At 49.6% G+C, this 57,016-nt stretch carries 57 protein-coding genes and 2 tRNA genes (1 of these 59 cut by a window edge); 9 read left to right on the top strand and 50 right to left on the bottom strand.

The annotated features are described in order from the left end of the window. From pepQ to Q0499_RS04345, 10 genes are all read right to left on the bottom strand, one after another. Positions 1 to 880: the 5' portion of a Xaa-Pro dipeptidase gene (gene pepQ, locus Q0499_RS04390; RefSeq protein ID WP_299196698.1), read on the bottom strand. Its footprint begins 452 nt before the window's first position; only the first 880 of its 1,332 coding nucleotides appear in the window; it begins with the start codon at positions 878 to 880; its stop codon lies off the left edge, out of view. Further along, positions 877 to 1,824, bottom strand: coding sequence for a LysR family transcriptional regulator (locus tag Q0499_RS04385; RefSeq protein WP_299196695.1), 948 nt, complete (start codon positions 1,822 to 1,824; stop codon positions 877 to 879). Before Q0499_RS04385 ends, pepQ begins: the two co-directional genes overlap by 4 nt. A gap of 55 nt (positions 1,825 to 1,879) precedes the next feature. Further along, the gene (locus Q0499_RS04380; RefSeq protein ID WP_299196691.1) at positions 1,880 to 3,016 is read right to left on the bottom strand and encodes a M14-type cytosolic carboxypeptidase; all 1,137 of its coding nucleotides are present in this window, start codon (positions 3,014 to 3,016) and stop codon (positions 1,880 to 1,882) included. Between the two features lie 73 nt (positions 3,017 to 3,089). Next, positions 3,090 to 4,109, bottom strand: coding sequence for an oligopeptide/dipeptide ABC transporter ATP-binding protein (locus Q0499_RS04375; RefSeq protein ID WP_299196682.1), 1,020 nt, complete (start codon positions 4,107 to 4,109; stop codon positions 3,090 to 3,092). 2 nt (positions 4,110 to 4,111) lie between these two features. Then, positions 4,112 to 5,104, bottom strand: coding sequence for an ABC transporter ATP-binding protein (locus Q0499_RS04370; protein WP_299196679.1), 993 nt, complete (start codon positions 5,102 to 5,104; stop codon positions 4,112 to 4,114). A 3-nt stretch (positions 5,105 to 5,107) separates the two neighbouring features. Continuing rightward, the gene (locus tag Q0499_RS04365; protein ID WP_299196677.1) at positions 5,108 to 6,058 is read right to left on the bottom strand and encodes an ABC transporter permease; all 951 of its coding nucleotides are present in this window, start codon (positions 6,056 to 6,058) and stop codon (positions 5,108 to 5,110) included. Positions 6,059 to 6,060: 2 nt separating this feature from the next. After that, entirely contained in the window at positions 6,061 to 7,032 is a 972-nt protein-coding gene (locus tag Q0499_RS04360) for an ABC transporter permease (RefSeq protein WP_299196675.1), read from the bottom strand. 156 nt (positions 7,033 to 7,188) lie between these two features. Next, on the bottom strand, positions 7,189 to 8,742 hold the full coding sequence (locus tag Q0499_RS04355; RefSeq protein WP_299196673.1) for an ABC transporter substrate-binding protein: 1,554 nt from the start codon (positions 8,740 to 8,742) through the stop codon (positions 7,189 to 7,191). Positions 8,743 to 9,178: 436 nt separating this feature from the next. Beyond that, positions 9,179 to 11,152 (bottom strand): DNA topoisomerase III, encoded by a 1,974-nt coding sequence (locus tag Q0499_RS04350; RefSeq protein WP_299196662.1) that lies wholly within the window; start codon positions 11,150 to 11,152, stop codon positions 9,179 to 9,181. A gap of 128 nt (positions 11,153 to 11,280) precedes the next feature. After that, on the bottom strand, positions 11,281 to 11,658 hold the full coding sequence (locus tag Q0499_RS04345) for a glutathione S-transferase N-terminal domain-containing protein (RefSeq protein WP_299196661.1): 378 nt from the start codon (positions 11,656 to 11,658) through the stop codon (positions 11,281 to 11,283). Positions 11,659 to 11,911: 253 nt separating this feature from the next. Here Q0499_RS04345 and Q0499_RS04340 point away from each other — a divergent pair, with 253 nt between their 5' ends. Next, positions 11,912 to 12,502 (top strand): TIGR04211 family SH3 domain-containing protein, encoded by a 591-nt coding sequence (locus tag Q0499_RS04340; protein WP_299196659.1) that lies wholly within the window; start codon positions 11,912 to 11,914, stop codon positions 12,500 to 12,502. A gap of 106 nt (positions 12,503 to 12,608) precedes the next feature. Here the strand turns inward: Q0499_RS04340 and Q0499_RS04335 are convergent, their stop codons facing one another. Further along, complete coding sequence (locus Q0499_RS04335; RefSeq protein ID WP_299196656.1) at positions 12,609 to 13,091, bottom strand: Crp/Fnr family transcriptional regulator; 483 nt, start codon at positions 13,089 to 13,091, stop codon at positions 12,609 to 12,611. A gap of 152 nt (positions 13,092 to 13,243) precedes the next feature. On the opposite strand from Q0499_RS04335, the gene Q0499_RS04330 reads away from it, so the two are divergent. Continuing rightward, positions 13,244 to 13,492 carry a GrxA family glutaredoxin gene (locus tag Q0499_RS04330; RefSeq protein WP_299196650.1) on the top strand — a complete coding sequence of 83 codons (249 nt, stop codon included), beginning with the start codon at positions 13,244 to 13,246 and terminating at the stop codon, positions 13,490 to 13,492. A gap of 48 nt (positions 13,493 to 13,540) precedes the next feature. Here Q0499_RS04330 and recD read toward each other — a convergent pair whose 3' ends face one another. The 7 genes from recD to Q0499_RS04295 all read right to left on the bottom strand — a co-directional run bounded on the left by recD (position 13,541) and on the right by Q0499_RS04295 (position 25,282). Beyond that, entirely contained in the window at positions 13,541 to 15,442 is a 1,902-nt protein-coding gene (gene recD, locus Q0499_RS04325) for an exodeoxyribonuclease V subunit alpha (RefSeq protein ID WP_299196642.1), read from the bottom strand. Continuing rightward, a complete protein-coding gene (gene recB / locus Q0499_RS04320; RefSeq protein WP_299196639.1) occupies positions 15,442 to 18,984 on the bottom strand; it encodes an exodeoxyribonuclease V subunit beta in 3,543 nt (1,180 codons plus the stop codon). The genes recD and recB overlap by 1 nt, the downstream gene beginning before the upstream one ends. Continuing rightward, positions 18,977 to 22,276, bottom strand: coding sequence for an exodeoxyribonuclease V subunit gamma (gene recC, locus Q0499_RS04315; protein WP_299196637.1), 3,300 nt, complete (start codon positions 22,274 to 22,276; stop codon positions 18,977 to 18,979). The genes recB and recC overlap by 8 nt, the downstream gene beginning before the upstream one ends. 81 nt (positions 22,277 to 22,357) lie before the next feature. After that, positions 22,358 to 22,615, bottom strand: coding sequence for a hypothetical protein (locus Q0499_RS04310; RefSeq protein ID WP_299196635.1), 258 nt, complete (start codon positions 22,613 to 22,615; stop codon positions 22,358 to 22,360). A gap of 341 nt (positions 22,616 to 22,956) precedes the next feature. Next, entirely contained in the window at positions 22,957 to 24,135 is a 1,179-nt protein-coding gene (locus Q0499_RS04305; protein ID WP_299196634.1) for an MFS transporter, read from the bottom strand. Next, entirely contained in the window at positions 24,132 to 24,737 is a 606-nt protein-coding gene (locus Q0499_RS04300; RefSeq protein ID WP_299196628.1) for a hypothetical protein, read from the bottom strand. Before Q0499_RS04300 ends, Q0499_RS04305 begins: the two co-directional genes overlap by 4 nt. A 170-nt stretch (positions 24,738 to 24,907) precedes the next feature. Beyond that, positions 24,908 to 25,282, bottom strand: coding sequence for a hypothetical protein (locus Q0499_RS04295; RefSeq protein WP_299196620.1), 375 nt, complete (start codon positions 25,280 to 25,282; stop codon positions 24,908 to 24,910). 361 nt (positions 25,283 to 25,643) lie between these two features. On the opposite strand from Q0499_RS04295, the gene Q0499_RS04290 reads away from it, so the two are divergent. Then, on the top strand, positions 25,644 to 26,075 hold the full coding sequence (locus Q0499_RS04290) for a MaoC family dehydratase (protein ID WP_299196618.1): 432 nt from the start codon (positions 25,644 to 25,646) through the stop codon (positions 26,073 to 26,075). Positions 26,076 to 26,155: 80 nt separating this feature from the next. Here Q0499_RS04290 and nadA read toward each other — a convergent pair whose 3' ends face one another. From nadA to Q0499_RS04215, 15 genes are all read right to left on the bottom strand, one after another. After that, complete coding sequence (nadA, locus tag Q0499_RS04285) at positions 26,156 to 27,205, bottom strand: quinolinate synthase NadA (RefSeq protein WP_299196616.1); 1,050 nt, start codon at positions 27,203 to 27,205, stop codon at positions 26,156 to 26,158. Between the two features lie 193 nt (positions 27,206 to 27,398). After that, positions 27,399 to 28,085 carry a 7-cyano-7-deazaguanine synthase QueC gene (queC, locus tag Q0499_RS04280; protein ID WP_299196609.1) on the bottom strand — a complete coding sequence of 229 codons (687 nt, stop codon included), beginning with the start codon at positions 28,083 to 28,085 and terminating at the stop codon, positions 27,399 to 27,401. Positions 28,086 to 28,111: 26 nt separating this feature from the next. Further along, positions 28,112 to 28,948, bottom strand: coding sequence for a tol-pal system protein YbgF (gene ybgF, locus Q0499_RS04275; RefSeq protein WP_299196601.1), 837 nt, complete (start codon positions 28,946 to 28,948; stop codon positions 28,112 to 28,114). 24 nt (positions 28,949 to 28,972) lie between these two features. Beyond that, entirely contained in the window at positions 28,973 to 29,479 is a 507-nt protein-coding gene (gene pal / locus Q0499_RS04270) for a peptidoglycan-associated lipoprotein Pal (protein WP_299196599.1), read from the bottom strand. 196 nt (positions 29,480 to 29,675) lie between these two features. Continuing rightward, on the bottom strand, positions 29,676 to 30,959 hold the full coding sequence (gene tolB / locus Q0499_RS04265) for a Tol-Pal system beta propeller repeat protein TolB (protein ID WP_299196597.1): 1,284 nt from the start codon (positions 30,957 to 30,959) through the stop codon (positions 29,676 to 29,678). A 6-nt stretch (positions 30,960 to 30,965) separates the two neighbouring features. Continuing rightward, positions 30,966 to 31,940, bottom strand: a complete 975-nt coding sequence (tolA, locus tag Q0499_RS04260; RefSeq protein ID WP_299196591.1) for a cell envelope integrity protein TolA — start codon at positions 31,938 to 31,940, stop codon at positions 30,966 to 30,968. 7 nt (positions 31,941 to 31,947) lie between these two features. Next, positions 31,948 to 32,364, bottom strand: coding sequence for a protein TolR (tolR, locus tag Q0499_RS04255; protein ID WP_299196581.1), 417 nt, complete (start codon positions 32,362 to 32,364; stop codon positions 31,948 to 31,950). A 19-nt stretch (positions 32,365 to 32,383) separates the two neighbouring features. Then, entirely contained in the window at positions 32,384 to 33,064 is a 681-nt protein-coding gene (gene tolQ / locus Q0499_RS04250; RefSeq protein WP_363317772.1) for a protein TolQ, read from the bottom strand. Between the two features lie 290 nt (positions 33,065 to 33,354). Continuing rightward, positions 33,355 to 33,768 (bottom strand): TraR/DksA family transcriptional regulator, encoded by a 414-nt coding sequence (locus Q0499_RS04245; protein ID WP_299196579.1) that lies wholly within the window; start codon positions 33,766 to 33,768, stop codon positions 33,355 to 33,357. Between the two features lie 107 nt (positions 33,769 to 33,875). Continuing rightward, positions 33,876 to 34,892: a Holliday junction branch migration DNA helicase RuvB gene (gene ruvB, locus Q0499_RS04240; RefSeq protein ID WP_299196577.1), complete on the bottom strand. Its 1,017-nt coding sequence runs from the start codon at positions 34,890 to 34,892 to the stop codon at positions 33,876 to 33,878. Between the two features lie 30 nt (positions 34,893 to 34,922). Then, complete coding sequence (ruvA, locus tag Q0499_RS04235) at positions 34,923 to 35,549, bottom strand: Holliday junction branch migration protein RuvA (protein WP_299196575.1); 627 nt, start codon at positions 35,547 to 35,549, stop codon at positions 34,923 to 34,925. Between the two features lie 76 nt (positions 35,550 to 35,625). Further along, a complete protein-coding gene (gene ruvC / locus Q0499_RS04230; protein WP_299196573.1) occupies positions 35,626 to 36,141 on the bottom strand; it encodes a crossover junction endodeoxyribonuclease RuvC in 516 nt (171 codons plus the stop codon). A gap of 111 nt (positions 36,142 to 36,252) precedes the next feature. After that, positions 36,253 to 38,016 carry an aspartate--tRNA ligase gene (gene aspS, locus Q0499_RS04225; protein WP_299196570.1) on the bottom strand — a complete coding sequence of 588 codons (1,764 nt, stop codon included), beginning with the start codon at positions 38,014 to 38,016 and terminating at the stop codon, positions 36,253 to 36,255. A gap of 58 nt (positions 38,017 to 38,074) precedes the next feature. After that, complete coding sequence (locus tag Q0499_RS04220) at positions 38,075 to 38,302, bottom strand: zinc ribbon domain-containing protein (protein ID WP_299196568.1); 228 nt, start codon at positions 38,300 to 38,302, stop codon at positions 38,075 to 38,077. 169 nt (positions 38,303 to 38,471) lie between these two features. Next, positions 38,472 to 38,927, bottom strand: coding sequence for an HIT domain-containing protein (locus Q0499_RS04215; RefSeq protein ID WP_299196560.1), 456 nt, complete (start codon positions 38,925 to 38,927; stop codon positions 38,472 to 38,474). 153 nt (positions 38,928 to 39,080) lie between these two features. Between Q0499_RS04215 and Q0499_RS04210 the strand changes: the two genes are divergently transcribed. After that, a complete protein-coding gene (locus Q0499_RS04210; protein ID WP_299196556.1) occupies positions 39,081 to 40,241 on the top strand; it encodes a GNAT family N-acetyltransferase in 1,161 nt (386 codons plus the stop codon). A gap of 5 nt (positions 40,242 to 40,246) precedes the next feature. Here Q0499_RS04210 and Q0499_RS04205 read toward each other — a convergent pair whose 3' ends face one another. From Q0499_RS04205 to Q0499_RS04195, 3 genes are all read right to left on the bottom strand, one after another. Further along, a complete protein-coding gene (locus Q0499_RS04205) occupies positions 40,247 to 40,621 on the bottom strand; it encodes a hypothetical protein (protein ID WP_299196553.1) in 375 nt (124 codons plus the stop codon). Positions 40,622 to 40,762: 141 nt separating this feature from the next. Continuing rightward, the gene (locus Q0499_RS04200) at positions 40,763 to 41,209 is read right to left on the bottom strand and encodes a flavin reductase family protein (protein ID WP_299196551.1); all 447 of its coding nucleotides are present in this window, start codon (positions 41,207 to 41,209) and stop codon (positions 40,763 to 40,765) included. Continuing rightward, a complete protein-coding gene (locus Q0499_RS04195) occupies positions 41,206 to 41,376 on the bottom strand; it encodes a hypothetical protein (RefSeq protein WP_299196544.1) in 171 nt (56 codons plus the stop codon). Before Q0499_RS04195 ends, Q0499_RS04200 begins: the two co-directional genes overlap by 4 nt. Positions 41,377 to 41,693: 317 nt before the next feature. On the opposite strand from Q0499_RS04195, the gene Q0499_RS04190 reads away from it, so the two are divergent. The 3 genes from Q0499_RS04190 (at position 41,694) to Q0499_RS04180 (ending at position 44,111) form a co-directional block, all read left to right on the top strand. Further along, on the top strand, positions 41,694 to 41,975 hold the full coding sequence (locus Q0499_RS04190) for a hypothetical protein (protein WP_299196535.1): 282 nt from the start codon (positions 41,694 to 41,696) through the stop codon (positions 41,973 to 41,975). Positions 41,976 to 42,466: 491 nt separating this feature from the next. Further along, entirely contained in the window at positions 42,467 to 42,748 is a 282-nt protein-coding gene (locus tag Q0499_RS04185) for a hypothetical protein (protein ID WP_299196533.1), read from the top strand. A gap of 220 nt (positions 42,749 to 42,968) precedes the next feature. Then, positions 42,969 to 44,111 (top strand): sensor domain-containing diguanylate cyclase, encoded by a 1,143-nt coding sequence (locus tag Q0499_RS04180; RefSeq protein ID WP_299196531.1) that lies wholly within the window; start codon positions 42,969 to 42,971, stop codon positions 44,109 to 44,111. Positions 44,112 to 44,143: 32 nt separating this feature from the next. On the opposite strand, the gene Q0499_RS04175 is transcribed toward Q0499_RS04180, so the two are convergent. The 12 genes from Q0499_RS04175 to Q0499_RS04120 all read right to left on the bottom strand — a co-directional run bounded on the left by Q0499_RS04175 (position 44,144) and on the right by Q0499_RS04120 (position 55,442). Next, positions 44,144 to 44,692 carry a hemerythrin domain-containing protein gene (locus tag Q0499_RS04175; protein WP_299196529.1) on the bottom strand — a complete coding sequence of 183 codons (549 nt, stop codon included), beginning with the start codon at positions 44,690 to 44,692 and terminating at the stop codon, positions 44,144 to 44,146. A 76-nt stretch (positions 44,693 to 44,768) separates the two neighbouring features. Beyond that, complete coding sequence (locus Q0499_RS04170; RefSeq protein ID WP_299196527.1) at positions 44,769 to 45,371, bottom strand: HAD family hydrolase; 603 nt, start codon at positions 45,369 to 45,371, stop codon at positions 44,769 to 44,771. Further along, positions 45,368 to 46,183: an ATP-binding protein gene (locus Q0499_RS04165; protein ID WP_299196521.1), complete on the bottom strand. Its 816-nt coding sequence runs from the start codon at positions 46,181 to 46,183 to the stop codon at positions 45,368 to 45,370. Before Q0499_RS04165 ends, Q0499_RS04170 begins: the two co-directional genes overlap by 4 nt. 17 nt (positions 46,184 to 46,200) lie before the next feature. Then, on the bottom strand, positions 46,201 to 46,587 hold the full coding sequence (locus Q0499_RS04160; RefSeq protein WP_299196512.1) for a hypothetical protein: 387 nt from the start codon (positions 46,585 to 46,587) through the stop codon (positions 46,201 to 46,203). 25 nt (positions 46,588 to 46,612) lie between these two features. Continuing rightward, a complete protein-coding gene (gene pepN / locus Q0499_RS04155) occupies positions 46,613 to 49,258 on the bottom strand; it encodes an aminopeptidase N (RefSeq protein WP_299196510.1) in 2,646 nt (881 codons plus the stop codon). A gap of 103 nt (positions 49,259 to 49,361) precedes the next feature. Next, positions 49,362 to 50,189, bottom strand: a complete 828-nt coding sequence (locus tag Q0499_RS04150; protein WP_299196508.1) for a DUF2797 domain-containing protein — start codon at positions 50,187 to 50,189, stop codon at positions 49,362 to 49,364. Beyond that, positions 50,189 to 50,455 (bottom strand): DUF1315 family protein, encoded by a 267-nt coding sequence (locus Q0499_RS04145; protein WP_299196505.1) that lies wholly within the window; start codon positions 50,453 to 50,455, stop codon positions 50,189 to 50,191. Before Q0499_RS04145 ends, Q0499_RS04150 begins: the two co-directional genes overlap by 1 nt. Before the next feature lie 66 nt (positions 50,456 to 50,521). Then, positions 50,522 to 51,361: a rhomboid family intramembrane serine protease gene (locus Q0499_RS04140; RefSeq protein WP_299196498.1), complete on the bottom strand. Its 840-nt coding sequence runs from the start codon at positions 51,359 to 51,361 to the stop codon at positions 50,522 to 50,524. A 27-nt stretch (positions 51,362 to 51,388) separates the two neighbouring features. Next, entirely contained in the window at positions 51,389 to 52,363 is a 975-nt protein-coding gene (locus Q0499_RS04135; protein WP_299196481.1) for a metallophosphoesterase, read from the bottom strand. Positions 52,364 to 52,374: 11 nt separating this feature from the next. Beyond that, positions 52,375 to 53,256: an NAD(+) kinase gene (locus Q0499_RS04130; RefSeq protein WP_299196468.1), complete on the bottom strand. Its 882-nt coding sequence runs from the start codon at positions 53,254 to 53,256 to the stop codon at positions 52,375 to 52,377. A 131-nt stretch (positions 53,257 to 53,387) separates the two neighbouring features. Then, positions 53,388 to 54,326 (bottom strand): pyridoxal-phosphate dependent enzyme, encoded by a 939-nt coding sequence (locus Q0499_RS04125; RefSeq protein ID WP_299196466.1) that lies wholly within the window; start codon positions 54,324 to 54,326, stop codon positions 53,388 to 53,390. Positions 54,327 to 54,533: 207 nt separating this feature from the next. Then, positions 54,534 to 55,442: a sensor domain-containing diguanylate cyclase gene (locus Q0499_RS04120; RefSeq protein WP_299196464.1), complete on the bottom strand. Its 909-nt coding sequence runs from the start codon at positions 55,440 to 55,442 to the stop codon at positions 54,534 to 54,536. A 567-nt stretch (positions 55,443 to 56,009) separates the two neighbouring features. On the opposite strand from Q0499_RS04120, the gene Q0499_RS04115 reads away from it, so the two are divergent. Beyond that, positions 56,010 to 56,579 carry a hypothetical protein gene (locus tag Q0499_RS04115; protein WP_299196462.1) on the top strand — a complete coding sequence of 190 codons (570 nt, stop codon included), beginning with the start codon at positions 56,010 to 56,012 and terminating at the stop codon, positions 56,577 to 56,579. Here the strand turns inward: Q0499_RS04115 and Q0499_RS04110 are convergent. Both Q0499_RS04110 and Q0499_RS04105 read right to left on the bottom strand, forming a co-directional pair. Continuing rightward, a tRNA-Ile gene (locus tag Q0499_RS04110) sits at positions 56,558 to 56,635 on the bottom strand. The genes Q0499_RS04115 and Q0499_RS04110 overlap by 22 nt on opposite strands. A gap of 6 nt (positions 56,636 to 56,641) precedes the next feature. Next, positions 56,642 to 56,716 (bottom strand) — tRNA-Ala (locus tag Q0499_RS04105). A 28-nt stretch (positions 56,717 to 56,744) separates the two neighbouring features. On the opposite strand from Q0499_RS04105, the gene Q0499_RS04100 reads away from it, so the two are divergent. After that, positions 56,745 to 56,939 carry a hypothetical protein gene (locus Q0499_RS04100; RefSeq protein WP_299196457.1) on the top strand — a complete coding sequence of 65 codons (195 nt, stop codon included), beginning with the start codon at positions 56,745 to 56,747 and terminating at the stop codon, positions 56,937 to 56,939. Positions 56,940 to 57,016 lie beyond the last annotated feature (77 nt).

Raw genomic sequence — 57,016 nt, 5'->3', positions numbered from 1 at the left:
GTTGGTGCAGTGCAAGAAAACTGACGCCCGGTTTAATTGACTCCGTTAACGCCTGTTGGGCCTGATCCATCGCCACCAGTATCGCATCAAAATCCTGATGTCCCTGACTGACTGTGCGCGTAATATCAGCGACATAACCATGGCAGACCGCTCCAGCATCGACCAACAGGGCTCTGTGCTGCTCAGGAGCAGTGCGATCTTTATGCTGATAATGCAACACGGCAGCATGTTCATTCAGGCCAACAATATTACTGTAAGGTAACTCTTTTTCCAGCTGAGCGGTGGCAGCCAGATAGCCCTGATGTAATTCAAACTCACTTAACCCGTCAAAGAACCCCTGTTGCGTAAAGCGATGACCTTTAATCGCGATGCGGTTCGCCTGACGAATACAATGCTGCTCCCAGGGTGTTTTTTCGGCCCGCTGGAAGTGCAAAGCATGCATCAATGCCTCGGGGTTATGCTTAACGCTTAACTGAGGTAGCTCAACGGGGTTTTCAGCGATTAATGCAACATTACCCGCAATATTAAACTGTTTTAGCTGTGCTGCCCGGTCTGTATATAAATGGATATCAAATAACTGATTCCAGAAGTCACTGGGTTCAGACGCAGTCATGTGCCAGAAATCATCAGGCGAATAGATGAACAGGATGGGTTTACTGGCAGGTTGGATAAGTAGCCAGCACTCTGGCTGTTCTCTCAGAAACGGCATCCAATGTACGAAATGAGGGTTGGGTTTAAACACCGGGGCATAGTCATCAAGAAAGTAGTTTTTAGTGCTTCCTGAGTGAATCAACACAGCATCCAGCTGATGTTGCTCTAACAGATGGGCAGCGCGTTGCTGCAGAATAGCTAAGTGATCTTGATACAGAACGTCGATCATGAAGGCACCTCGATAAGCCCGTCAGTTTGTAGTTCTTCACGCATCGTCTCCCAAAAAGGATCAAGCGTTGCACGGTGGCTATCTTTCAAGCGATATAAACGAATTTGCAGGGGAATATTCCATTGCTCGTTCCCTGCCAATGCAAGGCTGTTATGGATAAGGTTCTTACTAATTAAACGTTTTTGTAACCAGCCAACACCAAAGCCCTCTTTAATCATCGCTTTTACACTGACTGAGTGCATATTTTCATTGATAGTTAGCAGATGTGGAGGCTGTGCTACTTTGAGAAGCGAATAATCAACCAGGGGCCTTAAGAATGAACCCGGGTGATAACTGATATAAGGGAGAGGATTACGGGAGCTTCCAGGCAGTTGATACAGCGGAAGATTATCTTCCCCTAAGGCGGTTACCGGAACCAACTCCTCTTCACAGACAACCAGATATTCAAACTCTGGCCCTTCCAGATCTTGTATAAAAGTAATCATGGGATGCCAGTAGCACAATACCAGATCACATTGCCCCTGGGTTAAAGCGGATATAAAATCGCTCGCGGCCCAGGAGGTTGAGTTCAGGTTCAGATCAATAGAAATACTATGTCGCTCAGAGGCTGGCATCAACCAACTCCGATAAAACAACAAATATAGGGTTTGCGTGGTGGCAAAGCGTAAACGGCTTTCTACCTGTTTCCGGATCTCCCGACATTGGGACTTAGTATCACGGGCTATGCGTGACATATTCTCGGCACCGGAAAGAAAAATCTCACCGGCGGGCGTTAAGCTCAACGGCAGGGTATTTCTATCAATCAGCGTCACCCCCATCTCGTCTTCAAGCAATTTTATACGTCGACTCAACGTCGGCTGGGTAACATTTCGCTCTTCCGCCGCACGGGAAAAATGTCGAGTACGGGCCAGGGCGATAAAGTCATCTAACCACCTTATCTCCATAGGTCATATGCTCCGCACATTATAAGCTCCATACCCGCCTCTGAATCTGTCAACATCAGCAAGCCGACAGCCAATCTTTGATTGGATGCAATATAGACGCACCAAGTTTTCGCGAACGCTCTGTTGACCAGCCATAAACCGGATCAGGGCGTTCATCATGATCTTTAAAAGGCATCTCTAAAGTCATTGCAGGGCACTTAAAATGGTTACCAACCCAAAACGACGCTATCGTTAAAGTTTCCGGGCCAAACTTACCGGGCTCATAACCTCTTTCTAGCTGAAAATCCGGGGTTACACGATGAAGATCATGCTTAAACTGAGCCTCTTCAGACAGAGTTTTCTCAGATACATCAGGTGCACCGATCTGCCCGGCAATGAAATTACAGGGTAATGCTTCATCACCATGAATATCAAGATACAGGTCAACGCCTTTAGTCATCATCTGTTCTCTGACATAGAGAACTTCAGGGCTTTTTTCCAATGTTGGTGTTTGCCATTCCCGATTGAGATTAACACCGGCAGCATTGGTTCGAAGGTGGCCACGGACGGAGCCATCAGGATTCATATTAGGGACAACCCAAAAGACGCAGCGCTCTAATAGCCAGCCCGACAAGGCATCCTCTTCATCCAGAAGCCGCTCCAGCATACCCTCAACAAACCATTCTGCCATGGTCTCTCCCGGATGCTGGCGTGCGGTGACCCACACATTTATCTTCGGATTATCGTCAGTGTGATCAGCGGTAATTCGCAATAAGTTAATATCCCGACCATCTAATGAACGACCAATATCCTGAACGTCACATAATGCTGACTGTTGCGCCACAGCAATCAAATCAAGGTGTTGTTCAAAGCTATAGGGGGCAAAATACGCATAATAAACACTGTTCTGTTCGGGCTGGTGATCAATGATAAGTTCGCCATTCGCATACCGGGTCGGCACCCGAAACCATTCCTGTCGATCATAAGAGGCGACCGCTTTGTAATCCTGCCAACCGTCGGGATAAGCCGCCTCCCCCGCGTTAAGAATGCGCATTCGTAACGCTTCACCTGCTCCGCCTTGCAAACGATAGTAAAACCACTGAAAGAACCCGGAGTTTCGATCGTTAGAAATCTTTAATTGAATATCGTCACGCTTATCACACGCTACGACTTCAATATTACCCGCATCAAACTGACTGCTAACCTTAAGCATGCAATTTACCTTCACTCAATAGCTTTATAAACTCAGAGATAACTTCAACACAGTTCCAACCCTGAGGCCTGAACTACACTCGATTCTCTTCTACCCCATGACAGGCAACCTGAGTACCATCATCAAGCAGTGTCAGTGTCGGGATCTCTTGCCTACAACGCTCGTTTGCATGGGGACAACGGCCATGAAACACGCAGCCAGTTGGTAAATTCACGGGGGTTGGCACCTCACCGCTAAGCTTGATGTAATCGGGGCGGTTATCTTCTAAACGGGGAATAGCCGACATTAACGCCTGGGTATAGGGGTGGCGAGGATTGGAAAAGAGCTGTTTTGTCGGCGCAAGTTCACACAAGGTGCCTAAATACATAACAGCAACCCGAGTACCAAAGTGCTCAACCACAGCAAGATCATGGGTAATAAACAAGTAGGTCAGGTTTCGCTGCTCTTGCGCCTCCATCATTAAATTCAGTACCTGCGCCTGAATTGACACGTCCAAAGCAGAAATGGGCTCATCTGCTACGATAAATTCCGGATCAACCGCTAACGCACGCGCAATACTGATACGCTGTCTCTGACCACCGGAAAACTCATGGGAGTAACGCTCTCCCCAGCTAGGGTCCACACCGACCGACAACATAACTTCTGCAATTTTGTCGCGAATTTCCGATGCTGCCATCGATGGATTATGGAAACGTATCGGCTCTTTCAGCGTTTCCATAATGGTCATACGTGGGTTCAAAGATGCATACGGATTTTGGAAAATCATCTGCATCTTTTTACGATAAGGCAGCATCTGCTTATCACTCAGATTATCAATACGTTCGCCACGATAAGAGATTTGTCCCGCCGTTGGGGTTAATAATCCCATTACCGTTCTGGCAACGGTTGATTTACCACAACCCGACTCACCCACCACACAAAGCGCTTCGCCCTTCATGACACTCAGGGATACCCCATTAATGGCGTGAACATACTCCTTGCGACGAGTTAGTTTTCCACCTTTAAATTGCAATTGATCCAGCAAATCGCCAGAGATAGAAAAGCGTTTGTACAGATCACTAATCTGTACAAGTGAATTATTCTGCTCTGCCATCTTCAAACCTCTTTTAACTGCAATTTGTCTTGCGCCGATTCAGCCATCATATGACAAGCAACCTGACAGTTACCCGAACGAGTGAAAGGCGGTAATGCCTGGTGACAGATATCCATCACGTATTCACAACGGGGGTTAAACGAACACCCTTTTGGAATATCCTGTAATGGTGGCATAGAGCCTTTAATCTGATTCAATTTCTGTCCGGGAATGGCCATCTGAGGTAAGGCATTCATTAACCCCTGGGTATAAGGATGCTGAGCATCATTAATCACCTCTTTCGTCGGGCCCTGCTCAATAATGCGCCCGGCATACATCACCAGCATGCGCTGCGTAACCTGCGAGACAACCCCTAAATCATGGGTAATCAGAATCAAAGCTACATTATTCTGCTCACAAAGATTGAGCATCAAATCCATAATTTCAGCTTGTATCGTCACATCCAGTGCGGTTGTTGGCTCATCAGCAATAATCAGATCCGGGTCGAGCAACAGGCCAATCGCGATAACAATGCGCTGTCGCATACCACCAGACAGTTCATGGGGATATTGATCCAAGCGTTTTTCCGGTGATGGAATTTGCACTTGTTGGAGTTTTTTTAAAGCAACACGCTTAGCATCGGCCTTAGACATCCGGCGATGTGCTAATAAACACTCGATCATCTGCACACCGATGGTCAACACCGGGTTCAGGGTCATCATAGGATCCTGGAAAATCATCGAGATACGATTACCGCGAATCGACCGCAACTCACCGGGGGCTAAACTAGCCAGATCTTTACCCTCGAAATGAACACTTCCTGAGGAAATGTGACCAGGACGGGATAATAGATTAATAATCGAGAACCCCAGTACCGACTTACCCGCTCCGGATTCACCAACGACCCCAAGACGCTCCCCACGTTCCAATGTAAAACTGACATCCCGTAATGCTTTGACCGCGCCACTACGGAGGCCAAAACACACATCTAAATTGTTAACTTCTAACAAAGGCATGTGTTACCCCTTATACAGTTTTGGGTTAAGTACATCGCGCATCCAGTCACCCAGCAGGTTCATCACCAGCACCAGTACAACTAGAACAACACCTGGAATAACGGTAATCCACCATGCGCCAGAAAAGATGTACTCAAAACCACTGGAGATTAACGACCCTAAAGAGGGTTGAGAAACCGGCATACCAAGCCCTAAAAAGGACAGAGACGCTTCAGATATGATCGCATTCGCGATCTGTACTGTAGAGATAACAAGAATAGGTGACAGGGTATTAGGCAAGATGTGACGGAACATAATTCTCAACCGTCCAAACCCCATCACTCTGGCGGCATCAACATACTCCTTCTTTTTTTCAGCCAGTACAGAGGCACGAATTGTCCGCGCATATTGCGGCCATTCGGCAATACCTATCACCAATATCAACATCAGCATGGCAAGCTGTTGATACAGTTCGGTACCAAAGGTCGCCTGGAACACCGCTAACACGATAATCGCGACCATGAGTGTTGAGAAAGACAACTGAATATCGGCTATGCGCATCAGAAAGCTATCGACTCTGCCGCCGAGGTATCCTGCGGTTAACCCAATAACGATACCCAGTAGCGCCTGCAACGCCACAGCACAGAGACCAATCATCAAGGATACCCGCGTGCCATAAAGAATTGTCGACAGCATATCCCGGCCTTGTGCATCAGTCCCGAGAGGAAAGCTCGCCTCACCCTCATCTTGCCAACTGGGTGGAATTTCTGAGTTCATAATATCTATTTGAGAAGCATCGTAAGGATCAAACGGTGCAATAAATGAAGCAGACATAGCCAGCACTGCATAGGTTACAAAAATGATAAAACTCAGTTGCGCCACGCGGTCTGCTTTAAAGCTATGCCAAAAATGAGATTCTTTAAAACGCTGTAATGCCGTAGGGTGCTGTTGCATATTTGGAGTAGACTCAGACATCATCATTTACCTGCCAGCTTCACTGTTGGGTTGACCAGACCGTAGATAAGATCAACCAGTGTATTGGTAACAACAAAGATGGCCCCGACCACAATCAGATAAGCGACAATCAATGGTGTATCGACGCGGTTTACCGCCTCGAGAAAAAGAAAGCCCATGCCAGGCCACTGAAAAACAGTTTCAGTCAGAATGGTGTACGCCACCATCGTACCGATCTGTACACCACCGACGGTAATAACCGGCAACATAGTATTTTTAAGTGCGTGCACAAAATAGATACGTCGTGGAGATATGCCTTTTGCCCAGGCAAACTTCACATACTCAGATTGCAGCACTTCCATCATTTCAGACCGAATCAAACGGATGAATAGTGGCAACATAATGGACGCTAATGTACAGCTGGGTAATATCAGGTGTTGTAAACCATCCACTGTTAACAGCCCGGTTTCCCAACCCATCACCGTTGATGTTTCACCCCGGCCATAAGAAGGTAACCAGTTCAATTCAATAGCAAACAGATAGATCAACCCGATCGCCGTTAAAAACACGGGAATAGAGATACCAATAATGCTTAATCCCATCACTGTTTTAGAAAACCAGCTCTGGGGATTAATAGCGGAATAAACACCGACAGGTACGGAAAAAAGAATGATAATAACAGTTGCGCCAAACACCAGTTCCAGTGTTGCAGGCAACTTGTTCATAATGACTTCAAACGCAGGTTTTTTAAAAAAGTAGGAGTCTCCCAGATCCCCCTGAACGGCTTTCTTAGCAAAACGAACATACTGCACAAGAAAAGGATCATTTAATCCCATCTCATCCCGCAATGCCTGGCGCTCTTCTTCTGATACTGCCTGCCCTACCAACTCTCTTAATGGATCTCCCAGATTGTCCTGGATTGAGAAACTAATGAGGCTGATGACAAACATAACAACAACCGCTTGAAAAAATCGTTTTACAAAAAACGCAATCATGATGATCAGCCTTAAAGTTTGACGATGCTATTTACAAAGTCAGAGGGTATCAGCTTGTTATTCTAACGGGGAGTACTCCCCCAAAGGCTGCGCGCAACACCTGAGTGCAAAATTGCATTCAGGTATTGCATAACGCGGGATTAAACTCAGAGGAGTCTACTCTTCGATAACGAGGTCTCCGATATAGGGGAAGTTCTGAACATTCACAATAGATTCTATGTCAACACCTTTGCGTGCACCCCAGCTCAGATTCTGCCAATGAAGTGGTACAAATCCAGCATCGTCATACACTGCTTTTTCCATCGCTTGCATAATACTGGCACGTTTTTCAGGGTCAGTAATCGCATTCGCCTCAGCCATCATCGCATCGACTTCAGGGTTACAGTAATTACCACTGTTATATTGCCCTGCACCTGTATCTTTATTCGCACAGGCGGATAAGAACTCAAAGAAATTATTGGTATCTTCGGTATCTGAATGCCAGCCAATCATCATCATATCTGCAGCACGTTCATCAAAGGCAGGCCAGTATTGAGCTTTTGGCACCGTTTTGAGATCAATTTTGATGTTTATTTTTGCCAACATAGACACTACTGCCTGAGCAATTTTTTCATCATTCACATAGCGGTTATTAGGTGCCATCATCGTAGCGCTGAAGCCTTCACTATATCCTGCTTCTTTCATTAACTCTTTAGCTTTCTTCAAATCATAGCGTGGAACTAATGCTGGATTATGGCCTAAATAACCTTGTGGCGAGAACTGAGCACCGGGAGTGGCAAAACCTTTCATGATTTTCTTAACAATACCTTCCTGATTTATCGCATAGTTAATCGCTTTGCGTACCCTAACGTCCTTAAAAGCAGCATTACGTTCCTGGTTCATCTGGAATGTAATAATACGGGTGCCACCCATGGTAACTAAATCAACATTATCATTACTTTTAATGCGCTCGTGATCCGTGGGTGGAACCGGAGCAATAAAGTCCACATCACCAGCCAACAACGCTGCTACACGGGTAGGAGCTTCCTTGATTGGGGTGAAAACAATCTTATCGACGTTGCCTGGAGACTTTTTATCCCAATAATCGGCGTTACGTTCAAATTCAACCCGAACACCCTGCTCACGATAAGAAACGGTGTAAGGGCCTGTGCCAGAAATGGTGCGTGACGCGAAAGAGTCCCCATGCTTTACCAGCAAATCCTTTGGTTTACCATTGGCGTCTTCTCCTGAAAAGAACACGCTATCCATAGGGAATAGGTAAGTCATATTATTCAGAATCAGAGGGAACGGCTTTTCAGTCACGAGGTCAAAAGTATAATCGTCGATGACATTAATGGCTTTAAACGGCGCGAAGACGCCCTTAAAGTCCGGTGAGTCTTGTAAGCGATGAAAAGTAAAAACAACATCTTTTGTTGATAGCTCATTACCACTATGGAACTTAACCCCCTTACGCAGATGAAAACGCATAGTATTCTCGTCAATACGCTCCCATTTTTCAGCCAGACGGGCCTCAAAACCTAAATTTCTATCCCAGCGTACCAGCGGGTCATACGTCATATGAGATAACTGTAATGTCCCTCCGGAAAGTTGCTCATAGGGATCAAGGGAAACAGGGTCGGCGTCATAAGCCATTCTTAATGTAGCAGCCTGTACACTGGCTATATTTAACGCAAGCGCTGCACCTGCGAATAGCAAAGCGGTCTTCTTCATCTCGGTATCCCTTGTTTGTTTTTAGGTAAGGTAATTCTAGTCATGCGGACTAAAACCAGACTACCGGAACCACAGCAACATACCTATTGAGATTACAAGTGAGCCTATACAGAATTTAAATAGGAAAATAAAACCATATTTTTCAACAAGTTGAAATAAAGACTGATAAACCTGAAAGCATCTATGACAAACAGGCATGTAATAAAAATCGCTTTGAAGGTATCTTGCGGAGCGTTTAAAAGCTTAATATTTCAGCATTTCACCGCATCATAAACTCACTGGCACGTTAACTTAAATTCTATTACTGGCGCGAATTAAACTCCCAGCCACATACCCTACTACTATTTTTCTGAGGGCTACTTTTTAATTCCATTTGGCACTTAGCAGACAGTCAAGTCTGACTAAGCGCTTCCAGACAGAATATCGAAACCGTTTTTTATGTGGGCTTTTTACTTCTGACAGGTGTCCGTTTTCTGCCACTGGCCGTTTTTTTAGCGGCAGGCTTTTTAGAGGAAGTGGCACTACGGCTGCCGCTAGTTCGCCGTTTCTTAGGCGCAGGGCTCAACGCTTTCAACGTATCAGGGATAACGACCGCAGCGGACTGAGCAATCAACTGGTGCAGACGCTCTGTCAGTGGCTGCATAAAGTGGTTGTAGCTGCTTTCCTGCTGACTGATTCTGCTCAGCTCCGACTCCCAGAGTGCTGTCATATCCGGGGTGGTGGCGCTCTCAGGCAGACAATCGACCAACGCACGCCCCACTGTTGTAGAACGGATCGTTTTCCCCTCTCTGGCAAAAAATCCACGGGTAAACAGGAGTTCGATAATACCCGCCCGGGTCGCTTCTGTGCCCAGTCCGTCGGTCTCTTTTAACACCTTGCGAATCTCAGGATCAGTCACATAGCGACTGATCCCGGTCATCGCTGCCAGCAAGGTCGCATCGGTGAAGTACTTGGGTGGTTGGGTGTTTTTCTCTTCCAGCAGCCCCTCGATGCAGCGTAACGGCTGCCCTTCTGACAATTGCGGCAGCGAACTATGTTTCGCGTCAGAGGAGGACAGCAGCTGTTTCCAGCCGGAATTAATCGTCTGATGCGCCGTAGCGATAAACTGACCGCCCGCGATAGTCAGATCGACCCGGGTATCGTCATACTCGTAAGGCGGCATAAACTGGGCCAGATAATAACGACTTACCAGGTCATATATCTGGCTTTCCTGTTGACTCAGAGAGGCAAGATTAGCCTGCCGGGTGGTCGGGATGATCGCGTGGTGCGCACTGACTTTCTTGTCATTCCAGGCCGATGATCTTCGAGCAATATCGAACTGCGGCAGAAACGCGGCCAGTGTCTGCTGATTAGACGTAATTGCATTCATCACATCTGCAGCCTGCACAAAATGGCCTTCTGGCAGATAGCGACAGTCAGAACGTGGATAGGTGAGCAATTTATGTCGTTCGTAGAGAGCCTGACAGGTGTCGAGCACGGCTTTAGCACTCATACCGAAACGTTTCGCGGCCTCTATCTGCAACGCTGAAAGGTTAAAAGGCAGCGGCGCATTTTCCCGTTTACGCTTCTCGGTGAGTTTGACAAGCTCTGCCGGCTGTCCCTTGATTCTTGAGATAACATTCTCAGCCAGCTTACGGTTTAACACCCGCCCTTCTTCATCCTGATAGGGCTGACAATTCTCGCTCGGTTTCCAGCGCGCCTGAAAACGCTCGCCAGCCTCTGTCTCAATCACCGCATGGACTTCATAGAACGGTTTTGACACGAAGTTCTCAATCTCTTTATCACGACGAACTACCAGACCCAGCAGTGGCGTCTGCACCCGACCCACCGACAGCACACCGTTATAGCCAGCCTTCCGCCCCTGAATACTGTAGGCCCGGGTCAGATTAATGCCGTAGATCCAGTCCGCGCGGGAGCGCGCCAAAGCCGACACAGATAACGGTATAAATTCAGAATTCAATTTAAGACTTCCCAGTGCAGCGCTCACCGCCTTAGGGTTAAGGTCACTGATTAACAGCCGCTGGGCGGTTCGCTTCTTGGTTTCACTGGCCCCCAGATAGTTAATCACCTCATCCACCAGCAGTTGACCTTCCCGATCGGGGTCGCCCGCATGTACCAGCTGCTTCGACTGGCGAATCAGTTTGCGCAATACCGTCAGTTGCGAGCGAGTCTGGCTGCGAGGCTTTAACTTCCACTCGTCGGGGATAATCGGCAGGCGTTCAAAGCGCCAGGGCTTAAAATCAGGATTGTAGTCCGCAGGATCGGCCTGTTCGAGCAGATGCCCCAGGCACCAACTGACACAATCGCCGTTGCCCAGCTCAATAAAACCGTCCTGTTTTTTATGGGGTTTGGGTAAAACATCAGCGATCGCCCGGGCCAGGCTGGGCTTCTCTGCAATGTATAGGATCATATTGTCAAAATACTGGTTAAATATACAGATAAGTTATCTTAATTTCCCCCCCGACGCCAGTTAAGGGCACAAAAAAAGCAGCTAACGGCTGCTCTTTTCATTAATCTGATTTATCAAAACAGGCGCTATCAGGCAGCCTGAGCGGTCACGTAGGACTGTTCGAGATAGTGAATAATGTCAGACGATTCATACATCCAGCGCACTTCGCCATCTGCCTCGTCGATTCTCAGGCAAGGCACTTTAATTCTACCGCCACCTTCCAAAAGTTCCTGACGATAAAGATCGACTTTTTTTACATCACGCAGTTCTATGTTCAGGCTATTGCGGCGCAGAGCACGGCGCACCTTAACGCAGAAAGGACAAGCTTCATATTGATACAGAGACAGGTTAGCCGTACGCAGATCCAGTGCACGCTGCTCCTCCGGCGCTCGTTTAAACGGTCGGGGACTGAAAACAAAGTTCAACAGCAGGATAATCCTGCCCAGAAACCAACGAATAAATGCCACTTCACTAACTCCTCAATTCGGGCCTGATGGCAACCGGTTAATTCGTGCCATAGTATATCACCACCTATACAAATTATTTCCTTAAAAAAAACAGGGCTTAACGCTCAGCACTTTGATTGTATAATGTGAAATTATTACTACAGTTAGCTGAACTTATCTTTCGCTTACAGGTCTACCCTGTCCAGCTTTACCTGAAAACCAGGTTTCGGTTTTAGGGGGGGGAAAGCTGAACGTCTATACAAACAGGAACAACATGAATTTGTTAAATCGACTCCCGAAAAAAACTTTAGTCGCCGGTCTTTTCGCAATTGCTATCTCTGCTCCGGCCTCGGCCGCTAATTATGTCAGTGACGATGTTTATACCTTCTACCACGGAGGCCCGGGGACAGAGTACCGGATTACCGGCAGAATACGCAGCGGTACGCCCGTGACGGTTCTCAGCCGTAATGAGAAAAGCGACTTCATCCAGATTAAAACGCCAAGCGGCAAAGTGGGCTGGATGCCAGCGGATAAAATATCCTCGGGCACCAGCATGGCCGATCGTTTTCCTAAACTGGAGGATCAGCTGAAGCAGAATGAAGCCAATCTGGCTACCCAGGCTGAAGAGATCGCGGCCCTGAAGCAGCATAACCAAAGCCTTACAGGCCAGAACGCGGGCAATGCAGGAAAAGTCGCCGCCCTGGAAGAGGAAATTGTCAGCCTCAACCGCACCATTAATGGTATGGATGAAAGCAATCTGATGAAGTGGTTTACCTATGGCGGTTTAGTCGCATTTGGCGGTTTAATGCTGGGACTAATGATACCCTACCTGCCTAAACGCAGAAAACGCCACGATACCTGGTAACAGACAACAAAAAAGGGTGGCATCAGGCCACCCCTTTTATTTATAACCTGTTTCACAACCGGCTTAACTGGCTACCAGGAAAGCGCACTATATAGCCCGACTAAGCTTAACGATGGGTTATCTTCAGTTGTTCATCCAGACAGACTACCAACTGATCATCGGTGTCCCTGAGACGTCGGCTAAGATCACGCGCCATGTTCATGAAAATCAACACATACTGTTCAGGATCAGCCTGATAGACTGAAAACAGCTGATCCGCTTTGATCTCCACCGCTCTGCAGGGTTCCAGCGCTTTGACGATGCCGCTACGGGGATAAACCCCCAGCAAAGCCATGGCACCAAAACACTCGCCTGGCAAAAATGAGCGTATCTGATGCTGATGGCCTGACTCACCCACCTTAAACAGGGCGGCACTACCCGTCTCTACGATAAACGAAGAATCTCCCCGTTCGCCCTCGAGAAAGAACGGTTCGCCTGCCTCACGCTCAACATAATGGCTACCTTCAAGTATCAACTTGACGATATCTTCACGCAATCCACCAAATACCGGCATATCTCTCAGCCGGTGGATCGGAATATTCTCTGGCACAGTGTTACCCGTTCATCTCTTTGTATGTATCATTTTAAACCAAGAATACTCCAACGATAACCTCTGTCTATCTAAAACATTAAAAAAGGCAATTGGCACTGAACTTGGTAAACTGTTTCAATACATTCAAACAGATTTAAGGAGAGCAATATATGCAACGAATTACTATATTTGGTCGCAAAGGTTGCGGCTTTTGTACCCGCGCCAAACAACTATGTGAAATGAAAAACCTGGATCATCTGTATATCGATATCCACGAGAAAGGCATCACCAAAGAGGACCTGGAGAAAACGGTCGGTAAACCGGTTGATACCGTTCCTCAGATCTTCCACGGCCAGGAACACATCGGCGGTTTCACTGAATTTGCAGCCTTTGTAGACGCTCAGGAAGCTAACGCCTGACCCTTTCTCCTGAACTCTCTGGTTCTGACGAATACAGAACCCGCGAGTTCACCCCTGACAAGTCCCGGCAGACTGCCACAGACGCCAGCTTAAACCGCTGGCCCTTTCAGTCCGTCGTTGACTTCCTTTAATCAATGCATGGGTTGTCGCATGCAGCACAAACCTTGTTTTCGCCCGGGTGATGCCCGTATAGATCAACTCTCGGGTGAGTAACGCACTGTCTTCCGCGGGCAGTATCATCACCACCTGGTCAAACTCTGACCCCTGACTCTTATGCACCGTCATTGCGTAGACTGTTTCGTGCTCTGGCAGTCGTCCGGGAAGAAAGCCTTTGATCTCGCCATCCGACAGTTCAAACCAGACCCGTAGCTTACCCCTATCATCAGGAGCGGCAATGCCAATATCACCGTTATAGAGGCCCAACTGGTAGTCATTGCGGGTAATCATGACCGGGCGACCGCTATACCATGCACCGGTAACAGTGATCAGTTTTTGCCGCTGTAACTGCGCCTCTATCGCCAGATTCAGCCCCTCAACACCGTAAACGCCCTGACGCACCACCGCCAACAGCTGGAGCTGATTAAACGCCAGCAGCAACTGCTTCGGCTCGCCACCATTGTGCATTAATTGAAGATAGGTTGCATAACCGTTGGCTACCTCAGTCACCATCTGTTGATAACCACTCTCTGACAGCGGGACAAAACCGATATCACCCAGGTTCTCACTCAACAAACGAGCCGCCTGCTCACCGTCACCACAATTAACCGCCCGGGCCAGCTGACCGATGCCGCTATGCTGATCAAAGCGGTAACTTTTTCGTAGCAACGCCAGCGCATCCGCAACCGGATTACTGCCGGGCGCAGATGGCGGATCCTGCAGATCGCAAACATTTTGCAGGTAATTTAACTGCTCCTGGCTGTAACAGAGTTCACCGGTGACCTCCTGCTGCTGCCAGGCACAGATATCGCCCAGCACACTGCCCGCCTCCACCGAAGCCAACTGATCCCGGTCACCGATCATCACCAGCTGAGCATGAGCAGGCAGAGCATCCAGCAACCGGTAGATCATCGGCAGATCGATCATCGAGGCCTCATCAACCACCAGCAGATCAAGATGCAGTGGGTTATTACGGTTATGCCGGAAGTTTTTACTGTCCGGCCGTGGCCCCAGCAGACGGTGCAACGTCACCGCCTGATCGGGGAGCATGGCTCGCACCGCATCACTGGCATTCAGGGCCTGCTGTGCACTTTGCAACGACTCACTCAGCCGGGCGGCGGCTTTACCGGTAGGCGCGGCCAGGCGAATCACAGGGGCGCGCTGCATCCGCACACTAAACTGCTCGGCATAGAGACTCAGCAAGCGCGCAACCGTGGTTGTTTTACCGGTTCCCGGCCCCCCGCTGATCACGCTGAAACGGCGGCTAAGCGCCACCGCCACCGCCACCTGCTGCCAGTCCGTTTCGCCGGGGTCAGGAGCGTTAAATAGTCGCTTCAGACCCGCACGGATCGCGGCACGGTCCGTGTCAACCGGGGCTGTCAGGGTCAAAATAATATTAGCCACTTCGGTTTCGTAATACCAATAGCGGTAGAGATAAAGTCGACCATTACTGCAGACCAGTGGGGTTTCACAACAGCCATCGGAGATCACGGCATAGCTCAGCACCCGGGATTCAGACATCGCCCGCAACAGTCGCTCTGCCCTCTCCCGCAGTGTTGTCGGCCAGCTGTCGAGCAGAGCAGCAACACCCGCCAGCGACAGGCAGACCTCTCCGCGGCCTAACTGCCAACTCACCAGCGCGGCCAGCAGTGCTAATAGCTCACCGTCATCCGTCTGACTCTGTAACTGCCTCTCGGCTTGATCGCGCAGCTCTTCACTGAGAATAAAGCGGGCAAACTGCAGATCCAGCGGCCGTATCAGCTGCAACTGACGTAACTGATGCAATAGTTCCATTACTGCCCCTCCCTGAACAGGCGATCCAACTGCTCGACTAACTCAATCGAGGGTCGGCAATGGAATACGCCGCTGTCCGGCGAACCCGCTCGCATCCCCCGCAAAAACAGATAGAACACCCCGCCAAAGTGATCTTCATAGCGATAATCGGGTAAGCGGCTCTGCAGCAGCCGGTGCAACGCCAGAGTATACAACTGGTACTGCAGATCATATCGATGTTCTATCATGGCGTTATCCAGTGCAGTGCCGCTATACAGTTCGGGTTGATTGCCCAGATGGTTCGATTTGTAATCAAGAATGTAATAGCGCCCCCGGTATTCAAACACCAGATCGATAAATCCCTTCAGCATCCCTTTGAGGGTATCAAACTCGAGCGCTCCGGCCTGCTGTGACAGTGGGTCATACTGGCGGATAATCTGATTCAGCCGTGAGGCATCCAGCCCGTTGGATGGCAGCATAAACTCCATCTCCACCAGCCGATGCCGCGTGCCAATATCCGCCAGACGCGGTGGCAAGTAATCCGCCGTATCATCCGGCACCCCCAACGGGGTAAACAACACATCATCCAGCAACTGTTGCAGTACCGGTATCCAGCGGGTTTCATAGCCAGCGATCTGGCATTTCTGCTCTAACAGTTCAACCAGACCGGTACGATGATCGGTAAAATCGATCACCTCAAACAGCTCATGCAGAAAGGTGCCCGCCTGTGCGCCTTTGGGAAAGCTGAAAATATCATCGGTGCTTTCGAGTAACTCCGTTTCAGGCTGGTTTTTCTCATCGATCACTTCCAGATCCAGCCCCGGCAACGCAGGTGCACTGCTGTGATGGCTGACCAGTGCAGAGTAGCTGGAGATCCGCCAGTCACGCCGCAGCCGACGTTGAAATTTTCGCGCCACACACACCGGCGCAGCCGCCTCAGGCAGGTCAAACAGACCACGTTGCTGATCAGTCGTCGGCGGAGGCGATAAACGCATCGTCTTGCCAGAGCAGAGTTTATCCAGCTGTGCCTGCAGATCGGCATCACTGTCTGCGCCATTGAGCAGCAGGTAACCCAGTGCCGTGCGCTGTAAACCACTTTTACGCGACTGACCATCGGCAATACTCGCCAGGCCGATATAGCAGCCGTACACCGAGCGGGTCAGCGCCACATAGAGCAGTCGCAGATCTTCCGCCAGGCGTTCCCTTTCGGCCTGTGCCAGGCTATCCGGGTCTTTGCGGTCCAGATGGAAACAGAGACGATCATTCTCATCATGGAAAAGCGGCTCGCGGGCTTTGACGAAAGTGCAGGCAAACGGCAGGAACACCAGCGGATATTCCAATCCCTTACTTTTGTGAACCGTAATCACGGTCACCAGCCCTGAATCACTTTCCAGACGTAAACGTTGTTCATCGCTCTCGCCGTTGGGATTCATCAGTTGGTCGCCGTACCAGCGAAGCAACGCGGAGATGCCCTCCTGCTCGGTGCTGGCACGCTGCAGAATCTCACCCAGATGCAGCAGATCGGTAAGCCTGCGCTCCCCCTGAGGTTGTTGCTGCAGGGTTTCAGCCAGTTTACGGCTGCGCATCAGGCGACGCAGCATCGGTAGCACACCCAGCTGCAACCATTTTTCGCGGTAATCGCTGAACTCTGCGACCAGGGTCTCCCATAACTGCTCATCGGTGCTTAGCTGATCCAGCCAGCTGGCCGGATAGTTAAGCAGCGAGGTCGCCAGCGCGGCTCTCAGACGACTCTCATCCTGCGGTTCTGCCACCGCCTGCAGCAGCAGCAACAGATCAAACGCCTCGCGACTGCTGAAGACACTGTCACGTCCACTCAGATACACACTGTGAATGCCTCTGTCAGACAGCGCCTCCATCACTGCAGCCGCCTCCCCCCGGTTGCGCACCAGAATAGCGATATCATTTGCCTGCAGCACCTGTTCGCCAATCAGCGCCTGACCTTCAGCGGCCGCCCGTAATTTGCTGTCAATATCACAGGCACAGGCGGCAGCCATCTGCTGCAGATAGTCCTGCCGGGAGACAAAATCCTCCCCGGAATACCAGAACTGCAGCGCAGCCGGTGCTTTGCCATAGAGCGTAAAGGGGGTTTTATCCGCTTTGCCCGCCTCTTTTACCGGCAGAAAGGGGATATCGTCGTTATAGATAAAGGGTGAACTACTGTTAGCAAACAACTCATTCACCGCGCTTATCATCGTTTTCGATGAGCGCCAGTTGACCTCCAGGGTATAGTGATCGGTAACCTCCCGACGGGCTTTAATATAGGTGAATATATCAGCTCCGCGAAAGCCATAGATCGCCTGTTTCGGATCACCGATCATAAACAGGCCCCTCTCGGGACTATCGGGATAGAGGGTGCTGAAGATGCGGTACTGCAGCAGGTCGGTATCCTGAAACTCATCGATCATCGCCACCGGAAACTGCCGTCCAATCGCCTCAGCCAGCAAACCACTGCCATCCTGTTGCAGCGCCGCGTCCAGCTGACTGAGAAGATCGTCAAATGACAGCAGCCGGTAATCCTGCTTCAGTTTGTTAAAGCGCTGCTCAACCTGCTGACGAATAGTGGTCAGCAGTAGCTCCCGCAGGGGCAGCCGGTGCTCGAAAAATGCTTCACACAGATTAAATAAGGGGTGTTCCGGCACCTGTTTCCCGGCCGGCGTTTTTTCTACCAACAGTGCCGGACAGAACTTAGCGATCTCAGTTTCAGGGAGTGTGCGGCGCTCACCCCGGGCATAGGCATAGATCTCTGCCAGCCAGTTGGGCACAGAGGTCTTGCGATAGCTGTTTTTATTCACCCCGGAGGCCTGAATCAGCTCAGCAAGATCGACATCTGCCTGTTCCAGGTGATCAAGCCACTGCTGCCGGAAACCCCTCAGCCAGGCCTGACTCTCCTGCCACTGCTGTTGCAGGTTATCGGTATCAAGCTGGGGAATCAGTTGCAGAGCGGGTTTTCCCAACAGTGGTCGTAGCTCAGACTGCAGTTTATCCGGGCCGGGCCAGAGTTGCTGAATCGCTTCACTCAGATCGTTGTCTGCCGGATAGATAAGCTCGCGCCAGCAATCCAGCAGCGCCTGTCGCAGTAACGGACCGGTGTCGGTGATCAGTTCAGTTTCAAACAGGCTGCCACTTTCAAACGCATGCTGACGCAGCATCCGCTGGCAGAAACCGTGAATGGTGAAAATGGCCGCTTCATCCATCTGCCGGCCAGCATACTCAAGTAGCCGGGCAGAACGTTGCAGGTCATCCTGCTGATCGCGTAACTGCTGCAAAAAAGGATCGCTGCTCGCTGCCCCGCGGAACACCAGATAGGCGTCCTGAATGCGGCTGCGAATCCGGTCGCGTAACTCTTCGGTGGCCGCTTCGGTAAAAGTCACCACCAGAATCTGATCAACCCGCAACGCTGACTCAAGCCCATCAGGCCCGAGCAACAGGCGCAGATAGAGCGCTGTGATGGTGTAAGTTTTACCAGTACCGGCACTGGCTTCGATCAGGCGGCGGCCCGATAGTGGAAAAAGCAGCGGGTCGAGAATCTGCACTTCACTCATCTTCACTCTCCCCGTCACCCTGCTGTAACGCCTCGGCCTGTGGCCGGTAAAGCAACTCTGCGAGCGCCACGAATCGCGGCCCCAGCGCGTTATAATCGGGATAGACCCGGTTAATATAGAGATCACGGGATTCGCCCATCTGGGTATAGGCATCGAGGTTAAAGCACTTCTGTGCCTCTTGCAGCGCTCTCTCTTCACCTTTGTCCAGGGTCTTCGATTCCAGTATCCAGGCGGTGTCCGCCGGTAGCGGCAAGGGCTCACGCATCCCCTGTCGGTAGGCGTTGAGCCACTCCTGCAGATAATCCAGCGCCCGCCCCTGCTCTAACGGATCAAACCAATGTCGGCCGTTGAGTCCAAAAAAAGAGGATTGCAGCGGATAGCCACTGGCGCAGAGCACCAGATGCTCCAGCCATAACTGCACGATGTCCCGCCCCTTGGCATTGGCGGCCCGGTAGCGTACCAGGCCACTTGAGTGCAGCCCGGTGAGCCAACCGCTCAACATTATCCCGGCGATATTCAGTTGACACTCAATACGCCCAGGCTGATCAATATGCGGACGGATCTTATCCGCCATCTCCTGACAGTCATGCCGCAATTTGCGGGTTTGTAACTCAGCGGCAATACCCACCGGCAAGAGTCCTGAGGCAACAATGCGCTCAAAAAAGCTCTCCTGCTGTTCGCTGAGCGCCGCATCGAGAAGCTGCTGTTTCAATTGATAGGCACTCAGACCATCAATCTGGAACGGCTCTTCATCCTGCAACTCAACCGCAGTGAAATTGAAGTAGACCTTCAGTCGCCGCTGGAAAAAATGTTTCACCGGATTGCGGGCGAAGGCCAGCAGTTCAGTGAGTTCCAGCTCGGTTAACTCTTCAGCATCTAACGGTCGAACCATAAAACTCTGTTCCGGGTCGCCCTCGCGATGTAGCAGCGGCAACCACTCTTCGGCATAACTAAACAGTGGCGAGCCTGAGGAAAAATAACGTTCATTAAAGGGCTGAAGCGGGTGCTGGGTGAGCAGCTGTTGCTTCAGATCACCGGCATCAGCACTGCTGTCTGATGGGTTCTCTAAAGAGTAGTTCTGCTGGCAGTATTCAAGCAGTTCGCTCACCAGCACCGAGGGCACTTTAGGGCTGTTGTCCTGCACGCTGCGACCGATATAGCTGATATAGAGGGTCTGCCTGGCAGACAGCAGCGCTTCAAGAAACAGATAGCGGTCATCATCACGACGGGAACGGTCACCCCGTTGCGGATGTTCCGCCATCAGGTCAAAGCCCATTGGCGCTATCGCCCGTGGATAGACACCATCATTCATCCCTAACAGACAGACCACCTTGAATGGGATAGACCGCATCGGCATCAGGGTACAGAAGTTAACGGCACCGATCATAAAGCGCTGGCTGGCGCGGCTGTTGCCCAGTTCAGCGGTCAGATAGTCACGAATAATTGCCCAGCTGAGCGGTTGCTGATAGCAGCTGTCACTGAGTTGTTGCTGTAGCTTTTCTAATACCTCGCGCACCTGACTGAGCAGAATCTCATCCTGCTCATCCGGCTGGTAGGCACGCTGCAGGATGTCGTTGATCACCTCAAACCACTCGGTGACCGGCTTATCCTGCTGTAATCGTTCACAACAGAATTCCAGCAGTTCAATAAACTCTGCCAGTTGCCCCAGATCTTCAGCTTCCAGCCCCTCGATTTCAGCGTAAGGGTCGATGCCATGCCACAGCGATTCGCTCTGTCCCATAGCAAATCCCGCCAGCATCCGCCGCAAACCAAACCGCCAGCTGTTCTGTTCAAACCCTGGCAGGCCCTGTTTCACGCGCTGTTCAGCATCAATGCCCCAGCGGATCTGACAGGCATCAATCCAGCGGCAGATGCGTTCAAAACGGTCACCGTCAAGATTGAACTGCCGCAGCACCGCAGGCACTTCAAGAATTTCCAGCACCTCGGATACCGTTACCCGGCTTTCAGGCAAGCCCAACAGGCGCAGAAAGCTCAGCAACAACGGGCTCTCCTGCTGCAGTGTCCGGTCAGAGATTGAAAATGGAATGAAACGTTCAAACGGCGCGTTACCAAACACCGCTTCAATGTAGGGAGCGTAGGCAGCCACGTCCGGCATCATAATGATGATATCCCGGGGAGAGAGATCCGGCTGTTCATCCAGCATCGCCAGCAGCTGATCATAAAGCACCTCAACCTCACGCAGCGGGCTGTGAGCGCTGTGCAGCTGCAGCGAGCGGTCTGCGGCGGGTAAGATTCGCTTCTGGCTCTGTTCCAGCACCCCATCAGCGGAGCGGTCCTCAAGCTCGAGAATATCCTGCTGCACCGATTGCAACAGCGATGCCCGGCCGCAATCCTCAAACAGCTCGATCTCCGGGGCCGCCAGATCCTGTATCTGATGCAGGTAATCCCGGCCCAGCTTACCCATCGACGACAGAATAGGATTACCGTGGCTATGATACTGTTCTGACAGCGTATCAATACTCATACCGGGCTTGGATAACCAGCGCTGATTAAGCCGGGCAAGGTATTTGGGGTCGACAATATCACCCCAATAATACTGACAGGGATTGCACACCATCAGGTGAACATCAATGCGCTGCCCAAGCGCCTGCAGGGCTTCAACAAAGTTTTGCGGCAATGCAGAGATACCAAAAACAAATAGCCGCGCAGGAAGCTGCGAGAGATCAAACTGACCGGCGTTCAGGGCATCGACGAAACCGTTGAACATATTGCCCCGGTGCCAGTGAGACAGCCCCAAGCCGAGAATATGCTGTTGCAGGGTGCGCCAGAGAATTGGTTGCCAGGGCTGTGTGCGGGTGATATCGGGCAGATCATCGCCGTTTTCCCAACTGGCAATCCAGTCAGGCCGGTATACCAGATACTGGTCAAAGATATCTGCGATTTTACCGCACAGTTGATACAGCTTGTATTGCCCTTCATCCTGTTCAAGATAGCGTTGCAACGGGGCAAACTCAGCCATGCTCAACTGCTGAGGTAACAGTTCCATCAACCCCCAGGTCAGCGCTTCTTTGTTAAAAGCGGACCGCATGGGTACATCTTTAAGCACGGTAGTAAAGCTGCTCCAGAGAAAACTGGCTGGTAGGGGGAAATCCATATTCGCGGCGATCTGTAGCTTTTCAGCCAGCTCCAGCTTCAGCCATTGGGCCATGCCGGGGCTTTGCACCAGAATGGTTTCCGGCTGGAAGGGATCGGTCAGAGGATGGTTACTTATCAGCTGTACTAACAGATCTTTTTGCAGATCAAGCTTATTGGAATGATAGATCTGAAACATTCAGCCCGCCCTGTTAATCCTTTGATTTTACGGACTGTAAGAATACCTGATGCGGCGACGGGGATGAACCGGTTTTATCGCTTAGCCGAACAGGTCAGCAGGTTCAGGGGCGGCATCCGGGGTAACTGATCCGGCTGGAGCGGCAATCTCAGGAACGGTTGGGGCTTGTACCGCCAGCTTATCCGCTTCAGGTAGCTCCCATACCTGCTCTGCAGATTCAATTTTAACCACCCCATCAAAACGGTTACACAGATATTTAACCGCGGTATCGAAGTCTTCGATCTCACACAGCATGACGCCACCGCGATCTGTTTCAGTGGTAAACAGGTAACTTTTCATCGACTCATTCCAACATCAGTTATGGGCTGCATTGCACTACACTTTGGCATATGACACAAGTCCCGAAAGGGTTATAAACTAATAACCAGAAATTTTCTTGACGGAATTCAGATCCCGGCCAATACTGAAATTCCCTGCTAATGAAGCATATTTCAGGACGTTAAAAAGTGTTATAGGTTGTACAAGGTATACTAGAAAGTGAAGCAAGTCGTTTCAAGGCGGGGGTTCCCCAGTAGCGTAATGTAAAATCATCAACATTTGTTCATCAACATTAATTGGGCCACAGACATGAGTCTGTGGCCCCCTTTTTTATCAATCAACTTTTACGCTCAATACCTGTTTCACCCTCTCTGCAGATGATGAACGACAGGCTTACGATAAACAAAAATAACCAGCACCGCCCAGATCAGTACCGGAATCATCAGGGTATTTAACATCTGCCATCCCAGCGTCGATTCAAGCCAGCCAGAACTGAATGCGGACACGGTCACCATACCAAAGACTAAAAATTCATTCGCCGCCTGACTTTTAGCCTTTTCGGCAGATCGGTAAGCGGAGGTCACCAGTTGCGTTGCACTGATAAACATAAAGTTCCAGCCTACGCCTAGCAGCGCCAGAGCTGCCCAGAAGTGCCACTGACTCACGCCATGCAGGTTGCACGCGATGCACAGCAACATCAACAGCGCTCCCAGCACCATCACCGGCAGCAAACCCAATCTGGCAATGATTCTGGGCGTAACAAATGAGGGCAGAAACATCCCCAATACGTGCCATTCAATCACCCAGGCCGACGTACTGAAGTCAAAACCACAGCGAGCCATCGCCACCGGGGTGACCGTCATAATCAGATTCATCACTGCATAGCTGACCATGGCGATAGTGACAGCGACAATAAATACCGGCTGCAGAATAATCTGAGTTATCGGCCGGGCGTCCTCCTGCACTTGCGAGGTTGTAACCGGTGTTGGCATACGCACAAAAGAGAGCAGTATCAGAGCGATGACATAGAGCAGCAACAAACCAATGAAAGCGCCGGTAAAAACACTGTCATCCAGCCAGCTACGACTGCTTATCGCAAGGTTAGGACCTAATACTGCAGCGATGACACCGCCCGCCATCACTAATGAGATCGCCCGGCTTTTTTGCTCATCAGGACAGGCTTCTATCGCCGCAAAACGGTATAACGTGCCGAATCCAATGCCGATACCCAGTAGAAAAGTACCGCTACAGAACAGCATGAACTGTCCCTGCTGCAGGGCAAAAATACAGCATAGTGCCCCGAGTATGCCGACACTATTGCCCAGATAGAAACCGTTCTTCCTGCCAATCCGGGCCATTACTAATGAAGCAGGTATGGTCGCACACATCAAACCAACAAACTGCATCGCAACTGGCAGCGTAATAAGCCCGGGGGATGGTGCCAGCTGCTGGCCAATCAACGCATTGACGGAGATAAGCAGTACGTTACCGGTGGTCAGTAACGCCTGACACAGCGACAACAGTATGACGGTGATATTCATATTTTGCCCTGAAGCACTGACTTATCGATATAGATGCCGCCATCGGCGTCCAGCACCCCGCTCTGTATCAGCAGATGACGCACGCCATCATGTTTTAGTGCCGGCTCAAGGGGGTCAAAGGCCCGCCCCAGAAACGGCAGAGACTCCAGCCAGCTACGTTTCCAGCGACACTCATCCGATACCACCCAGCTAACCCCGCTCAGACTAAGACTAAGATTATCCAGATAAGCCTGTTCATCACCGGTCATCCACAGGGCTGTTGCATCCAGATGCAGATACTCATCCGCATTATATTCGAGATACTGCTGCCAGTAATCGAAGTAGGTATCGCAGCGGTTGGCAAGCAAACTCTTAAAGCGCTCAGCAGCACGCTGATAACGTTGCAGTGCCTCTGTTTTAGTGCAGATAAGCGTGGTGTATTCACAGGTTTGTTCACCCTCATGGCTGTAAACCTTTTGCATCTGCAGATCGCTCTGCTGAAACAGCATCAACCAGCACAGCGGCAACTGATAACCAGAGCTGGCCAGCTGGCGGTAACCACCATCACCGTTGATACTCGACGGTAAGGTTTTATGGCTATGAAGACTGGTACGCTGAAACATTCATAATCCCTGTAACACAGATCACTCAACTGACATGGGTGCTAACCAACTCAGCGACAAAGGCTGATTGACTCAGAAAAATGGGAGGCTATAACAAGATATAGTCAGACGAGCCTGACTGACGTCGCCATTATAGCGGGTTGTATTTTAAAAGCATCAGTGAAACCACCTCAATCCGCCACCGTTTCAATCTGCAACCGGTCCTGTCCGCCAATGCGGATAATCTGACCGTCGGTGGTGGTAAAGCTACGCTCCTGCAGTTCAGACTTATGCACCTGATAGTAAAGCGGCTCACTGCTCTGAGGTGAGATCAGCGTTACTCTGAGCAGTTGATTGCCGTCAATCCAGCGGTACACAAAGAACCCCACCGTCAGCGTAAACGACACCAGAACAAACAGTATAGCGATCGTTTTAACCGGCGTATCACTACTCACAGGTTCTGTTTTCACACGCGGCCGCTGCGGTGTATTGCGGTTCATACGGCGTCTCAGATAGAGGTAGGCCAGCACAATTACCAGTAGTGTCAGTAATACTTTTGTTACCATTACCAGGTTACCCTATCCGCTGTACGAAGAGGTCTCATTGTCCATAGCCGGGCTGAAACTGCAATACTAACCCCGGGGAAGGACGAAACTGTTGAGTGCAAATGTGCGCCGCTCACTCCTAAAAGAGCACAGTGCACTCAAACTGGTCAACATAAAGACTTCGCAGTGCAACAAAAACCTGTTTTACTTGGTTTCTGTCCGAATACTTCATTGAAAGAGTAACCAGACTACGTTAGGGTTTACGCCTATAACAGTAAGCAAAAACATGAATAAACAGCACCCGCTAGTCGATGACTGGTGAGTGCTGACCGATAAGCACCAATTGCGATAATAATCATTGCGCTACAGAGAGGAATTACTAATGGATGAACTGCACGGTTACTACCTGGAAGATCTGGAAGTCGGCATGAGTGCCTCTTATGCCAAGACGATCTCCGAGGCCGATGTGTATATGTTTGCAGGCATTTCCGGTGACAATAACCCGATCCATATTAATAGTGAATACGCGGCTACCACTCAGTTTAAAAATCGCATCGTCCACGGAATGTTTTCTGCGGCATTGATATCAACCGTTGCCGGTACCCGCTTACCAGGGCCTGGTGCGATCTATATCGATCAGTCTATTCAGTTCAAAGCACCGGTTTACATTGGCGATACTGCTAAAGCATCGGGCACAATTGAAGAGATTGATGAAAAACGTCGTCGTGTGAAAATGCGCACCGATGTCCATGTCGGCGACAAGCTGGTGGCTACCGGCTATGGCATTTTCATGGTTGATAAACGCCCTGCTTAATCGCATCTTCTTAGCCAGTTTTACCCGATACAAAAAAGCCTGCTAAATATAGCAGGCTTTTTTATGCATTAGAGAAACCTTCAGCCGTTTTGTGCTGAGAAATCCAGCATCCGCTGCAGCGGACGTCGGGCATCATCGATCAGCGACTCATCCACCAGAACCTCGTCGGTGCCATGCTCAAGCGCACTAAGCACATTCTCAAGGCCGTTCATCGCCATCCAGGGACAGTGTGCACAGCTGCGACAGGTTGCACCTGAACCGCCCGTGGGTGCTTCGATAAACTCTTTATCCGGTGCGGCCTGGCGCATCTTATAAAAGATAGCCCGGTCAGTGGCGACAATAAACTGCTTATTCGGCAGGTCCCGTGCAGCATTGATAATCTGCGTGGTTGAACCCACCACGTCTGCCAGCTCTACGACTGCATCTGGCGACTCAGGGTGCACCAGCACCGCAGCATCGGGATAGACTTTTTTCAAATCCAGCAGCCGCTGCGCCTTAAACTCTTCATGAACAATACAGGCGGCATCCCACATCAGCATCTCGATACCGGTTTGCTTCTGCACATACTCGCCCAGATGTTTATCGGGAGCCCAGATAATTTTCTTACCCTGATCAGCCAGATGTTCAACGACTTTCAGGGCGATACCGGAGGTCACCACCCAGTCCGCGCGCGCTTTAACTGCAGCGGAGGTATTGGCATAGACAACCACTTCATGGTCTGGGTGAGCGTCGCAAAAGGCAGTAAACTCATCTGCCGGGCAGCCGATATCCAGTGAACAGGTTGCTTCCAGGGTTGGCATCAACACGCGTTTTTCGGGATTCAGAATCTTCGCTGTTTCCCCCATAAACTTCACCCCAGCTACAAGCAACGTAGTAGCCGGATGGTTAGCACCGAAACGGGCCATCTCCAGAGAGTCAGATACACAACCACCAGTCTCATCTGCAAGCTGCTGCAACACTTCATCGGTATAGTAATGCGCCACCAGACAAGCATCCTTCTCGATCAGAAGTTGCTTGATACGGTTCTTGTATTCTTCCTGTTTTTGCAGATCCAGCGTCCCCGGAAGGTGCTCTTTGGCAAAATGTTCCTGGACCAGAATACGATCTGAAAGCTCTTGATTATTCAACATTCACAAATATTCTTAATTAGGTAATGAAATGGTAACGGAGTTGAAACAAACAGATATTATACCATCACTGTAATACTGAAAATGTTAATTCTCTGTAAAGGATCAGTAAAAATAACAAAAAAGGAGCCTTTTCAGCTCCCATTTCCAGATAGGTATGGCTATTTAATTGGTCAGTTAATCTTCAACTGAGTTATCAAACAGCCACGTAACGCGTCGGATCGGCCACACCTGCATCCTCAAAGCCTTTCGCTCTTAATCTGCAGCTGTCGCATACACCACAGGCACGCCCATCATCATCGGCCTGATAGCAGGAAACGGTCAGACCGTAGTTAACCCCCAGACGCGTGCCTTCACTAATGATCTGCGCTTTAGTCAGGTCGATCAGTGGCGTTTCAATGGTAAGCCTCTCACCCTCTACACCGGTTTTAGTCGCCAGGTTTGCCATATGCTCAAACGCTGCAATATATTCAGGGCGACAATCAGGATAACCAGAGTAATCAACGGCATTCACACCGATAAAAATATGCTGTGCATGCAGCACTTCTGCCCAGGCCAGTGCCAAGGACATGAACACGGTATTACGTGCAGGCACATAGGTGACGGGAATCCCCTCCTCCTCATGATCAGGCACATCAATACTATTATCCGTCAGCGCAGAGCCACCAAAATCTTCAAGATGCAGGCGCACGATCCGATGCTCTTTAACATTAAGATCTGCTGCAATTTTCTTGGCAGCTACCAATTCAGTCTGTGAACGCTGACCATAATCAAAGCTCAACACATAGCAGTTAAAGCCACGCTCAGCGGCCATCGCCAACGCTGTCGCGGAATCAAGGCCGCCGGATAACAATACAACAGCATTGTTGGAGGGAGTACTCATCGTAAAACCTTAAAGATGTTTAGTGGTTATCGTTTCAGATAATCGCGGGCCAGGTTGGCCGCAGAACTATCGGGATAACGTGAGATCGTTGAATTGAACATTTCATTTGCTTTAGCCTGATCACCCATCTGATGATAAATCACGCCAAGCTTATAGGCTGCATCAGCCGCTTTTCGGTGCTCAGGGAAAGTTTGCAATACTTTCTCAAACGCCGTTTTAGCCGGTTCCAGTTTCTGCTCTGCGAGATTCACCTCACCCACCCAGTAATAGGCGTTAGGTAATCGCGCACTGTCCGGATAAAGCTCAATGAATTTATCGAATGCCTTAAGCGCAGCCGGGAAATCTTTTTGCCGCACCAGTCCAAATGCTTCCTGATATGCCTGACTATCTGTCGGCGTACTATCGGAGGCGGGTAAAGGTACCGGTATCGGTTGTGTGGCTGCTGGTGTCAATGAAGAATCACCTGAGCCTGTTTGAGGAGATGGCACAGATGAGCTCTGTCCAATAGAGCTTTGTCCAGCAGAACTTTGTCCACCGGAGCTTTGTCCACCAGAGCTTTGCCCAACAGCGATTCGGCGATCAAGATCACGGTAACGGTCGCGTTGTTGCTGCTCCATCTGCCGAATCTGATATTGCTGCTGCTCGACCATACCCCGAAGGGAACGTACCTCATCCTGCAGTTGTTGTAACAGCATCAGTGTATCACTGCTACCACCACCAAACTGACCCGAGGAACGAGCGACTGTTGACCGGTTTGCAGAACTATCATCCATCTGCAGCTCAATCACGGGAACGGGATCCGCCGCTGAAGCACCGGCGCTAAAGAGCACCAGTGCAGCAGTAAGGCTATATGTTTTGCGCATAGACACTAACGACCTGAAGGGTGATTAGTATTTCAGTTCTACGCGACGGTTCTGAGCCCATGAACTATCGTTATGGCCCATTACCACTGGCTTCTCTTCACCAAAGCTAACCAGTTCAATCTGGCTGCTGGAAACACCGTTAACAGTCAGAACACGCGCGATAGCCTGTGCACGACGCTCACCCAGAGCCATGTTGTATTCACGGGTACCACGCTCATCAGCGTGACCTTCCAGAACAACAGACGCAGAAGGGTTAGCAACCAGATACTTTGCATGACCACGTAGTGCCTGTACAGCTTCTGCTTTAACCTGAGTCTGATCAAAGTCAAAGTAGAAAACGGTTGCCAGATTCTTAATATCGGCCATAGAGGTACCGGACATAGAAGAATCAGAAACTGCCTGAGTAGTCGTTGTTGGAGTAGCGTCGCTACCCATGGTATCTGTATCTGTTGTATTTGTTGTACTACAACCAGCAGCCCAAACTACGGTCAGCGCCAAAGCAGTCGCTTTACCAATATTCATAGCACGCATCGAACACTCCTAATATTTAGCCAATAATGTGCAAATTAAACCTTAATCCTGCTTAAAGTAAAGCTTGCTAAGCCTGATTGCAAGAGCCGTATGATAATACTACGGCTTTTCTAACTATTTGATTTAACTTTGTACCTTTGCGCAGTCACCTTGTCACTCAGTGCAGTCACTGCCGCACATCAACTGGCCAAACACCTTACTGGAATGGAGACCAGGCCGGCTCACGAACATCGCCATCCGATGACGGCAAGCGGAACTTCACCCGACCATCCAGCGACACCGCTGACAACACTCCGCGCACACCTTCCTGGGTGGCATAAAGGATAATACTGCCGTTGGGCGCGATGGTTGGTGACTCATCCATGAAGGTTTCAGTCAGCAGATCGACCCGGCCGGTACGCAGATCCTGCACCGCGATATGGAATGAACCATTGCTCTGATGCACCATCGCCAGAAAACGTCCATCCTGAGTCAGACGACCACGGGCATTATACTGTCCTTCAAATGTCAGCCGTGTGACATCCCGGGTCGGCAGATAGATCGAATAGATCTGCGGCTGACCACCCCGGTCCGAGGTAAAGATCAGCGATTGCCCATCAGGCGACCAGGATGGCTCGGTATCAATACCAAAATGATGTGTAACACGGGTCAGACGTCGCTGCTGCAGATCCAGCACATAGATCTCCGGGTTACCGTCTTTAGAAAGCACCAGCGCCAGCTGCTTGCCATCGGGTGACCAGGCAGGGGCGCCATTCAGGCCGCGGAAAGACTGGACTTTTTCCCGCTTACCGGTAGCAAGGTACTGGATGTAGACCGCGGGACGGCCCGACTCAAATGAAACATAGGCCAGCTTAGTGCCATCACGGGACCAGGCAGGAGACAGAATAGGTTCTTTTGACTCCAGAATAGTCCGGGGATTATGTCCATCAGAATCAGCCAGCATCAAACGATAACGATGTTTCGAGGCTGCCAGCTGTTTCGCGGTTACGTAAACAATACGGGTAGAGAACGCACCCCGTACTCCGGTCAACGCTTCAAAGACCTTATCACTGATATAGTGACCGACAGCACGCAGGTTAGTCCGGTTAGCCTTGATCTCCTCGCCCAGGATGCGCTCCTCTTTAAGAACATCATAGAGTTCGAAAGCAACCGTCAACTGACCTTCGGTCTCTTTAATTTGGCCAATAACAATAAAATCGCTGCCACTGATACGCCAGTCGCGAAAAAAGAGAGAGTTTCGATCAGAGGGAAAACTAAGCATATTTTCCCGCGGCATAATTTTGAACATGCCACTTCGATAAAGGTCATCACTGACCACCTGGGCAACGTCTTCAGGCAGTGCCTGAACACCATTCAACGCAAACGGCACCACAGCCACCGGTGTTGGCTGATCAACCCCCTGAGTAATTTCGACGGTCAGTTCAGCCCGCGCCAGCACACTGAAAAAGAATAGAAAGATGAAACATAAAGTACGCTGCATTACTGATTACCTGCGAAGATCTGACGGTTTGTATTCAAGTTTTAACTTCCTAAAGTTCCTGTCAAAAAGAACCGGATCCATTTTTTGTAACTCAGTGAATCGTCCCACCCGTTTGACTGCACGGATGGCACTCTCATCAAAATAGCTGTCACCACTGCTTTCGACCACATAAACATTATCGACCTCACCGGTGGGCAACAGGTGCAGTGACAAGATAACTTTCATACCGTTACGGGCACTGGGGGGGCGGCTCCAGTTATTTTTAATTTCTGAACCAATATAATCAAGGTAACCGGCGGTCGCTTTCTGATCTGCCTGCCTCTGCATCTCCTGTTCTTCTGCGGCCATGGCTGCGACCAATTCAGCCTCACGACGTTTTTGTTCCTGTTCCTGACGCTGCTGTTCCGCCTGTTTACGCTCTGCTTCTTTTAGCGCTTCAGCTTCACGACGTTTATCTTCCTGCTGTTTTTTCTTGGCTGCCTCGGCCGCCTGCTCTTTCTTTTGCGCTTCCGCTTTTTTACGTGCGGCCTCTTGTTTCAGCGCTTCTTTTTTCTGAGCTTCTTTTTTCTGAGCTTCTTTTTTAAGTGTTTCTTTTTTAAGTGCTTCTTTTTTAAGTGCTTCTTTTTTAAGTGCTTCTTGTTTCAGCGCTTCAGCTTTCTTTTTAACTTCCGCCTGTTCTTTCTTAATAGCCTCTTTTTTCAATTGCTCTTTTTTCAGCACTTCTTTCTTGCGGGCATCCTCTTGCTTCTTAGCCTCGGCTTTCTTGCGCGCATCCTCTTTACGTCGTGCTTCAGCCTGCTTATCCTGTTGCTGCGCTTTTTGTTGCGTTTTCAAATCAACCATCTGCGCTTTAACATGTCTGGGCGTGAGTTGCCGTTGGTCTTCAGCATAACCAAACCAGCTATAAAAAAGCGCACTCAGAATGACTGAATGGAGAATCAGTGCCAATAACGCAGGAAACAGATAACTTCGTAGATTCACAGTCAAACTACTCTGTTACCAGTCCGACACTTTCTGCACCGGCCTGTTGCAACAGCGTCATCAACTGCACAACATGATCATAATCAACACCCTTATCTCCGCGGACCAACAGCAGTTTTTTTGGATTACTACTCAGGACTTTACTCACCCGTTCCTCAACAACTTCACCCGTCACCGCCTCAAGGGGGTTTCCACCGACATCGATATAGTAATTACCCTCTTTATCCACGGTCACAATCAGTGGTTCACTGTCCTGAGTATCAACCGGATCAGAGCCAGCCTTTGGCAACTGAACATCAACACCCTGAGTCAGCATGGGTGCCGTAATCATGAAAATCACCAACAGCACCATCATCACATCGATGTAGGGCACCACATTGATCTCAGCATTCAGTTTGCGTCTCTTTTTAACTCTGCGAATCATAATACCAGCCTGTTACAGATCAGCTTGAGGTGTGTACACGACGGTGTAATACACTTGAGAATTCATCGGCAAAGGTTTCATAACTGTTCATCAACGATTCGGTTTTTGCCGAGTAACGGTTGTAGGCAATGACTGCAGGAATCGCAGCAAACAGGCCGATTGCGGTTGCAATAAGTGCTTCAGAAATACCGGGCGCAACCGACGCCAGGGTTGCCTGATGTACATTTGCCAAACCCCGGAATGAGTTCATAATTCCCCACACTGTGCCGAAAAGGCCGACATAAGGACTGGTTGAACCTACCGTCGCCAGAAATGGCAGGTGTAACTCTAATTTTTCCTCTTCCCGGGCAAGCGCCACGCGCATACTGCGCTGAGCACCATCCATAATAGCATCGCGATCTGCGCCGGACTGCTGACTCAACCTGCTGAACTCTTTGAGCCCGGCACGGAAAATATTCTCAGCACCGTTGCTGCTATCCGGATCGGCATTCACTTCACGGAACAGCTGGCTAAGATCAACACCGGACCAGAAACGATCTTCAAACGCGCGAAGTTTTTGTTGCGCCTGACGCAACACAAAGTGACGCTGAAAAATCACAATCCAGGAAAGCACTGATGCGATTAACAACAGCAACATTACCAACTGGACAACAACACTGGCATTAGCCACCAGACTCCAGATCGACATTTTATCCGGCACGTTTACAACCCCTTCTGTAGAAATCTGAAAAACTGGTTCTGATAGTAGCGAGATCAGCGTTTAAAATCTGCCCTTTTTCTGACAAAAAACCATTTTCATCCTGATTGAACACTGTACAGAACGTTTGATAAACAACCGCTGAACAGATGCTCGTCGATTGGAGAGCCATAGGGTATTAAAGTTCAACGATAGGCAGGAATTGAGATAAAAAAGCCGCCTGAACAGGCGGCTGAAAAAGAACTAACTCATAACCAACTAACTCATAACCAACTAACTTAGAATCAACACACTTAGAATGTCGATTCGCTACCCCGATTGCGATGCAACTCATCTCGCGACTGACAGCCAACACAAAGTAACGCGGCCGGGTTAGCCATGAGCCGATTCAGCTCGATCTCTTCGCCACACTTTTCACAACTTCCATAATGCCCTGCTTCAATCCGCTGCAGCGCACTATGACACTCCCGTATCTCCTCCTCCAGTTGTTTTATATGCGATAAGCTGGTCTGATTAACTTCAACAACAACAGCCGCTGCCTCAACCCGGTCAAGCACCTCAGTACAACTCACCTGATTCAGCTCTTGCAGTTGATCGCTCTGTTCCGCTTTCAGATCGGCCTGTAACTGCTCCTGAAGGATCTGCAGTTCACGCTTCAGACTTTTAAGTTGAGAGCCATTCAGGCAACAGAGTTTCATAGTGTTCATACGTTAACGCCCTAAACATTATTGTTTTATGTCTACACGTTAAACGTTAAACCCATAATGGAAACTCTGCGTTGATATAAATCAGTTATCGCCAGCTGATCAATTTTCTATTGACCCCGGTCAGGCATTTCAATGCCAAAGTGGCGATATGCATTATCGGTCACCACCCGACCGCGCGGGGTGCGCATCATAAAACCCTGCTGTATCAGATAGGGTTCAAGCACATCCTCAATAGTATCCCGTTCTTCACTAATCGCCGCCGCCAGGCTATCAACCCCAACCGGCCCACCACCAAACTTTTCGATCATCGCCAGCAACAACCTGCGGTCCATATGATCAAAACCATGCTCATCCACATTGAGCATATTCAACGCAAGGTCAGCCATCTCCAGCGATATGCGACCATCGCCTTTAACTTCCGCATAATCTCTTGCCCTGCGTAGCAAGCGGTTGGCAATCCGTGGAGTACCCCGAGAGCGACGGGCGATCTCAATCGCACCCTCGTGATCCACACCACTACCGGAAAGCCGCGCAGAACGCTCGACTATCGAGGTAAGATCATCAATGTTGTAGAATTCAAGCCGCTGAACAATTCCGAAGCGATCACGCAAAGGAGAGGTCAGCAAACCCGCGCGGGTGGTTGCCCCGACCAGCGTAAAAGGCGGAAGCTCCAGCTTAATGGAGCGAGCCGCAGGCCCTTCTCCGATCATGATATCGAGCTGATAGTCTTCCATCGCCGGATAAAGCACCTCTTCCACGGAAGCACTCAAGCGATGTATTTCGTCGATAAACAGCACATCACCAGGCTCGAGATTGGTCAGCATCGCCGCCAGGTCTCCCGCCTTTTCGAGCACCGGACCAGAGGTCGTTTTGATATCGCAGCCCATCTCATTGGCGATAATATTAGCCAGCGTGGTTTTGCCCAGCCCGGGAGGGCCGAAGATAAGTGTATGATCGAGCGCTTCCTGACGCTTGCGGGCGGCGCCGATAAAAATCTCCATCTGTTCCTTCACCACCGGCTGACCCACATAGTCCTGCAATGTTTTCGGCCGGATAGCCCGGTCCTGCACCTCTTCCTGAGGCGCAGTGACGACCGGAGAGATAAAGCGATCAGCTTCGATCATAGTCTGTACCCTATCACTAACATTCAGCTATTACCCCTGCACCATACTTTTCAAGGCCGCACGGATCAGCACCTCACTGGATGCACCAGGATTGGCTTTTTCTGCCTGGGCAATCGACTTAGTCGCCTGGACTGGCTTATACCCCAGCGCCACCAGAGCACTTTCCGCCTCGGCCCGACTATCGGTTGCCGCGTTATTGGTCACCGGCCCCATCCCATCGGTCAGGGTAAACTCATCGACATCACTAAACTGGAAGTCCTGCAGCTTATCCTTCATCTCAATAATAAGCCGCTCTGCGGTCTTTTTACCCACCCCCGGCAATCTAACCAGCGCCACGGTATCCTGATGCTGTACCGAGTGGACAAACTCATCAACACTGATGCCGGAAAGAATAGTCAGAGCCAGCTTAGGCCCTACCCCATTCACTTTTATCAGGGTGCGAAACAGGGAGCGTTCTGAGCGCTCATAGAAACCGTATAACAGCTGAGCATCTTCACGCACCACCATATGGGTATACAGTGTTACCGGTCGCCCGACTTCAGGCAACTGGTAATAGGTGTTCATTGAAACATCAACTTCATAGCCCAAACCATTCACATCAACCACCAACTGCGGTGGATGCTTTTCCAGCAGTTCGCCTCTCAATCGTCCTATCACAGCTTTTTTCTCTCCAGATCAACCCCATCACGGGGCTTAAATTTTTCGCTACTCAGTATCATTTGAGACAGTTCTCTCAGCGTAACCGCCCTCCGCGACTGCTTTTCGCCCCGGCCATCATAATAAGGCTACTGCGGGTATGCGCATGACAGAGCGCTATGGCCAGTGCATCTGCGGCATCGGCCTGGGGCAGCCCCGGCAGTTTAAGAATGGATTTAACCATATGCTGCACCTGGGCTTTATCCGCCGCGCCATTACCAACCACCGCCTGCTTTACCTTACGGGCAGCATACTCTGCAACCTCGAGCCCCTGATTAGCACCGGCGACGATTGCTACCCCCCGAGCCTGCCCCAGCTTAAGCGCAGAGTCAGGGTTACGCGCCATAAACACCTGCTCTATCGCCATCTCCTGCGGACAGTAGTGCTCAATAATCTCAGTCACTCCGGCGTAAACCTGCTTCAATCGATCCGCAAGCACGTCACCTTTGATCCTGATGCAGCCACTGGCGACATATTCGTTCTTTGAGCCAACGGAATTGATAATACCGTATCCGGTAATCCGGGAGCCCGGATCTATTCCCAAAATCAACATAACTGCATTATCAACTCAAAGTACTGTTTATTTATACAGAGCACAATACCCCAGATTCAGCCATAAAAAAAGCCGTGCAGTGCACGGCTTTATGATTAACTGCAAAATACTTTATGGTGTCTTACGCAGTTTGATATTCAGTTCACGCAGTTGAGCCGCACTCACCTCACCCGGCGCCTGAGTCATCATACAGGCAGAACTCTGGGTTTTCGGGAAGGCGATCACTTCACGGATCGAATCGGTACCGGTCATCAGCATGATGAGACGGTCAAGACCAAACGCCAGACCACCGTGGGGTGGCGCACCGTATTTAAGTGCGTTCAGCAGGAAGCCAAACTTATCATCCGCTTCTTCATCAGAGATCCCCAGAATATCCAGCACTGACGCCTGCATCTCCCGGTTATGGATACGGATAGAACCACCGCCCAGCTCACAACCATTCAGAACCATATCGTAAGCACGTGACAGCGCTTCCAGAGGATTCGCTTTCAGCTCTTCAGCGCTGCAGCTTGGTGCGGTAAATGGGTGGTGCAGTGCAGTCAGACCACCGTTATCGGTCTCTTCAAACATCGGGAAGTCAACCACCCACAGCGGCGCCCACTCACACTGAGCCATCTGCAGGTCTTCACCCGCTTTGATACGCAGTGCACCCAGCGCTTCAGAAACAACTTTCTCTTTATCAGCACCAAAGAATACGATATCGCCGTTTTGCGCACCCAGACGTTCCATAATCGCCATCGCCACCTCGTCACCAAGGAACTTAACGATGGGAGACTGCAGACCTTCAACGCCTTTTTCCAGCTCGTTGACCTTAATCCAGGCCAGACCTTTAGCGCCGTAGATACCGACAAACTTAGTGTACTCATCAATGATCTTACGGGTCAGCTGAGCACCACCCGGGACTTTCAGGGCTGCCACACGGCCTTTAGGATCTTTAGCCGGACCGGCAAATACCTTAAACTCGATCTCAGCCATCAGATCGGCAACGTCAACCAGCTCCATCGGGTAGCGCAGGTCCGGTTTATCAGAACCATAGCGCTGCATCGCTTCGGAGTACGGCATCCGCGGGAAGTCACCGAGATCGATCCCTTTCAGCTCCAGGAACAGCTTACGGATCATCTTTTCAGCGATGCCCATGATCTCTTCCTCATTCATAAATGAGGTTTCAATATCGATCTGTGTAAATTCTGGCTGACGGTCAGCCCGCAGATCTTCATCACGGAAACACTTAGCAACCTGGTAGTAGCGATCAAAACCCGCCACCATCAACAGCTGTTTGAACAGCTGAGGAGACTGAGGCAGCGCAAAGAAGTGGCCTTCATGCACCCTGCTTGGCACCAGATAGTCGCGGGCACCTTCAGGAGTAGCACGGTTAAGAATCGGGGTTTCAATATCAAGAAAACCGTTCTCATCCAGATAGCTACGGATAGCCGTAGTCACCTTGGAACGAAAACGCAGCTTCTCCTGCATCTCAGCACGACGCAGATCGATGTAACGGTAACGCAGACGTACCTCTTCACCCACCTGCTGATGCTCATCCAGCTGGAAAGGAGGCGTTTCTGATTTGTTCAGGATAACCAGTTCCTGGCCCAGAACTTCAATCTCACCGGTTGCCATATCCGGGTTAACAGTACCTTCCGGACGGGCACGAACGACACCCTTAATCTCAACAACATACTCACTACGGCAGCTGTCTGCCAGCGCGAAGCTCGCTTCACGATCAGGGTCAAACACCACCTGAGAATGACCTTCGCGGTCACGAAGATCCAGAAAGATAACCCCACCGTGGTCGCGACGACGGTGAACCCACCCCGTCAGAGTAATGTCTTCGCCGATATGCTCTTTTCTGAGATCGCCGCAATAATGACTGCGCATAGTTAAATGTTCCTGTTACTTAGCAAGCTGAATCAGTGTTTATTCAGACAATTAAAAATCAGTTACCGGATTCACCCTGGCCACCCGCCAGGTTCTTTTTCTTACCGGTTTTAAAATCAGTCTCGTACCAGCCCGTGCCGGATAATCTGAAACCTGACGCGGACACTTTTTTTACCACGTCGACAGAGTTACAGACAGCACATACGGGCGCTGGCGCATCAGACTTCAGCACCAGCTTTTCAAATTCATGACCACAAAGACGGCACGCGAAATCAAAGATTGGCATTCTTAGCAGCTTCCCCCTGAGAAAGAGATACACCGCAAAGCGACCCGATTGGTTTCAGCCCTATTTATTGCAAAAGCTGACAACGTCAGCCGCCTTGCTCAGAAAACGGCGAATTATACCTGAATTATTGGCCGCTGACAGGGCCAATTAATGGATTTTAAGAGAGAAATCAGCTGATCAGACCCCAAGCAACAAAATTTACCTCCTCAGACATCATCATCTGTAATTTCTGATGAATCTCCTGAATCTGAAGCTCAGTATAAGGCTTCGCAGCAACCGCTCCCCAGACCGGCGCAGGCCAGGCAGGATCACCTTCAAAACGAACCACATGATGAACATGGAGTTGTTTCACCACATTCCCCAGTGCGGCAATGTTCATCTTATCCGCATCAAACACATCGTGAAGATTTTCTGACAGACATGAGGATTCATGGAGCAGCTGAGCCTGATCCGCCGAAGACAGGTGATAGATCTCACTGGCTTCGGCACGACGCGGTACCAGAATAAACCAGGGGTAGTTGGCATCATTCATCAGCAACAAACGGCACAACGGAAAGTCACCCAGGGTAATACAATCGTTATTCAGACGAGAATCCAGTTCAAATTCCAACTCCAGCTCATCCATTTTTATTCTCCTAGCGTAAACACAGATGCAAACTTATGATAGTAGCAATAGCCATCCTGAAAAGCAGTCGGCCTGCTCACATCTGCAAAAAGATAATGCTTTATTATCGGGTAGTTAGATAATAAATTCTGGCTCTGAACAGTATAGGACAATATGCCGCAATTCAATTTTTATAGCGCCATCGAGCAGATCGGAGCAGAGCGCTGGAACAGCCTGGCGGGCACAGATTACCCGTTTCTTCGCTATGAGTTTCTTTCTGCATTAGAGTATTCCGGTAGTGTTGCCCCGGATACGGGCTGGCAACCCTGTCATCTGGTCGTGACCGAAGGAGATCAGGCCATTGCCGCGATGCCGCTCTATCTGAAAAGCCACTCTTACGGTGAGTATGTGTTTGACTGGAGCTGGGCAGACGCCTATCAGCGCAACGGGCTTGAATACTACCCTAAACTGCTGACCGCGATCCCCTTCACCCCCTGTTATGGCCCGCGCTTAATGTTTCACGCCAGCCTGAGTGACACAGAACAGACAACCCTCACCCGGCAGATTCTCTCAGCGGTTCAACAGCTGGCATCGCAATACCAGGCATCTGGCTGGCATGGGCTGTTTCTTGAAGGCCGTCTGCTAGAAAAAGAGGGGTTCCCGGAGCTGAACTACCGCCTCGGAACCCAATACCATTGGTTCAACCGCGATTACTCTGATTTTGAAGATTTTCTCGCCACCTTCAGCTCCCGCAAACGCAAAAATCTGCGCAAAGAGCGCAGTAAGATTACAGAGCATAATATTGAGCACCGTTTTATCAGTGGCACCCAGCTAACAGATGAGATGCTCCGGCAGTTTTACCAGTTTTATCAAATCACCTATCTGAAACGCGGCCGCAACGGCTATCTCAATGCAGCGTTCTTTCACCAGCTCAGGGACACCCTGCCAGACCAGCTGCATATCTGCTTTGCCTATGATATGAATCACAGTGACACTGAAGCGGTTGCCGGAGCACTGTTTTTTCAGGATAGCGAGAACCTCTATGGCCGCTATTGGGGGGCGCTGGCGGAGTACGACAGCCTGCATTTTGAGACCTGTTACTATCAGGGCATTGAACACTGCATCCGTCATCAGCTGCAACGATTCGATCCTGGCGCTCAGGGGGAACACAAGATACAACGGGGGTTCGAGCCTATCGAAACCTGGTCAGCCCACTGGCTCGCACATACAGGGTTTCAGGATGCAGTGGAGAAATTCACCGAAGAAGAGGAAGCGATGTTACGTCAGGAGATGGAATATCTGCGCCAGCGACTGCCCTTTCGCAAAACAGAATGAAACAGTCAGGGCTGCAGATAGATCACCGGGCGACGCTGATCATCGCCGCGCAACGCACAGAACGCCTGTTTATTACCGCCGCGGTAATTCACCTGAACATTAAAGCCCATGCCCGGTTGATGATTCAGCAGTAAGATGCGCTCTTCACCCGCCGGAATTCTAAAAGCCTGAATCTTTGACTGAGTATCAGCGCTGCCAAAATCCAGCTGAATCGACTCAATCATCAGATCACTACTGTTGTGAAACGTCACCGTCATCCCTGAATCGACCGAATTTAAACGGCTGAGTATCACGCTCGCCAATAACGCCAGCAGAATAACCAGCCCTCCAATCCATAACTTCGATGAGAGGGTGACACGTCCTTTTGTCCCGGTATCCATGATTAACCTTTATCTCTTGATGCTGATGCCTTGATCCTGCGCGTTGATCTTGCGCCTGAATCTGTAAGCTCGAGTGCTGATAAATGCCAATTTTGTCAGCTTTCTTTTTTAACTGTTAATACAAAACGCCCCGATCTTTGCTCAAGGCTCTCTTGGCACGGAAATAAGATCACCGAAGGTAACATAATCGGCACCGCCCAGTCGCCCGAGCGGATCAAGCTTTTGTGGATCAACAATCACCCGCCCGCGCTCATCTATCTCAACCGCAGAGTCATCAATATAGATATGCCGTACCCGACCAAATATCAGAAACTGCGGTCCATCACCGATCTCTCTGGTCTCATATAATTCACAATCCATCGCCACCCGACAACCTTCAATTCGCGGCAAGGGCGAGTCTGTAAAGGAGATCAGATTCAGTCCGGCGTCGGTTACTTCAGACACACCCTCAGGCAGCGTTTTCGCCGTTTGGGTCATCTCGCTCGCCTGGCCACGATGGGCCTGATGCACAACAAAATGTTTTCGTTCTATGATATTCCGGTAGGTGTCTTTCAGGGAACCGTCCGGCTTATGTCCCACTGAGATCATAATGATGGGCGGATCGCTGCAAACCGCAGAAAAAATGAAAACGGTGCAAGATTAAATTCGCCATTTTCATGCTCTGATAAAACCCAGGCCACCGGGCGGGGTAACACCGTCTGCGTCAAGGTAAAATAAGCCTGAGCAGATGAGATTGAATCCAGTTTAATATCCATTAAGTCCTTATAAATCAGTGTGCTAAATTTATCATTTTATATTTTACTTGCTTACGTTATACCGGTTGAAATCCACATTACAACCTACATAACAACCCCATCACTGATGTAACAAAATAATGCTCTATCGCTTAACCCTGCGATATATTGATAATCTGTTATGAGAAATAAAAAGATCTAAGAAACACCGCCTTTAAGTTAGGGGTAAACAGAGTCTGTTCACTATACTTTTAGTAACAGGCCGCACTACATATTTTCATACGACCTATCCAATTATTAGATTAATGAATAGCATTACCATGATAAGGAGATTCCAAATGCTTACCTACACAGAATGTCTGGAGATGAGTAATCTCTCCCAGAATGAAGTTGACGCCATAGCCGAACATGAACATACGGACTCAATCATCGCTATGGCCTTAGGTCATTACCTTTGCTGCCATCATGATCAAAACAAAGTAAGAAAGATCATCATGGATGATATAACGCGAGCGCAACGAAAAGGAGATACAACCCACGAAAAAGTACTGCGTCAGGTATTGAACCACTTTGTCGAAACCCACCCTTCACAGGCTGCCCAGCTCGCCAAAGCAAGCTGAGCTGTTCTGCTGTTATAAAAGGGCTCTTACAAAAGGCCAGTTGCCCAAGAGAAATGGCTGGTTTTTCTGTGCGTATTTTTTTGTGGGGCAGACTATATAGTCCGGGTTTCGCCATCATTTACTCACAGAAAATGATCGGTTATATCAGCCTGAGCAGCGATAGTCGGGTAAAACATCCATTAAAACCTTGTAAACAGTGTTATATATTAATTAACCCATTAACGTCGCACATTTTTCTTAATTTATGTCAGCTAAAAACGACAAAAAACCAGCAGATATGATACAAAATATACGCCCACATTATATAACTCTGAGATATATCAATAATTCATGTGCAATGAATAATTTTATATAAAAAAGACACGGTTTTAATTTGGGTAAACAGGATCTGTTGCCTAAAATATTAGTACCGGGCCGCAGTACATATTCCATATGGGCCCTCAGACTATTAGAACTGATTTAGAGCCTTACAATAATAAGGGGATACCACAATGCTAACCTACACTGAATGCCTCCACCTGAGCGATCTCACCCAGGATGAAGTTGAGGCCATCGCTGAGCATGAGCACACGGACCCGATCATCGCCATGGCCATAGGGCATTATCTATGCTGCCATAATGGCCAAAGCAAAGTAAAAAAGATCATTCTGGATGATATTGCAAAAGCTCAGCGAAAAGGAGACTCAGCCCACGAAAAAGTTTTGCGAAAGGTATTGAACCACTTTATCAATACTCACCCGGAACAACCTGCCCAGATCGCCAAAGCAAGCTGAATTATCTGACTCTTTCAAAAAGCCTGCTACCCAATATGGGTAGCAGGCTTTTTTAGCTATAAGCCTTATTGTTTGGGACTTCTTCTCTTATACCTGCAGAAAATGACAGATTATCCGCTATTTTTATAGTATCGCTCTCTGGTTTTTCCTTTATAGTTATCGTCGATGGCCGATAACTCTTCGTACTTTTAACAAGTAGTAGGCGCAAAGCAGGCGTTGCATGGGACCAATCGATAAAGAGAACAAAGATCTGCGCAGATCTCTGCACCTTCTGGCCAGCAAAGTTGAGCGGAATGAAGCTATTTTGCGCTCATTCTTTGAAATGGAGCTCCGACTGCTAAGCTGCAGCAACCTTGCAGAACTGCTTGACCTTATTCTGGTTGAGTTCAAAGAGTATTTTCGTCTAACCGCCGTGAATCTGATTCTGCTCGATCCTGAATCTGCTGCCCGTAGCCTGTTAGATGATTATGTTCCTCCTGAACCTGGCCACAGCCTCCGTTTTGTCAATAACCAGCGACTGCTTAAAACCCTGTTTCCAACAGTCAAACTCAGAACCGGCGAATTGAGTGCACAGCTTAAAAGCATTGCCTTTCCCAGTAACCCCTATATCCTCAGCAGCGCCCTGCTACCGCTTATCCGCCACGACTGTCTGATTGGTAGCTTGCACCTTGGCAGCAAAGACCCGGCGCGCTACAGTGAACACTTCGATTACGACTACGTTGGCCACCTGGCCTCGATTATTGCAGTGTGTATCGAAAACTGCATCAACCAGCAGAATCTCAAGCGACTCAGTATTATCGATATGCTCACCAAGGTTAATAACCGGCGCGCATTTGATCAGGAGATTATTAAAGAGCTGTCCAGAGCCAGTCGACATCAGACACCGCTTAGCTGCCTGTTTATCGACCTGGATTTTTTTAAGCTGGTTAACGACAATTTCGGCCATCAGGTCGGCGATAAAGTGCTTAGCTCGGTTGGGCTGTTATTAAAGAAAAATCTGCGTAAAACTGACTTTGTTGCCCGTTATGGCGGCGAGGAGTTTGCCATTCTGCTGCCGAATTGTGATTCAGAGAAAGCGATTGAGATCGGCGAGCAGCTGCGTCATAAAATTCTCCACATGGTCATCCATAATAACGATAACGCGCCCTTCAGGATAAGCGCTTCGATTGGAGCAACCAGCTGCTCATCTGATAGTTTTGCTTTCGATGATCTCGATGCACAGGCTCATGCTCTGCTAAAAGCAGCTGATCAAGCGGTCTATCTGGCAAAAGAAAAAGGCAGGAACCGGATTGAGTACCGCCCCCTGCCTGATATGAAACCTGAACTGTTTAGTCAGATAAACAGCGATATGAGACCTATTTAAAAAAACGTTTTTAAAAAGAGCTCTGTTTGAGACTACTGCATATCCCGAAGTAACTCAGAATAGAGATCGATATAACGTTGCTTCTGCTGCTCGCCAAACAGAGGGTCATCCATCTTCGGCAGATCAGGCTCAAGCGCCTGCCACTGATCAGTGCTGGCAACTTCATCCAGTAACGGGAACAGAGTCCCCTCCTCCAGATTCAGGTGCTCTATCTGATCATCCAGAAAATGCTCTAACTTAGCGATAAACTGGTCCATTGGTACAACAGCGTCAGTCAGAATACAGTCAACCGCTTCGATAATATCATTGCTACTTTTTTTCAACTGTTTATGTTCATCAACACATTGAGTGATCGCAACGTCCAGCTCGGGACAACCAGACTCTTTAAAAAACTCATACATCTGATCCTCCAATGGGTGATGATACGCATCAGCATAACTGGTGATGTAATCAACAGCATCGGCAAGCAGAACAAAATTTGGCATTTCGCCCTGCTTTAGTTTTTCGAGTTTGTTTCCGAGCACAGCCAGCAACTTGTTAAGGTTGACATGATCCTGGTGTAATTCATTCAGTACTGTCATAACATCCTCCGTTAAGATAAAGATACTATACCTCAGCTTTGTTAAACGGTCTTGACCAGAATCAAGCAGATACTCTTCAGGACACTAGCCATTGGTGTAACTCAGACAGTGTGCTGACCCTGAGGTCTGTCAGCTCCGGCCATGCCCGGTCCGCCCTGAGATCAACATGAATTGTCGCCACGCCCGCGGCACGGCCTACTTCCAGATCGTAGCGAAAGTCACCCACCATCACGGTCTGATCAGCACCCGCCTGCCATTGCTGCAGTAACAGGTTGATTCCCTGCGGGTCTGGCTTTGCTAAAGCATCGTCCCGCCCCAGTACTGCGGCGGGATTAAACAGATGACTGACACCGATAACCTCAAGGCAGTGCAGCGCTACCTCACGCTTATTACGGGTCAGTATTCCCAGCATACATCCACGGGACCCAAGCAGTTCCAGACACTCACTTACACCAATAGCTGGTTCTACCATATCAGCGTAGAAATATTCCCACTGATCGAGCTGATGATTTAACTCTTCTCTTTCAGCTTCAGGCCTCTCAGCGATGGTAGCGAGAATATCGCAGCCAGACGGAAGACCCAACTCCGTACGAATACGCTCAAAATCATGCACCGGATGGGTCAGGGTGCCATCCAGATCAAAAATCCAGTAGCCTGCCCTGCGAATATTGTTCATCATTCATTATGACCATCTGTCGGATTCAGGTTTTCAGTCAACTGATCAAGCCGGGTGCGGATATCCCGCATAATCTCAAGCCGACCCGCTGGATTCCCATTTTGTGATAGCAATAACGCTTCAAGCCCGGCAATACTGTCCTGGGAATCGCGCAACGCCTGGAGCATATTGCGTGAACGCTTTTTTGCGCTATCTGTCATCTGGTCAACCCGGGTAAGCGTGCGTCGAACCTGGCTATCAAGTTCGTCCAGATGGATCACCAACTGCTCCATTCCCGAGCCAAAGGCATGGTCCATCTGCCCCAGCCGTTGCTCTAACTGTGCTACCGCTTCGCGAAAGCGGTTCAGAAACAGCTCACCTTCGCGATCCATAAACATCGCCAACAACTCTTCGGGATAGAGAGCACGGGAACGGGCATCCGCACGGATAGCATACTCGCCCCGCTGGGTGCAGTAGGGACGCTTATTACCAGGGGGGATTTCGATCCGAAAAAAAGCATTGTTGCTGATATTTTCCACCACCACCTCAATATCAACGATAGGATAGCAGTCGGTCGCCTTATTGATCAGGCTAAGTCGGGCACTATCATCGACCTCGCAGCCAACGATACGCCCTCGTTGCAAACCATCACGACTGGTATATTCATCGACGCCGACCAGAATAGCGCCGCCCTGAGGTGAATTAGCGAAAGAGACCAGGTCTCGACTTTTTATGCCGTTAATTTCGCGTTTGAAATCAACATCAACCCCTTCAGGCTTTGCCAGCAGACTCTTCGCCCGCTGACTGATCTGCCTGTATTCACGTTTAACCGGCATCGGCTGATCCAGACCTCTCAGGCATAGATCTCATCGGCGAAAGGATCAATCGGCTGTGCCAGTACGGCGTCATCCCGAAAATAGAGGATACGACCTTCGAATGTCAGTCCCTTCGAGGAGAACCAGCGTAACACTTCCTCGCGGCCCTCATCGATCTGAAAACTGTCATACCAGGCGGACGCTATACGGTAGAAATAAAGCCCAAAGAGTGCCGCTGCAGCACCGAGAAAAAAATCAGAGCCAGGACTAAACAACAGTGCTACCAGCCCCGCCAGCCAGACACGGCTGGCTCGGGATTTCTTTAAACTATTAAATGCATCATCATACTGATCCTGATATTTCAGATAGCGACGATAGTTCTGCTGCAATTCAAATTTATCCTGTTCCGGGATAGTTCGTTCCATTTTAATACCCTTTTATCTACAGGCCTCAACCAGCCAGACTTTTACTCAATACTTCATAAACATCCCGGGAAAGATCACCACTACCTTTGATCCTTTCCAGTTCAGCTTTCATCAGTGCGCTCCGCTCAGACGGATAACGTTTCCAGCGCGTCAGGGGTGTCAGCAACCGTGATGCGATCTGTGGGTTTTGTTTATTTAATACAATAATCTGATCCGCCAGAAAACGGTAGCCACTGCCATCAGAATTATGGAAATTCAGCATATTCTGAGCACAGAAAACAGACACCAGCGAGCGGATCTTGTTCGGGTTGGCAGCATCGTAAGCCGGATGCTGTTGCAATGCCTGCACCCGCACCAGCGCACCCTCTTTAGGATCACTGGCCTGAACTGCCAGCCACTGGTTGACCACCAGCGACTCTTTCTGCCAGCGCTGATAGAAGCTCTCCAGAACATCAGCAGCCGGCGCCTGAAAGTCTGAATGGGCGATCAGCGTCAGGGCCGCCTGACTATCGGTCATATTGTCGGCCTGACGGTATTGCTGCAGTGCCAGTTCGAGATATTCCTGCTTCTCAGTCGCCATCAGGTATGACAGCGCGAGATTCTTAAGACTTCTGCGGGCAACCGAGGCCGCATCCGGGCTGTACGCTTCTACCGCATTGTTGTCCTGATAAACCCGCAGGAACAACGGTTCAAGCGCATTAGCAATCGAGTCTCTGACAAAGCGGCGTACGTGATAAATAGCATCCACATCGATCACCGCGGCCAGCTCGCTCAGATACGCCTCAGACGGTAGGGTAAGGACTTTAGCGACCATCGCCTTATCGAGACTGGTGTCATTGAGTACCTGTCGATAGGCTTCCACCAGCGCCGGGGCGAGCTTCAGTTCCTGTCCTTGCTGATAGTCGCCAATCAATTCACTCAATATACCGACCGCCAGTTGCTGTGCTGCATCCCAGCGATTAAAGCCATCGCTATCATGTTGCATGAGAAATACCAGCTGCTCACGGGTGTAGGGAAACTTTAGTTTCACTGGAGCAGAAAAGCCCCGCAGCAAAGACGGCACCGGCTCTACCGGAATATTGTCAAATACAAAGCTCTGCTCAGTAGCTACAAACTCCAGCACCTCAGTAGTTGCACCGTCGTTGAGCGGAATATCCTGACCCTGAGGATCAAGCAAACCCACCGCAACGGGAATCAGAAATGGCTGTTTTGTCACCATATCCGGGGTTGCCGGGCAGCTTTGATGCATATGCAGGGTATAGCGCTGGTTCTGCGCATCATATTCGCCGGTCACCGAAACCTGTGGCGTGCCCGACTGACTGTACCAGAGCTTGAAGCGGCGCATATCACGGCCGGAAACATCCGCCATCGCCTGTACAAAGTCATCGGTAGTCACCGCCTGACCATCATGACGTTCGAAGTAGAGATCGGAACCTTTGCGGAACGTTTCCACGCCCAACAGCGTATGCAGCATCCGCACCACCTCACAGCCTTTCTCATAGACAGTCAGCGTGTAGAAGTTGGCGATCTCAATAAAGGAAGCGGGCCGAACCGGATGGGCCATCGGGCCGGCATCCTCGGCAAACTGAGCGGTACGCAGCAGCGTGACATCCTCAATCCGCTTAACCGTCTGGGAGTTCATATCTGAGGTAAACTGAGAGTCACGGAATACGGTGAAACCCTCTTTCAGACTGAGTTGAAACCAGTCACGACAGGTAACCCGGTTACCGGACCAGTTATGGAAATACTCATGGGCAACCACCCCTTCAACCCGTTGAAAACCTGCATCAACCGTCGTTTCTGGATGGGCCAGAACGCAAGAGGTATTAAAGACGTTAAGGCCTTTGTTCTCCATCGCGCCCATATTGAAGAAATCCACCGCCACGATCATAAAGATGTCCAGATCGTACTCCCGGCCGTAAACCTCCTCATCCCACTTCATCGAGTGTTTCAGGGAGGTCATAGCGTAATCGAGCTTATCCAGATCTTTTGCTTCAGCAAAGATCTTCAGCACCACATGGCGTCCAGAACAAGTAGTATAACGATCTTCAATAAATTCAAGATCACCGCCAACCAGCGCAAACAGATACGCAGGTTTGGGGAATGGGTCCTGCCATCGAACCCAATGACGACCATCATCTTCCTCTCCGGCATCCACCATATTGCCGTTTGACAGCAACACCGGATAACGCTGTTTATCCGCCACAATCGTGGTTTCAAACAGCGCCATCACGTCCGGACGATCCTGATAAAAAGTAATTCGACGAAAGCCTTCAGCCTCACACTGGGTGCAGAACATGCCATCGGATTTATACAGCCCTTCCAGGGCAGTATTGTTTTGCGGCTCGATACGGGTGATACATTCAAGGGTAAAATGGTCAGGCAGATTAGAAATAGTCAGTTGCTCACCCACCCGCCGAAAGTCTTTATCACTCAGCACTTCGCCATCAATACTCAGACGCTGTAGCTCCAGTGATGCGTGTCCATCCAATACCAGCGGATGCTGGCGGTCGGCGGAATCGGGGTTACGAGCATAACGAACCTGAGAACGAACCAGTGCCTGTTCCTCTTCAAGTTCAAAACGCAACTCTGTCTGCTCCACCAGAAATGCGGGAACTTCATAATCCTTTAGATAGATAACACTTGGCTGCTCTGTCACTGACTGACTCATTCATTCACCCTGCTATAACATAAAACGATTAACAATAAACAAACCTTCATATATGCCCCGATAAAGCTGGGGAGGAACTGTTCTTTTGAAGATTTGACACACCTCAGGCGCTAAATTCAATCTGGTACGCAGTAAACTTCCTGAGGTTAATAACTCCGGTATCTAAAATAAGATACTGCCCTTTTATACCCTGTAAAACCCCTTCAACTACCGGTTTTTTATCAAAACTCAGACTAGTCACTTTAGCGGGAAAATTAAGCACAGGATAGTTCAGTTCCAATACCTCGGCCTCCGGCAACCGTTGAATAGCCTGCAAACCAAACCGATCTTCCAGTTCGGTTAAGGCAGTCTGGCAAAGCTCCAGTAAACGATCTCGCTCAGCACAAAGATCCAGTCTATCCACCTGACCTTTAAGCATCGCCCGCCAGTTAGTTTTATCCGTCACATGAGTGGCAAAAATCTGTTCCACAAGCCCTGATTGAAAACGGGTATCGACTCGCAGTATCGGCAGCGCCTGAATCGCACCCTGATCGATCCAGCGGGTCGGAACCTGGGTGCCCCGGGTAATGCCCACTTTTACCCCGGAAGAGTTAGCCAGATAGACATAGTGACTCTGAAAGCAGAATTGCTCTCCCCAGGAAGGGTCTCTGCAGGTGCCCTGATCATAATGACACTTTTCAGGGCTCATAATACAGAGATCACACTGAGGCAGTTTTTTAAAGCATGGATAGCAGTAACCCTGGGCAAAACTTTTGCTGGTCTTGCGCCCACAATGGGTGCAGTGAATCTGCCCCAGATAACTTAGCTTTACCGGTTTGCCAAGATAGCTATTCAAATCAACACGATGATCGCCCAGCTTCAACTGATAACTTATCTGAGGGCCAATTTCAGCTGGCATTTTTACCAGTGGGCCCTGCGCTATAATATCCATCAATTGTCGTTCAGAATTTTCAGAACCTGAGGTTCCAGTGGGTCAGAGCCGTGCTTGCTGCCATCTTTTTTGCTTCGATCGATATACCCGGTGCGTTCATGCTCAGGCAGCTTTGTCTGATCATAGGCGATAACCGCCCGTAAGCTGGTCTCCCGTTGTTCATTAGTGAGTCGCTCACCATTAGGCCACTTACCCAGCTCAACAGCCCGTTTCAGGCTCTGATACACTTCAGGCGTCATCACCTCAATCATCTTCTCAAAATTCATCATGCACCTCACAGCGAGTCAATACAGCGGGTAAAAAAGTAGGTCAATATAATATCACAGCGACGATCAGCGTTTTAGCAGCCTTACTACCGGCACGAGTACAAGACCCGCTATCAGTCCAGCCAGATGCGCTGTATTTGCAATGGAGCCCATCCCCAGACTTTCCAGCGCGCCGGTATAACCTAATACCAGCCAGAACATCATAAAACCCATCAACGCCGGTGGCATACCAATGACTTTGTTCGGCTTGAGTCGATCCCAGAACCAGGCAAACCCTAACAGAGCGTACACAAAACCGGACATCCCGCCAAACATCGGCCCGCTCACCCAGAACTGCGCAATATTCGAGACCAGCGCTGAGAATAGAAATAATCCCAGCAACACCGGCCAGCCAAGATAGTTTTCAATACGTCTGCCGACAACCCAGACCCAAAGCAGATTAAAGATGATGTGCGGCAGATTAAAGTGCATAAACGCCGGGGTGAATAGTCGCCAGACCTGCCCTCCGGTCAGCGATGCCAGCAGATCCGAGTAATACACCTTATTACCCTGCACCTCAAAATCAACAATGGTAAACCAGCCCATCATCTGGATGTTATCACCCAGGGAGACCATCAGCGTGATGATGACGCTTATGGCGATCAGCGACAAACTCAACCAGCTTTGCAGAATAGTTTGCAATCCGCCCGGAGACCCTCGCCGCTGAACCTGCAATCCGGAAATATCATCCCCCCGCTGCCACATCTGATAAAGCTGGGTAATCTGATCAGCATTAACAGTGTAAGGCACCAGTAACAGCTGCTCGCCCTCCTCCTCTAACACCCGGTGAGGAATTTTATGCTGCCAGAGTATCGCGGTAAAACCCGACAGATCCTGATCCAGCGAAACGCGAAACACTTCATTCATAAAATCACTATACGCAGCTCATGCGATTCAGGATTCATATTTAATCTCCTTCAATACATCAACCCAGATAAACTTCGTCGAATCAATTTCCGTTTCATCATCCAGTCGATAAGCAACTAGCTTACCGAACTTAACCGCACTGTAGTCTATACAGGCGACGTTGGGAGCCACAGCTCTGGGTTCACCATCACACCAGTAGTGACCAATAAAGAGCAGCGGTTCATCACTGCTGTAATAGAGCAGGTCCTTGTAGTCTTGTTCAGACAGAGGCATACGGGCCACATGCTCAGGTAACGGATCAGGCTGAAACACCACATCGATATAATACTGCGGCTGCTGTGACCAGAACTTAGTACGGAAAAAGCGACGTTTATAGCCATCTTTGCTGACCATCACTTCGTTATTGGGCATCCTCAGATGGGTGCCGCGTAACAAACGATCCATAGTCTCCCATTCAGGCGTATCATGATGCGCAGAACGATGCAGATAGGCGTCATCGATCTGGTTACCGCCCTGGGTGTGTAAAAACTGCGTTATATGCTCCTGAGACCAGCAAGCATGAACGACGCGGAACTGCTCATTCTCAAGAAACAGAGGCATCTCCTTGATCCATTGGAGAAACTCCTGTTGCTCTCGCGGGTAGTTGGCAAACTGCTCAAGGGTCTCATTCAAAATGCGCAAGTGGCGCCGGTTATGGGTCCTCAGATACTCCATACCCGACCCGGGCAGCCCCGGTGTCAGATAGGAAAGATAGTTAAACTCATGATTACCCATGACGATCTGAGCATATCCGCCATCGACCATATCCCGGACAATATGAAGCGCCTCACGAATACGCGGCCCCCGGTCAACGATATCCCCCAGGAACACCGCCTGACGGTGCGGATGCTGATAAACACCAGCTTTTTTGCTATAACCAAGTTTCTTCAGCAACAATTGCAACGATAATGCACAACCATGTACATCACCGATCAGATCATAACCTTTGTAAGCATCTCCCATAGGCACCCCGGTTATTCGCCCAACTTCGTCGCCCAACCCAGTTTTTCCCGGCAGGTCTGATAGAAATTATGGCTAAGCGGATGCAGCAACTTCAGCTTATGCGGTTTTTTATGAATGGTAATGGTATCTCCAGGGGCACAACTAATATGCTTCTGCCCGTCACAACTAACCGTTGGATAGGTTTCATTATTATCACTGATCACCAGTTTGAGTTCACTATTACCATCCACCACAATAGGCCGGCTGGAAAGCGTATGAGGAAACATGGGTACCAGCACTAAGGCATCAAGACGGGGGTGCATGATCGGACCACCACCGGATAGCGCATAGGCGGTCGAGCCGGTAGGCGTCGCAACAATCAAACCATCGGAACGCTGCGTATAAACAAACTGGCCTTCAATATAGAGCTCAAACTGAATCATTCTGGCAGATTTACCCGGGTGTAGGACACAGTCATTCAACCCAGTGGATTCACCGATCGGCTCACCATTTCGCTTCACCAAAACATCGATCAGAAAACGACGATCTACAGTATACTGGCCATTTAACACCTCACCGACCTTCTCTTCGATCTCTGCCGGAGAAATATCGGTCAGAAAGCCCAGGTTGCCGCGGTTGACTCCTAACACCGGCACATTGGATTGCGCCAGATTGCGGGCGGCACCCAGCAAACTGCCATCGCCGCCGACAACGATAACAAGATCACATATCTCCCCCATTAAACGGGAAGAGCTGGTTTGCTGCCCATGACCTGGCATCACTGCAGCAATTTTTTCATCAAGGATAGGCGTCAGGCCCTGCTCATCAAGAAAACGAATCAGATGTTTAAGAGTGTCAATTACCTTGGTGCTACCCAGACGCCCTATCAAACCAATATTACGAAAGTTATCCATTGCCACTCCAGTGAAACCGATGATTACAATCTAATCACGCCTATCCGATTGTTTTTAAACATTATACTCATTTTCTTTGCAATTTAGCTGCTTGTATTGAACCTTTTAACCGAGGATTTTAACCTCCGTCCCTAAGGTAATTTTTTACTCAGCAGACCCTGCATCCCCCGCAACCCCTGCATACCCCCCGTATGAATCAACATCACCCGGGTTCCCGGAGGCAATTCCCCCCGCTTCAGTTTGCGCTGCAACGCCAGAAAAGCCTTGCCAGTATAAACCGGCTCCAGCCCAATACCGCTCAACTCAGTGAAATGTCGCATCGCCACAGCCAGCTCAGTAGATACCCGGGCATAGCCACCCTCATGACAATCTAGCGTCAATGACCAGCCATCCGGATCAACAACACCCGAATCAGCCAGCAAATTGCGAATATCCTCATAGAGAAATTCGCCCCCCTTGAGCACTGACACACCCAGCAGCTCGACGCCGTCCGGCTTCGCAGCAATAAGGCCTGCCAGTGTGCCGCCGGTACCACAGGCGCAACAGATAAGATCATACTGGTCAGCATTAAACAGAGAGAATATCTCACGACAACCGGCAACCACCCACTCACCTGACCCACCCTCCGGCAGGCAGTGAAAAGACCCATACTTGTCACGTAGCTGTGCGAGGAAGTCGGCTTCATTCTTGTTGCGATACTGCGCTCTGGAAACAAACTCCAGGGTCATACCCCAACGCTCTGCATCCAGCAGCGTTGCAGATAACCGGACCGGACGCTCCCCCCGAATCACACCGATGGTTTCTATACCCTGCTCGTATCCGGCATACGCCAGCGCATGAATATGGTTCGACCAGGCACCACCAAAGCTAAGTACCCGATGGCAATCCGAAGCCATTACCGCTTCAACCGCGTACTTTAATTTAAACCACTTATTGCCACTGATCAGTGGATGTACCAGATCAAGACGCAACAGATCAAGCTGAACCCCCGCCTGTTTAAAATCAGGCAGATCAACGATATCAACGGAGATATTAGGATGTTGCGTCAAGACTACCGGGAGAGTTGTCATAAAATATTAAGAAACCTGTCACATACTCATCATCAAAACAGCATAGGATTGCTGCCGCAAAGAGAGGAGACAAAAATGGAAGAGTACACAGAAGAGCTGCTACAGGAAAGACTCAGCGAAGAGTTTGAAGACGATAACGAATTTGACGACGGAGAGGAGATGTAAATTCTGAAGCGACCAGTAATAACAACCCCTGATTATTGAAACTTAACCCTGTCCGGCCGTAAATTGTTTTACACAGTTGCCACCGGCTTGCTTTGCGCTGTACATCGCCATATCAGCTCGCTGCACAAAAAAATCAACCGGCTCGGCTCCGGAGCACGATGCAACCCCCAGGCTCATAGAGACTGTAACCGTATCATGACTTAACGAGTCAGGCGAATAATGACACTCCAGATTAAACAACTGCCGCACACGGTCAGCCAACAGGCAGGCTGCATCCTGCGGGGTATTGGGCAATAACAGCATAAACTCGTCACCACCATAGCGAAAAGCCTGATCAGATTCTCTCAATCCATCCCGAAGAACCCGGCCAATCTGACGCACAATCTGATCACCTTCCAGATGCCCCAGCTTGTCGTTAACCTGCTTAAAACCATCAAGATCAATACACACCAGACTCAACTCACCGCCATAGCGCTTAACGCGCATCATCTCACTGGCAACCTGAACATAAAAGTGTCGCTGATTAAACAACCCACTAAGATCATCCGTAATTGACTGCTTTAATAAGGTAGTTTCCAGTGTTTTCTGGCGCGTCATATCATGAAAAAAACCAACACTTCCGCGATACTGACCCTGTTTCAACAGCACCGCAGCTGATAAACGGATAGGCACGCGATCCCGGTGAACATTAAGCACATACGTTTCATATCCTTCTAGCCGCCCGACACCAGAAAACGACTCATCCATCATCAACCGCATGATCTTTCTTGCCTCATCATCACTAGGGTAGATCTGACGAATACTCATTTTTCCAATGACCTGATCAGCCGAATACCCCAGCAGATTTTCAGCTGAAGTATTAAACACAGAGATCACACCGCGACGATTGATTGCGATAACAGGATCAGGACAGATTGAGATCAATTCCGCCTGATTAATATTCAAATGCATCTAATTAGGCCCGTAGCCACTACAACACCCCTCAGCAAGTAATTTTTATTATAGACAATCAATTGAAGATCAAAAAATGACGCGCATTTATATCACGTTAACCCGATAAGCGCTTGTGCTCATTACTCAAAATGACAGATCCATCCACACAGGCAAAAACCAGGAAACGCCAAAAAATCAGAGCTGTAGCTCTTGAAATAAAACAAACAATAATAGAGAAGGACAGGAGCAGAGCATCGGAAGAACACAGAAACACGAACCGCGGCTATGAGAGATGACGGGCAGGTAGTCAAATTTTTTGAAGGAAAAATAGCAGAATGGACGGGACTCGAACCCGCGACCTGCAACGATGAAAGGTGACAGGCAGGTATCCTAACCAATAAACGAATGGACCAGAAATCTAGTGCCTGCCGCTGCCAGGCTTCCTGCATTCTGCCTTTACGACACGGCCCAGGAGGGCGCAGACGCGGTGCGGTTCTGATCTTTAGAGAGCGGGCCGCATAAAACACACTCTATTCTTTGACGGAAGCAGAATAATGTCGTATATTCCTGAAAACAGGATCTTTCATGAGTAAATATACAGCCGCACTCTCCAATCTTACATTAGAAGAAGCAGAAGATCTCGGTCAAGCCATACAAGATGCAAAGGTATATGTCGAAACCCGAATAATGGATCACCTTATGAGCTTGATGCACTTGAAAAACGGCGAGGCGAATAAGGCAGAAGAATATGTCAAAGGCGATTTGGAAACCGTGTCGCACATGAAGCGGTATTACGAAGAACGACGCGAAGCCTATGACAGAATTGGCAAGAAACTTAAATTTAAAGAATGCGCTAACGACCTTTGGACCGCGACATTTGAAGACCTGTCTCTGCAAGACACGGAGTTTGCGTCTGAAATTTTGAAAGATGCCTTATTCGTGAATATGAGGCGTTTTGCAGAGGTATCTAGCTCGGCTTCCAAAAAGAAGAAGAGAGAAGTCTGCGGCACTGTATACAATACTTTCACTCTCACACATGTAGAAGCGATCCGCGAATCCTATGATCAAAGCTTAGAGGTCATCAATAAACTCATGGGAAAGTTGAAGTTCGCAGAAGAACCAGCTCCTGAGTTTGGTAGCGACAACAGGATTTGAACCTGTGACCTCACGGTTATCAGCCGTGCGCTCTAAACCAACTGAGCTATGCCGCTAAATTCTGGTGGAGCCTAGGGGGGTCGAACCCCTGACCCTCTGCTTGCAAAGCAGACGCTCTCCCACTGAGCTAAGGCCCCAAAAACTATTCTATAAAGGATATCCAAAATGACCACCATACCCGAACTAATCGCGCAAAAGAAAGCACTTGAACTCAAGGTTCGTGAGCTTGAAAAAGAAGTTGCATTTCTCAGTGAGCGTCTGGAAACAGAGCGGTCCAGACGGAGCGACTATGGAAACATGCGGAAGAAGGATGATGAAGTCCTCTCGGACATGCTGGCACGTTCCGCCTTTCGTAAGTAATAAAATTGGTTGCGGGAGTAGGATTTGAACCTACGATCTCCAGGTTATGAGCCTAGTGAGTTAACCACTTCTCTATC

This window comes from uncultured Amphritea sp. (assembly GCF_937127095.1).
Classification (GTDB): Bacteria; Pseudomonadota; Gammaproteobacteria; order Pseudomonadales; family Balneatricaceae; genus Amphritea.
The sequence above is the reverse complement of the archived record's forward strand: the minus strand, read 5'-3'. Positions and strand labels throughout refer to the sequence as shown.

What these genes read in the sequence shown, in the direction of transcription:
- Q0499_RS04385 (WP_299196695.1), bottom strand. Translation starts at nt 1,824, where the DNA reads ATGGAGATAAGGTGGTTAGATGACTTTATCGCCCTGGCCCGTACTCGA.
- Q0499_RS04380 (WP_299196691.1), bottom strand. Translation starts at nt 3,016, where the DNA reads ATGCTTAAGGTTAGCAGTCAGTTTGATGCGGGTAATATTGAAGTCGTA.
- Q0499_RS04375 (WP_299196682.1), bottom strand. Translation starts at nt 4,109, where the DNA reads ATGGCAGAGCAGAATAATTCACTTGTACAGATTAGTGATCTGTACAAA.
- Q0499_RS04370 (WP_299196679.1), bottom strand. Translation starts at nt 5,104, where the DNA reads ATGCCTTTGTTAGAAGTTAACAATTTAGATGTGTGTTTTGGCCTCCGT.
- Q0499_RS04365 (WP_299196677.1), bottom strand. Translation starts at nt 6,058, where the DNA reads ATGTCTGAGTCTACTCCAAATATGCAACAGCACCCTACGGCATTACAG.
- Q0499_RS04360 (WP_299196675.1), bottom strand. Translation starts at nt 7,032, where the DNA reads ATGATTGCGTTTTTTGTAAAACGATTTTTTCAAGCGGTTGTTGTTATG.
- Q0499_RS04355 (WP_299196673.1), bottom strand. Translation starts at nt 8,742, where the DNA reads ATGAAGAAGACCGCTTTGCTATTCGCAGGTGCAGCGCTTGCGTTAAAT.
- Q0499_RS04350 (WP_299196662.1), bottom strand. Translation starts at nt 11,152, where the DNA reads ATGATCCTATACATTGCAGAGAAGCCCAGCCTGGCCCGGGCGATCGCT.
- Q0499_RS04340 (WP_299196659.1), top strand. Translation starts at nt 11,912, where the DNA reads ATGAATTTGTTAAATCGACTCCCGAAAAAAACTTTAGTCGCCGGTCTT.
- Q0499_RS04330 (WP_299196650.1), top strand. Translation starts at nt 13,244, where the DNA reads ATGCAACGAATTACTATATTTGGTCGCAAAGGTTGCGGCTTTTGTACC.
- recD (WP_299196642.1), bottom strand. Translation starts at nt 15,442, where the DNA reads ATGGAACTATTGCATCAGTTACGTCAGTTGCAGCTGATACGGCCGCTG.
- recB (WP_299196639.1), bottom strand. Translation starts at nt 18,984, where the DNA reads ATGAGTGAAGTGCAGATTCTCGACCCGCTGCTTTTTCCACTATCGGGC.
- recC (WP_299196637.1), bottom strand. Translation starts at nt 22,276, where the DNA reads ATGTTTCAGATCTATCATTCCAATAAGCTTGATCTGCAAAAAGATCTG.
- Q0499_RS04310 (WP_299196635.1), bottom strand. Translation starts at nt 22,615, where the DNA reads ATGAAAAGTTACCTGTTTACCACTGAAACAGATCGCGGTGGCGTCATG.
- Q0499_RS04305 (WP_299196634.1), bottom strand. Translation starts at nt 24,135, where the DNA reads ATGAATATCACCGTCATACTGTTGTCGCTGTGTCAGGCGTTACTGACC.
- Q0499_RS04300 (WP_299196628.1), bottom strand. Translation starts at nt 24,737, where the DNA reads ATGTTTCAGCGTACCAGTCTTCATAGCCATAAAACCTTACCGTCGAGT.
- Q0499_RS04295 (WP_299196620.1), bottom strand. Translation starts at nt 25,282, where the DNA reads ATGGTAACAAAAGTATTACTGACACTACTGGTAATTGTGCTGGCCTAC.
- Q0499_RS04290 (WP_299196618.1), top strand. Translation starts at nt 25,644, where the DNA reads ATGGATGAACTGCACGGTTACTACCTGGAAGATCTGGAAGTCGGCATG.
- nadA (WP_299196616.1), bottom strand. Translation starts at nt 27,205, where the DNA reads ATGTTGAATAATCAAGAGCTTTCAGATCGTATTCTGGTCCAGGAACAT.
- queC (WP_299196609.1), bottom strand. Translation starts at nt 28,085, where the DNA reads ATGAGTACTCCCTCCAACAATGCTGTTGTATTGTTATCCGGCGGCCTT.
- ybgF (WP_299196601.1), bottom strand. Translation starts at nt 28,948, where the DNA reads ATGCGCAAAACATATAGCCTTACTGCTGCACTGGTGCTCTTTAGCGCC.
- pal (WP_299196599.1), bottom strand. Translation starts at nt 29,479, where the DNA reads ATGCGTGCTATGAATATTGGTAAAGCGACTGCTTTGGCGCTGACCGTA.
- tolB (WP_299196597.1), bottom strand. Translation starts at nt 30,959, where the DNA reads ATGCAGCGTACTTTATGTTTCATCTTTCTATTCTTTTTCAGTGTGCTG.
- tolR (WP_299196581.1), bottom strand. Translation starts at nt 32,364, where the DNA reads ATGATTCGCAGAGTTAAAAAGAGACGCAAACTGAATGCTGAGATCAAT.
- Q0499_RS04245 (WP_299196579.1), bottom strand. Translation starts at nt 33,768, where the DNA reads ATGAACACTATGAAACTCTGTTGCCTGAATGGCTCTCAACTTAAAAGT.
- ruvB (WP_299196577.1), bottom strand. Translation starts at nt 34,892, where the DNA reads ATGATCGAAGCTGATCGCTTTATCTCTCCGGTCGTCACTGCGCCTCAG.
- ruvC (WP_299196573.1), bottom strand. Translation starts at nt 36,141, where the DNA reads ATGTTGATTTTGGGAATAGATCCGGGCTCCCGGATTACCGGATACGGT.
- aspS (WP_299196570.1), bottom strand. Translation starts at nt 38,016, where the DNA reads ATGCGCAGTCATTATTGCGGCGATCTCAGAAAAGAGCATATCGGCGAA.
- Q0499_RS04220 (WP_299196568.1), bottom strand. Translation starts at nt 38,302, where the DNA reads ATGCCAATCTTTGATTTCGCGTGCCGTCTTTGTGGTCATGAATTTGAA.
- Q0499_RS04215 (WP_299196560.1), bottom strand. Translation starts at nt 38,927, where the DNA reads ATGGATGAGCTGGAGTTGGAATTTGAACTGGATTCTCGTCTGAATAAC.
- Q0499_RS04210 (WP_299196556.1), top strand. Translation starts at nt 39,081, where the DNA reads ATGCCGCAATTCAATTTTTATAGCGCCATCGAGCAGATCGGAGCAGAG.
- Q0499_RS04205 (WP_299196553.1), bottom strand. Translation starts at nt 40,621, where the DNA reads ATGGATACCGGGACAAAAGGACGTGTCACCCTCTCATCGAAGTTATGG.
- Q0499_RS04200 (WP_299196551.1), bottom strand. Translation starts at nt 41,209, where the DNA reads ATGATCTCAGTGGGACATAAGCCGGACGGTTCCCTGAAAGACACCTAC.
- Q0499_RS04195 (WP_299196544.1), bottom strand. Translation starts at nt 41,376, where the DNA reads ATGGATATTAAACTGGATTCAATCTCATCTGCTCAGGCTTATTTTACC.
- Q0499_RS04190 (WP_299196535.1), top strand. Translation starts at nt 41,694, where the DNA reads ATGCTTACCTACACAGAATGTCTGGAGATGAGTAATCTCTCCCAGAAT.
- Q0499_RS04185 (WP_299196533.1), top strand. Translation starts at nt 42,467, where the DNA reads ATGCTAACCTACACTGAATGCCTCCACCTGAGCGATCTCACCCAGGAT.
- Q0499_RS04180 (WP_299196531.1), top strand. Translation starts at nt 42,969, where the DNA reads ATGGGACCAATCGATAAAGAGAACAAAGATCTGCGCAGATCTCTGCAC.
- Q0499_RS04175 (WP_299196529.1), bottom strand. Translation starts at nt 44,692, where the DNA reads ATGACAGTACTGAATGAATTACACCAGGATCATGTCAACCTTAACAAG.
- Q0499_RS04170 (WP_299196527.1), bottom strand. Translation starts at nt 45,371, where the DNA reads ATGATGAACAATATTCGCAGGGCAGGCTACTGGATTTTTGATCTGGAT.
- Q0499_RS04165 (WP_299196521.1), bottom strand. Translation starts at nt 46,183, where the DNA reads ATGCCGGTTAAACGTGAATACAGGCAGATCAGTCAGCGGGCGAAGAGT.
- Q0499_RS04160 (WP_299196512.1), bottom strand. Translation starts at nt 46,587, where the DNA reads ATGGAACGAACTATCCCGGAACAGGATAAATTTGAATTGCAGCAGAAC.
- pepN (WP_299196510.1), bottom strand. Translation starts at nt 49,258, where the DNA reads ATGAGTCAGTCAGTGACAGAGCAGCCAAGTGTTATCTATCTAAAGGAT.
- Q0499_RS04150 (WP_299196508.1), bottom strand. Translation starts at nt 50,189, where the DNA reads ATGGATATTATAGCGCAGGGCCCACTGGTAAAAATGCCAGCTGAAATT.
- Q0499_RS04145 (WP_299196505.1), bottom strand. Translation starts at nt 50,455, where the DNA reads ATGAATTTTGAGAAGATGATTGAGGTGATGACGCCTGAAGTGTATCAG.
- Q0499_RS04140 (WP_299196498.1), bottom strand. Translation starts at nt 51,361, where the DNA reads ATGAATGAAGTGTTTCGCGTTTCGCTGGATCAGGATCTGTCGGGTTTT.
- Q0499_RS04135 (WP_299196481.1), bottom strand. Translation starts at nt 52,363, where the DNA reads ATGGGAGATGCTTACAAAGGTTATGATCTGATCGGTGATGTACATGGT.
- Q0499_RS04130 (WP_299196468.1), bottom strand. Translation starts at nt 53,256, where the DNA reads ATGGATAACTTTCGTAATATTGGTTTGATAGGGCGTCTGGGTAGCACC.
- Q0499_RS04125 (WP_299196466.1), bottom strand. Translation starts at nt 54,326, where the DNA reads ATGACAACTCTCCCGGTAGTCTTGACGCAACATCCTAATATCTCCGTT.
- Q0499_RS04120 (WP_299196464.1), bottom strand. Translation starts at nt 55,442, where the DNA reads ATGCATTTGAATATTAATCAGGCGGAATTGATCTCAATCTGTCCTGAT.
- Q0499_RS04115 (WP_299196462.1), top strand. Translation starts at nt 56,010, where the DNA reads ATGAGTAAATATACAGCCGCACTCTCCAATCTTACATTAGAAGAAGCA.
- Q0499_RS04100 (WP_299196457.1), top strand. Translation starts at nt 56,745, where the DNA reads ATGACCACCATACCCGAACTAATCGCGCAAAAGAAAGCACTTGAACTC.